The sequence below is a fragment of the Apilactobacillus pseudapinorum genome (genome assembly GCF_040369555.1).
Taxonomy (GTDB): Bacteria; Bacillota; Bacilli; order Lactobacillales; family Lactobacillaceae; genus Apilactobacillus.
Map to the genome: position 1 here is coordinate 57,672 of NZ_BAABVU010000018.1, position 52,945 is coordinate 110,616.

Annotated in this window: 57 protein-coding genes; 41 read left to right on the forward strand and 16 right to left on the reverse strand. The window is 34.5% G+C overall.

All coding sequences use genetic code 11. The features are described 5' to 3' along the window. Nucleotides 1–123 precede the first annotated feature (123 nt). From rlmH to ABWU86_RS03540, 5 genes are all read left to right on the forward strand, one after another. Entirely contained in the window at nt 124–603 is a 480-nt protein-coding gene (rlmH, locus tag ABWU86_RS03520) for a 23S rRNA (pseudouridine(1915)-N(3))-methyltransferase RlmH (RefSeq protein WP_293793886.1), read from the forward strand. 87 nt (nt 604–690) lie between these two features. Further along, nucleotides 691–1,629, forward strand: a complete 939-nt coding sequence (locus ABWU86_RS03525; RefSeq protein WP_293793884.1) for a hypothetical protein — start codon at nt 691–693, stop codon at nt 1,627–1,629. Nucleotides 1,630–1,747: 118 nt separating this feature from the next. Then, nucleotides 1,748–2,278: a DUF3278 domain-containing protein gene (locus ABWU86_RS03530; protein WP_293793882.1), complete on the forward strand. Its 531-nt coding sequence runs from the start codon at nt 1,748–1,750 to the stop codon at nt 2,276–2,278. A gap of 17 nt (nt 2,279–2,295) precedes the next feature. After that, on the forward strand, nt 2,296–2,487 hold the full coding sequence (locus tag ABWU86_RS03535; RefSeq protein WP_378252472.1) for a helix-turn-helix transcriptional regulator: 192 nt from the start codon (nt 2,296–2,298) through the stop codon (nt 2,485–2,487). A gap of 12 nt (nt 2,488–2,499) precedes the next feature. Then, nucleotides 2,500–2,991 (forward strand): DUF3278 domain-containing protein, encoded by a 492-nt coding sequence (locus tag ABWU86_RS03540; RefSeq protein WP_293793880.1) that lies wholly within the window; start codon nt 2,500–2,502, stop codon nt 2,989–2,991. Nucleotides 2,992–3,001: 10 nt separating this feature from the next. On the opposite strand, the gene ABWU86_RS03545 is transcribed toward ABWU86_RS03540, so the two are convergent. Together ABWU86_RS03545 and ABWU86_RS03550 are read right to left on the reverse strand one after the other, a co-directional pair. Beyond that, nucleotides 3,002–3,637 (reverse strand): YczE/YyaS/YitT family protein, encoded by a 636-nt coding sequence (locus tag ABWU86_RS03545; protein ID WP_293793879.1) that lies wholly within the window; start codon nt 3,635–3,637, stop codon nt 3,002–3,004. Between the two features lie 108 nt (nt 3,638–3,745). Then, complete coding sequence (locus ABWU86_RS03550) at nt 3,746–5,848, reverse strand: leucine-rich repeat domain-containing protein (protein ID WP_353321443.1); 2,103 nt, start codon at nt 5,846–5,848, stop codon at nt 3,746–3,748. A 346-nt stretch (nt 5,849–6,194) separates the two neighbouring features. On the opposite strand from ABWU86_RS03550, the gene ABWU86_RS03555 reads away from it, so the two are divergent. The 14 genes from ABWU86_RS03555 to ABWU86_RS03620 all read left to right on the forward strand — a co-directional run bounded on the left by ABWU86_RS03555 (nt 6,195) and on the right by ABWU86_RS03620 (nt 21,943). Next, a complete protein-coding gene (locus tag ABWU86_RS03555) occupies nt 6,195–8,717 on the forward strand; it encodes a M1 family metallopeptidase (RefSeq protein ID WP_353321445.1) in 2,523 nt (840 codons plus the stop codon). Between the two features lie 136 nt (nt 8,718–8,853). After that, nucleotides 8,854–9,777 (forward strand): D-alanyl-D-alanine carboxypeptidase family protein, encoded by a 924-nt coding sequence (locus ABWU86_RS03560; RefSeq protein ID WP_353321447.1) that lies wholly within the window; start codon nt 8,854–8,856, stop codon nt 9,775–9,777. A gap of 166 nt (nt 9,778–9,943) precedes the next feature. Then, nucleotides 9,944–10,423, forward strand: a complete 480-nt coding sequence (gene purE, locus ABWU86_RS03565) for a 5-(carboxyamino)imidazole ribonucleotide mutase (RefSeq protein WP_353321449.1) — start codon at nt 9,944–9,946, stop codon at nt 10,421–10,423. Beyond that, a complete protein-coding gene (gene purK, locus ABWU86_RS03570; RefSeq protein WP_293793802.1) occupies nt 10,410–11,531 on the forward strand; it encodes a 5-(carboxyamino)imidazole ribonucleotide synthase in 1,122 nt (373 codons plus the stop codon). The genes purE and purK overlap by 14 nt, the downstream gene beginning before the upstream one ends. Nucleotides 11,532–11,542: 11 nt before the next feature. Beyond that, a complete protein-coding gene (purC, locus tag ABWU86_RS03575; protein ID WP_293793800.1) occupies nt 11,543–12,250 on the forward strand; it encodes a phosphoribosylaminoimidazolesuccinocarboxamide synthase in 708 nt (235 codons plus the stop codon). 14 nt (nt 12,251–12,264) lie between these two features. Beyond that, on the forward strand, nt 12,265–12,519 hold the full coding sequence (purS, locus tag ABWU86_RS03580; protein WP_293793799.1) for a phosphoribosylformylglycinamidine synthase subunit PurS: 255 nt from the start codon (nt 12,265–12,267) through the stop codon (nt 12,517–12,519). Then, on the forward strand, nt 12,516–13,181 hold the full coding sequence (gene purQ / locus ABWU86_RS03585) for a phosphoribosylformylglycinamidine synthase subunit PurQ (RefSeq protein ID WP_353321452.1): 666 nt from the start codon (nt 12,516–12,518) through the stop codon (nt 13,179–13,181). Before purS ends, purQ begins: the two co-directional genes overlap by 4 nt. A gap of 4 nt (nt 13,182–13,185) precedes the next feature. After that, the gene (gene purL / locus ABWU86_RS03590) at nt 13,186–15,408 is read left to right on the forward strand and encodes a phosphoribosylformylglycinamidine synthase subunit PurL (protein WP_353321454.1); all 2,223 of its coding nucleotides are present in this window, start codon (nt 13,186–13,188) and stop codon (nt 15,406–15,408) included. Beyond that, a complete protein-coding gene (purF, locus tag ABWU86_RS03595) occupies nt 15,384–16,847 on the forward strand; it encodes an amidophosphoribosyltransferase (protein WP_293793794.1) in 1,464 nt (487 codons plus the stop codon). The genes purL and purF overlap by 25 nt, the downstream gene beginning before the upstream one ends. Then, nucleotides 16,840–17,874 carry a phosphoribosylformylglycinamidine cyclo-ligase gene (gene purM / locus ABWU86_RS03600; protein ID WP_353321457.1) on the forward strand — a complete coding sequence of 345 codons (1,035 nt, stop codon included), beginning with the start codon at nt 16,840–16,842 and terminating at the stop codon, nt 17,872–17,874. Before purF ends, purM begins: the two co-directional genes overlap by 8 nt. Then, entirely contained in the window at nt 17,846–18,436 is a 591-nt protein-coding gene (purN, locus tag ABWU86_RS03605; protein WP_353321459.1) for a phosphoribosylglycinamide formyltransferase, read from the forward strand. Before purM ends, purN begins: the two co-directional genes overlap by 29 nt. 1 nt (nt 18,437) lies before the next feature. Next, the gene (gene purH, locus ABWU86_RS03610; RefSeq protein ID WP_353321461.1) at nt 18,438–19,970 is read left to right on the forward strand and encodes a bifunctional phosphoribosylaminoimidazolecarboxamide formyltransferase/IMP cyclohydrolase; all 1,533 of its coding nucleotides are present in this window, start codon (nt 18,438–18,440) and stop codon (nt 19,968–19,970) included. Nucleotides 19,971–19,986: 16 nt separating this feature from the next. After that, complete coding sequence (gene purD / locus ABWU86_RS03615) at nt 19,987–21,237, forward strand: phosphoribosylamine--glycine ligase (RefSeq protein WP_353321463.1); 1,251 nt, start codon at nt 19,987–19,989, stop codon at nt 21,235–21,237. A 109-nt stretch (nt 21,238–21,346) separates the two neighbouring features. Next, nucleotides 21,347–21,943 carry a DUF1003 domain-containing protein gene (locus ABWU86_RS03620; RefSeq protein ID WP_293793788.1) on the forward strand — a complete coding sequence of 199 codons (597 nt, stop codon included), beginning with the start codon at nt 21,347–21,349 and terminating at the stop codon, nt 21,941–21,943. A 9-nt stretch (nt 21,944–21,952) separates the two neighbouring features. Here ABWU86_RS03620 and ABWU86_RS03625 read toward each other — a convergent pair whose 3' ends face one another. From ABWU86_RS03625 to ABWU86_RS03635, 3 genes are all read right to left on the reverse strand, one after another. Next, nucleotides 21,953–22,393, reverse strand: coding sequence for an Rrf2 family transcriptional regulator (locus ABWU86_RS03625; RefSeq protein ID WP_293793786.1), 441 nt, complete (start codon nt 22,391–22,393; stop codon nt 21,953–21,955). Then, complete coding sequence (locus tag ABWU86_RS03630) at nt 22,393–23,247, reverse strand: NAD(P)H-binding protein (protein WP_293793785.1); 855 nt, start codon at nt 23,245–23,247, stop codon at nt 22,393–22,395. Before ABWU86_RS03630 ends, ABWU86_RS03625 begins: the two co-directional genes overlap by 1 nt. Nucleotides 23,248–23,361: 114 nt before the next feature. Continuing rightward, nucleotides 23,362–23,808 (reverse strand): TM2 domain-containing protein, encoded by a 447-nt coding sequence (locus ABWU86_RS03635; protein ID WP_293793782.1) that lies wholly within the window; start codon nt 23,806–23,808, stop codon nt 23,362–23,364. 153 nt (nt 23,809–23,961) lie between these two features. On the opposite strand from ABWU86_RS03635, the gene ABWU86_RS03640 reads away from it, so the two are divergent. Continuing rightward, entirely contained in the window at nt 23,962–24,399 is a 438-nt protein-coding gene (locus ABWU86_RS03640) for a DUF805 domain-containing protein (RefSeq protein WP_293793780.1), read from the forward strand. Between the two features lie 144 nt (nt 24,400–24,543). Continuing rightward, on the forward strand, nt 24,544–24,900 hold the full coding sequence (locus tag ABWU86_RS03645; RefSeq protein WP_293793779.1) for a DUF805 domain-containing protein: 357 nt from the start codon (nt 24,544–24,546) through the stop codon (nt 24,898–24,900). A gap of 38 nt (nt 24,901–24,938) precedes the next feature. Here ABWU86_RS03645 and alsS read toward each other — a convergent pair whose 3' ends face one another. Then, a complete protein-coding gene (alsS, locus tag ABWU86_RS03650; protein ID WP_293793777.1) occupies nt 24,939–26,612 on the reverse strand; it encodes an acetolactate synthase AlsS in 1,674 nt (557 codons plus the stop codon). Nucleotides 26,613–26,768: 156 nt separating this feature from the next. On the opposite strand from alsS, the gene ABWU86_RS03655 reads away from it, so the two are divergent. After that, on the forward strand, nt 26,769–27,182 hold the full coding sequence (locus ABWU86_RS03655) for a MarR family winged helix-turn-helix transcriptional regulator (protein ID WP_293793774.1): 414 nt from the start codon (nt 26,769–26,771) through the stop codon (nt 27,180–27,182). A gap of 25 nt (nt 27,183–27,207) precedes the next feature. Here ABWU86_RS03655 and ABWU86_RS03660 read toward each other — a convergent pair whose 3' ends face one another. The 4 genes from ABWU86_RS03660 to ABWU86_RS03675 all read right to left on the reverse strand — a co-directional run bounded on the left by ABWU86_RS03660 (nt 27,208) and on the right by ABWU86_RS03675 (nt 30,504). After that, nucleotides 27,208–27,939: a hypothetical protein gene (locus tag ABWU86_RS03660; protein ID WP_353321468.1), complete on the reverse strand. Its 732-nt coding sequence runs from the start codon at nt 27,937–27,939 to the stop codon at nt 27,208–27,210. Nucleotides 27,940–28,137: 198 nt separating this feature from the next. Continuing rightward, nucleotides 28,138–28,839, reverse strand: coding sequence for a YdcF family protein (locus ABWU86_RS03665; protein ID WP_293793770.1), 702 nt, complete (start codon nt 28,837–28,839; stop codon nt 28,138–28,140). 389 nt (nt 28,840–29,228) lie between these two features. Beyond that, nucleotides 29,229–30,263, reverse strand: coding sequence for an SEC10/PgrA surface exclusion domain-containing protein (locus tag ABWU86_RS03670; RefSeq protein ID WP_353321470.1), 1,035 nt, complete (start codon nt 30,261–30,263; stop codon nt 29,229–29,231). 10 nt (nt 30,264–30,273) lie between these two features. Beyond that, on the reverse strand, nt 30,274–30,504 hold the full coding sequence (locus ABWU86_RS03675; protein ID WP_293793766.1) for a hypothetical protein: 231 nt from the start codon (nt 30,502–30,504) through the stop codon (nt 30,274–30,276). Between the two features lie 172 nt (nt 30,505–30,676). Between ABWU86_RS03675 and ABWU86_RS03680 the strand changes: the two genes are divergently transcribed. The 4 genes from ABWU86_RS03680 to ABWU86_RS03695 all read left to right on the forward strand — a co-directional run bounded on the left by ABWU86_RS03680 (nt 30,677) and on the right by ABWU86_RS03695 (nt 33,695). After that, on the forward strand, nt 30,677–31,885 hold the full coding sequence (locus ABWU86_RS03680; RefSeq protein WP_293793764.1) for an MFS transporter: 1,209 nt from the start codon (nt 30,677–30,679) through the stop codon (nt 31,883–31,885). Between the two features lie 64 nt (nt 31,886–31,949). Then, entirely contained in the window at nt 31,950–32,204 is a 255-nt protein-coding gene (locus ABWU86_RS03685; RefSeq protein WP_293793762.1) for a hypothetical protein, read from the forward strand. An 88-nt stretch (nt 32,205–32,292) separates the two neighbouring features. Further along, on the forward strand, nt 32,293–33,327 hold the full coding sequence (locus ABWU86_RS03690; RefSeq protein WP_353321474.1) for an NADH:flavin oxidoreductase/NADH oxidase: 1,035 nt from the start codon (nt 32,293–32,295) through the stop codon (nt 33,325–33,327). 86 nt (nt 33,328–33,413) lie between these two features. Beyond that, nucleotides 33,414–33,695, forward strand: coding sequence for a hypothetical protein (locus tag ABWU86_RS03695; protein WP_293793759.1), 282 nt, complete (start codon nt 33,414–33,416; stop codon nt 33,693–33,695). Nucleotides 33,696–33,728: 33 nt separating this feature from the next. Here ABWU86_RS03695 and ABWU86_RS03700 read toward each other — a convergent pair whose 3' ends face one another. Together ABWU86_RS03700 and ABWU86_RS03705 are read right to left on the reverse strand one after the other, a co-directional pair. Beyond that, complete coding sequence (locus ABWU86_RS03700; protein ID WP_353321477.1) at nt 33,729–34,328, reverse strand: DUF3862 domain-containing protein; 600 nt, start codon at nt 34,326–34,328, stop codon at nt 33,729–33,731. Nucleotides 34,329–34,450: 122 nt separating this feature from the next. Next, complete coding sequence (locus ABWU86_RS03705) at nt 34,451–35,020, reverse strand: TetR/AcrR family transcriptional regulator (protein WP_353321479.1); 570 nt, start codon at nt 35,018–35,020, stop codon at nt 34,451–34,453. A 604-nt stretch (nt 35,021–35,624) separates the two neighbouring features. Between ABWU86_RS03705 and ABWU86_RS03710 the strand changes: the two genes are divergently transcribed. Next, nucleotides 35,625–36,347, forward strand: a complete 723-nt coding sequence (locus ABWU86_RS03710) for an MIP/aquaporin family protein (RefSeq protein WP_353321481.1) — start codon at nt 35,625–35,627, stop codon at nt 36,345–36,347. An 890-nt stretch (nt 36,348–37,237) separates the two neighbouring features. Next, nucleotides 37,238–37,951, forward strand: a complete 714-nt coding sequence (budA, locus tag ABWU86_RS03715; RefSeq protein WP_353321483.1) for an acetolactate decarboxylase — start codon at nt 37,238–37,240, stop codon at nt 37,949–37,951. A gap of 45 nt (nt 37,952–37,996) precedes the next feature. On the opposite strand, the gene ABWU86_RS03720 is transcribed toward budA, so the two are convergent. Then, nucleotides 37,997–39,121 carry a hypothetical protein gene (locus ABWU86_RS03720; protein WP_353321485.1) on the reverse strand — a complete coding sequence of 375 codons (1,125 nt, stop codon included), beginning with the start codon at nt 39,119–39,121 and terminating at the stop codon, nt 37,997–37,999. Nucleotides 39,122–39,292: 171 nt separating this feature from the next. On the opposite strand from ABWU86_RS03720, the gene ABWU86_RS03725 reads away from it, so the two are divergent. After that, entirely contained in the window at nt 39,293–39,922 is a 630-nt protein-coding gene (locus ABWU86_RS03725) for a YdhK family protein (protein ID WP_353321486.1), read from the forward strand. A gap of 142 nt (nt 39,923–40,064) precedes the next feature. After that, nucleotides 40,065–40,769 carry a class I SAM-dependent methyltransferase gene (locus ABWU86_RS03730; protein ID WP_293793746.1) on the forward strand — a complete coding sequence of 235 codons (705 nt, stop codon included), beginning with the start codon at nt 40,065–40,067 and terminating at the stop codon, nt 40,767–40,769. A 34-nt stretch (nt 40,770–40,803) separates the two neighbouring features. Here ABWU86_RS03730 and ABWU86_RS03735 read toward each other — a convergent pair whose 3' ends face one another. Next, a complete protein-coding gene (locus ABWU86_RS03735; RefSeq protein WP_353321488.1) occupies nt 40,804–41,529 on the reverse strand; it encodes a gamma-glutamyl-gamma-aminobutyrate hydrolase family protein in 726 nt (241 codons plus the stop codon). 180 nt (nt 41,530–41,709) lie between these two features. Here ABWU86_RS03735 and ABWU86_RS03740 point away from each other — a divergent pair, with 180 nt between their 5' ends. From ABWU86_RS03740 to pnuC, 9 genes are all read left to right on the forward strand, one after another. After that, complete coding sequence (locus ABWU86_RS03740) at nt 41,710–43,332, forward strand: peptide ABC transporter substrate-binding protein (RefSeq protein ID WP_353321490.1); 1,623 nt, start codon at nt 41,710–41,712, stop codon at nt 43,330–43,332. 158 nt (nt 43,333–43,490) lie between these two features. Continuing rightward, complete coding sequence (locus ABWU86_RS03745; protein ID WP_353321492.1) at nt 43,491–44,372, forward strand: ABC transporter ATP-binding protein; 882 nt, start codon at nt 43,491–43,493, stop codon at nt 44,370–44,372. Further along, the gene (locus ABWU86_RS03750) at nt 44,372–45,229 is read left to right on the forward strand and encodes an ABC transporter permease (RefSeq protein ID WP_353321494.1); all 858 of its coding nucleotides are present in this window, start codon (nt 44,372–44,374) and stop codon (nt 45,227–45,229) included. Before ABWU86_RS03745 ends, ABWU86_RS03750 begins: the two co-directional genes overlap by 1 nt. A gap of 32 nt (nt 45,230–45,261) precedes the next feature. Then, the gene (locus ABWU86_RS03755; RefSeq protein WP_353321496.1) at nt 45,262–45,717 is read left to right on the forward strand and encodes a LytTR family DNA-binding domain-containing protein; all 456 of its coding nucleotides are present in this window, start codon (nt 45,262–45,264) and stop codon (nt 45,715–45,717) included. Between the two features lie 8 nt (nt 45,718–45,725). Continuing rightward, nucleotides 45,726–46,151 carry a DUF3021 family protein gene (locus ABWU86_RS03760; protein ID WP_353321498.1) on the forward strand — a complete coding sequence of 142 codons (426 nt, stop codon included), beginning with the start codon at nt 45,726–45,728 and terminating at the stop codon, nt 46,149–46,151. 59 nt (nt 46,152–46,210) lie between these two features. Then, nucleotides 46,211–47,005, forward strand: a complete 795-nt coding sequence (locus ABWU86_RS03765) for a CPBP family intramembrane glutamic endopeptidase (protein ID WP_353321500.1) — start codon at nt 46,211–46,213, stop codon at nt 47,003–47,005. A gap of 170 nt (nt 47,006–47,175) precedes the next feature. Next, on the forward strand, nt 47,176–47,808 hold the full coding sequence (locus ABWU86_RS03770; RefSeq protein ID WP_353321502.1) for a CPBP family intramembrane glutamic endopeptidase: 633 nt from the start codon (nt 47,176–47,178) through the stop codon (nt 47,806–47,808). A 126-nt stretch (nt 47,809–47,934) separates the two neighbouring features. Then, on the forward strand, nt 47,935–48,282 hold the full coding sequence (locus tag ABWU86_RS03775) for a hypothetical protein (RefSeq protein WP_353321504.1): 348 nt from the start codon (nt 47,935–47,937) through the stop codon (nt 48,280–48,282). Nucleotides 48,283–48,592: 310 nt separating this feature from the next. Continuing rightward, the gene (pnuC, locus tag ABWU86_RS03780; RefSeq protein ID WP_353321506.1) at nt 48,593–49,339 is read left to right on the forward strand and encodes a nicotinamide riboside transporter PnuC; all 747 of its coding nucleotides are present in this window, start codon (nt 48,593–48,595) and stop codon (nt 49,337–49,339) included. A gap of 36 nt (nt 49,340–49,375) precedes the next feature. Here the strand turns inward: pnuC and ABWU86_RS03785 are convergent, their stop codons facing one another. Next, nucleotides 49,376–50,548, reverse strand: a complete 1,173-nt coding sequence (locus ABWU86_RS03785; protein ID WP_353321508.1) for a tetratricopeptide repeat protein — start codon at nt 50,546–50,548, stop codon at nt 49,376–49,378. 181 nt (nt 50,549–50,729) lie between these two features. Here ABWU86_RS03785 and ABWU86_RS03790 point away from each other — a divergent pair, with 181 nt between their 5' ends. Together ABWU86_RS03790 and ABWU86_RS03795 are read left to right on the forward strand one after the other, a co-directional pair. Continuing rightward, nucleotides 50,730–51,536 (forward strand): TPM domain-containing protein, encoded by an 807-nt coding sequence (locus tag ABWU86_RS03790; protein WP_353321510.1) that lies wholly within the window; start codon nt 50,730–50,732, stop codon nt 51,534–51,536. A gap of 16 nt (nt 51,537–51,552) precedes the next feature. Beyond that, a complete protein-coding gene (locus tag ABWU86_RS03795; protein ID WP_293794432.1) occupies nt 51,553–52,161 on the forward strand; it encodes a LemA family protein in 609 nt (202 codons plus the stop codon). A gap of 50 nt (nt 52,162–52,211) precedes the next feature. Here the strand turns inward: ABWU86_RS03795 and ABWU86_RS03800 are convergent, their stop codons facing one another. Further along, on the reverse strand, nt 52,212–52,850 hold the full coding sequence (locus tag ABWU86_RS03800; protein ID WP_293794429.1) for an LptM family lipoprotein: 639 nt from the start codon (nt 52,848–52,850) through the stop codon (nt 52,212–52,214). Nucleotides 52,851–52,945: the final 95 nt, after the last annotated feature.

A 52,945-nucleotide genomic window follows, 5' to 3' on the forward strand; every position in this document is an offset into this window, starting at 1 on the left:
TATTCACAAATGTGGATAACTAAGAAAAATCTTGACAATTTTTGGACAATATTAGTAGTAGTTGTGACTACTGACAGACACTAAATATAGTGGTTATAAAAATCGAAAAAGGAGATTTCACAAATGAATATTAAATTTGTTGTGGTTGGAAAATTAAAAGAGAAGTATTTTAAAGCCGGAATAGAAGAGTACAGTAAGCGTTTATCACGTTTTTGTAAGTTTCGGATTATCGAAGTTCCAGATGAGAAAGCGCCCGAATCGCTTAGTGAGTCTGAGATGAACGATGTGATGGATAAAGAAGGAACCAGAATTTTAGACAAAATTGCCGATAAAGAATATGTTTATGCATTAGCGATTTTAGGTAAAGAACGCTCATCAGAAGAATTTGCCAAAGAAATTGATCAATTAGCAACCTATGGTCATTCTGATATCACTTTCGTCATCGGTGGATCGCTAGGTTTAGCGCCAAAAGTGCTAAAAAGAGCTGATACACAAATTTCGTTTGGTCGTTTCACATTACCGCACCAATTAATGCGTTTAGTGCTAACTGAACAAATTTATCGTGCTTTTATGATTAATGAAGGAAGTCCATATCATAAGTAAATTTTTTTGAGCATATCTAACTCTAGTTTTTAAAAAATGGATATAATTATAATTGTTTATTAATAATTAAAGAGAAGAGCTGATTATATGGGTATTAAAAAGGCTAATGATAAAGCAGAATTCAAGAAGGTAATCGATGAGAATGGATATAATGAAGTCGCTACATTTTTAGTATATCCACATGGTAATGATGAAAGTAGAAAGCCCAAAAAACGTGCTTTATTATCTAAAAATGATATAAATAGTAGCGAGTTTTTTGAATCAATTAATACAGATAATGGCTTCATGTTTGTTGGTTTAAATTATGCTGAACGAGACTCAGCAGATACTGACGATGAAGTAGACACAACTATCTATCAAACCTATCATGACATCGGTCCTAAGTCTCATGACATGTCAATTTATTCCAGCATTCACGATACTAAAGCTTATGGTAGTTTCGCGATGGACATTTTAAATAAATTCGTTAAAACCGAAATAAGTGAATCATGGATTAATACTATTTCAAAGGAATTATTGGCTTTACCTAAAATGAAGGCTGAAAAGATATTCAATATGAATGATATTGAACCCTTTGACCCATACGAATTCAAGAAAAAATTTTCAGCTCGTTCTGAGTCAGCTAAAGTAGTTGCCAAAAATTTTGAAGAACTTGAAAAACTTGAACAACTGGAAAAAGAATATAAAAAAGCAAATAAAGATACCAGCGAAATTAAAGAAAAGAAAGCACCATATAAAAAGGTTATTAATGAATATAATAAAGCTGTAACAGTAAAAGAATTAACCAATAGATTCATTAATGTGGATGCACCAGCTTTTGCTGCTATCGTTAATTTATTGGATCCTAAATGTTTAATTTGTTTTGGTAAAAAGACATATATTCTTGCCGATGCAGTGGTAAAAGCGTTTGACTTGAATGTCGATGTTGAACAAATAACGCATTATTCTTTTACCGGAAAAACAGGAGTTTCTGATATCACTAAATATAAAAGAGACGAAGTTTTAAGGGTGATTGAAAAATATTAATTAAAAAACTACGATATTAATCGTATTTTTTTTATGCTTGCATTTTTGAATCATGTAATATATAGTTTACATATGGAATATATATATTACCTAAAATGAATTAGGAAGTGCATATCTAATGAAAAAAATATTAAGCAAAATTATCGAATATGAATTGGGTGTTCCATCTAAAAGGGATGAATACCAACAAAATGTCTTATACGAAAGTGGTTTTATTGCCTTTGGATCTTATTTTATATTTAGTTTTATTGAATTTTTGGTTGCTGGATGTATCTTTTTAAATTCATCTTCTGAAAACTTTTTATATAACTTATTAGCAGTCATATTATTGATTAACTTGTTGGCTATGTCAGTAACATTAGCTTTTCTAAAATATAAAGTACGTAAAAGTAAAATTGACTTAATTGATGTAACTAATGAACAATCATATGAAACATTGGTAAAAAAGGCTAAACGTCGTGGATTGAATTGTGGAATATTGTTTTTCGTTTTGGAAAAAGCAATTGTTATCTTTGGTGGTCCCAATAATGCCGGTAACACCATTGCGGAGAGAGTGTTAAGTCCATGGAATAATGTAATGTTGCTAGTTTTTGCTGTGATTTGTGGCTTTGCTGTATATATTACTTTAAAAAATAAAATTCAAAAATAAAGACGCTGCGAGGGGTTATCTTGGAAAATCGAGTTAAGGAAATACGAACCAAATTGAATATTCAGCAAAAAGATCTGGCGCAACTAGTTGGGATTTCTCGTCAAACTTTAAGTTTGATTGAAAAGGGCGAATATAATCCCAGTTTAAAACTATGCGTTAGTCTAGCTGAAGAATTACAAACAGATTTAAACACACTATTTTGGCATTAGGGAGATGAGGATATGAAAGAAACGTTCTTTATTAAAGTGGTTAAATGGTATTACGGAATCAATAGACCTTTTGATGAGTATTCTGAAAAAGTGGTCAATGAAGCCGGTAATAAGGTGGCAGTCGGCCTAATTGCTTTTCTACTGATATCATCTTGTTCATCAATGATATTAATCAATATATTGAATCCGTACAATGTTTTAAGCGGATTGATATTTATGGATTTAATCGCAATCGTTGTAGCATCTGGTTATATGGGAAGGCTAATTAAGAAGCATGGCTTCGACTATTATGAATATGATAGTAAAGATGAAAGAAATGCTTGTGTAAAGAATTATATATTTTCAAACATGATAACTTTGATCTTCATGTGGGTTTTGTTATACACGTCAGCATTGTGGTGGAATAATGTTGGTGTAATTTTCTTCTTTTATTTTGTTGTATGCAATGTCGGAATTATTATTGGAATGTATGAAGATTATCGTCGTAAATTTAAAAAAGCATAGAGCGAATGCTCTATGCTTTTTTAGTTTTATCTAGAATGTAATTAAATAGATTGATCAATTGACCTACGAATAGCACTGCTAATAATGTACCAATTCCGATTGATGCAATTCGATGTAAAAATACCAATCCTAAGATTATAGTAATGACGATCATAGATGCATCAAAACTAAATTTCATCATTCCAAAGGGCTTGTTTAACTTTTGGCTAATGACGTTTACAAAGCCATCGGCTGGAATCAAAACGAAGTCAGCTTTTACCATCATGAAGATTCCTAATGCGGTACAAATAATTGCTAATAAAGTAACGGGGATGCGTTCACCGAATCCTTCTAGTGGAATCTTTTTTAAACCAACTGTAATGCCGTAAAAATCAACTAACCAACCGAATACAAATGATAGTACTAATTGTAGTAATATCTTGATTTGAACGGTACGTAAGATAATCATTTCGACGATGACTAAAATCACGAAAAAGATAGTTGTCGCGTGTCCTAATGTTGTATGAATGATAAAAGATAATGTTTGTGGCACGGAAACTAAAGAACTAACTCCTAATTGTCCACATGCAAATAAAGTAGTTCCTAGCGCTAAGATATTTAGACCGATTATGTATAAAATCGTGCGCCATAAAATAATATGTTTCAAAATTTTCATCTCCAATTTTTTTAAACCATAATATCTAATATTTCATGTATCCAAATTAAAAGCAAGAAAAAAAGCACTCACTTTTAGTGAGTGCTTTTTATTAACAGATTATTTAACTTTAACAACAAAGTATTTGTTGGCAGTAACGAATTGACCATTTTGAAGTTGTAGTGCGTAAGCATTACCGTATTCTTTGATTGATTTAACTTTTAAAACTGTACCACGTTTGTATTTCTTGGCAGCGTCTTTTAAGTTTACTTTCTTGTAAGCAGTGACAGTTTTGCTTAATACTTTAACTGATTTAACACTATTTGAGTAGTAAAGAGGAGTAACATAGTTGCCCTTTGCAGTAATGTATCCACGACTACCCTTAATTTCTTTATTAGTTCTTGGGTCGATTTGAACTACGTAATATCTAGGAGTGTTTACTGATGAAGTAACTTTCTTTAGAACCTTGAATAGTGGTCTTTTAGTTCCATATGCTTTCTTAAAACTCTTGATTTTGTTTTTCTTAGTGAAAGCATTCTTTTTGTATAGGTTTAAACCACGAGTAGCAATAACCTTGCCGTAAGTGACAGTTGCTTTACCAGCATTGTTGCTGTGAGAATCAATAATAGAGCCATTATCATTGACGTTTGTGGTTGTATTTGTGACGATATTTGGTTGAGTAGTGTTAGTTAGATTATCTTTCCAATTTAAAATAATGTTGTAGCTTCCTGAGAAAATACTATCAGTTATACCTAGTCCACTTGTGAAGTTAAAACTAACGGAGTTAGGTAGTTCTCCACCGTTATATTTAAATTCAATGTGATCAATACCATTTGAAGTATCATCGTCATTTTGATAATACTGTTTACCATCTTTACCAATTATAGTAAACATTCCTGAATCATGTAATCCTGATATTAAAAGATATTGTTTTTGAGGATTAGTTAAGGCTTGTCCGACATTATTATTACTTAAATCTAAATCTACTAAACTAACTGGAATAGATATTGTTTGCCCCTTTTGTGGTTTATTAATGTTATTAACGGTTTTTACGATGTTTTGATTTAGAGCAGATCCGTTGTCAAATTTAAATCCTTGCATAAATGAAAGGTCACTTATTTGATTATTATCAACATAGAATTGTGTTAAGTTAGAAAAATGATTATAAGTACCCTTCATGGAACTTATATCTCCAATATTATTATTATTAACAGAAATAGTTTTAAGACTAACCCAATCAGTATTAGCGAAGTTATCAATATTTTTAATATGATTATTATCAGCATAAATGCTGGTTAGTTTTGTCCATTTTGCACTTGAAATTGGATTGATATCGGATATGTTATTGTTAGAAACATTGATCGTGTTAATTTCTGGCCAATTAGTATTTTTTATTACTGAGATATCAGATATTTGATTATTAGATACGTTTACATTACTCAATTTAGGCCAATTTACTTGGGCGATTGGAGAAACGTCAGAAATTAAATTATTAGACGCGTTTAAAATGGTTAGGTTAGGCCAGTTAACTTTAGCAATTGGAGAAATATCAGATATTTGGTTATATGATGCATTTAATTCGTTTAAGTTAGGCCAGTTTAGACCGGCAATCGCACTGAAATCAGAAATATTATTTGCGGATATATTTACTTTAATAACGTTAGGGATGGAAATGCTTTTCATAAAATTAACGTCTTGAATATTATTGTTAGATAAATCAATGTTTTTTAAATTTGGATTACTATATCCGGAAAGTGCATTAATCATTTGACTGGTAATACCAGCGTTTTCAACTGTAAGTGATTCCAAATTAGATAATTTTTTAATAGGTAATAAATTTATGTTTGCATCAAATTTTACATTGATTAAATTTATTGATTTTAAATTAGTCAATTTATCAATGTTATTAAATGACGAAATAGTTATTTGTTTATACCATGATGGATAAGATAGGGATGTTAGATTATCTAAGTCAGATTGTGTAATGTCATTAATTGATTTGATATCGCTTCCATATTGTTTTTGAGCAGATGTTAGGATAGCAGCCTGCATGCCAGGATCGCTAAATTGACTGGAAACTGCATTGCTTGCTTGATTGCTGGCTGTTTGAGTTGTGTCCGCATGTGCAATCGGTTGAATATTGTTCGATGCCACTGAAGTAACTTCTAATGTCCCAAATGCTAAAGTTGAAAATAATATAGCTTTTTTTAAAGAATTTTTCATATTTTTTTCCTTCTTGTAAATTAATTTATGACTAAATTGTAATCCTAAGATACCGCTATTACTACATTTATAAGCTTAACTTTTTATGAAGACGTTAAAGATTTTATAAAGTTATTAAATTTACGATGGATTGAAAGTTTAAATTATTTATTCTGAGTAACAATCTACGCTAAAAATAGTATCTAACTAACTAATTCACTTAACATATAATCCAACTTCTACTTATTAAGACCAAAAGAATGCAAAATTTTTTTATTCGACTACAATATATATGTGGAAATTGATTCTCAAATAGCGTACAATTAAAAACTAATGAGAAAATGATGATAAGAAGAGGAGTGTTACAATGGCTGATTTAGTAAGATTATTCAATTGCTTTCAACCAGATCACTACGACATCTTTTTAGATGTTAGTCGTAGCGAAAAGAAATTTAGTGGTAAAACTACTATTTATGGAACTGCAAGTGAAAAATCAATCGGGATTCATGAAAAGGATTTTGATGTTACTGCGGTAACAGTTGATGGAACTCCTGTTAAATTTGATGTTGATAACGCCAATGAAGTTATCAATGTTGAATTAGATCACACCGGAGAAGTTGCTGTTTCAATCGAATATTCAGCAAAACTAACTGATACTATGATGGGGATTTACCCTTCATACTACCAAGTTGACGGTGAACAAAAACAATTAGTGGGAACTCAATTTGAAACTAACTTTGCGCGTCAAGCGTTCCCATGTATTGATGAACCAGAAGCTAAAGCTAAATTTAATTTAGCATTAAAATTTGATGAACAACCAGGTGAAACTGCGATTGCTAACATGCCTGAAACTAAGGTTGAAGACGGCGTTCACTATTTTGATGAAACTGTTAAGATGTCAACTTACTTAGTTGCATTTGCCTTTGGTGATATGCAAAGCAAGATGACTGAAACTAAGAGTGGCGTAAAAGTTGGTGTCTTCGGTACTAAAGCACATGCTGCTAAAGAATTAGATTTTGCGTTAGATATTGCTAAACGTTCAATTGAATTCTTCGAAGACTTCTACCAAACTCCATATCCACTTCCACATTCATGGCAATTAGCGCTACCTGACTTTTCTGCCGGTGCGATGGAAAACTGGGGACTAGTTACTTACCGTGAAGCATACCTATTAGTTGATCCTGACAACACTTCATTTGAAGTTAAACAAAGAGTTGCAACTGTGATTGCTCACGAACTAGCTCACCAATGGTTCGGTGACTTAGTAACCATGAGATGGTGGGATGACCTATGGTTAAACGAAAGTTTTGCCAACATGATGGAATACGTTGCTATTGATGCAATTGAACCTTCATGGAACATTTGGGAAGTATTCCAAACTACTGATGTTCCTGCAGCATTAAAACGTGATGCCGTTGATGGCGTTCAATCAGTTCACGTTCAAGTTAACCATCCAGCTGAAATTGATGCATTATTTGATGGTGCCATCGTTTACGCTAAGGGTGCCAGAATGTTAGTGATGGTTCGTGCTTTAATCGGTGACGATGCATTGCGTGAAGGTCTAAAGAACTACTTTGAAGCTCACAAGTACAATAATGCTAAGGGTAGTGACCTATGGGATGCTTTAGGTAAAGCTTCTAACATTGATTTAGGTAAGATTATGGAATCATGGCTAGAACAACCGGGTTATCCAGTAGTAAGTGCCTTCGTTGAAGATGGTCGCTTGAAATTATCACAAACTCAATTCTTTACAGGTGCCGGTAAGGATGAAGGCCGTCGTTGGCAAATTCCTTTAAACGCTAACTACGATCAAGCTCCTGAAATCTTCAGTGAAGAATCAATTGACTTAGGCGATTACGAAGAACTACGTAGTTCAAATGGTAAACCATTCAGAATTAACGTTGGTAACAATTCTCACTTTATCGTTAAATATGATGAAACATTACAAAATGACATCTTATCTGACGTTGATCAATTAGATGCAACTGCAAAGATGCAATTACTACAAGACTTCCGTTTACTATCAGAAGCTAAGCAGGTTTCTTACGCTGAAGTAGTCCCAGTCTTAAAACAATTTGCTGACAGCAAATCAAATGTGGTTAACGATGCTGTTTACACTATCGTTGCTGCATTGAAGAAGTTCGTAGAACCTGGTAGTCAAGATTCAGACAACTTGAAACAATTTGTTCGTCAACTAAGTGATGCTCAATTAAATCGTTTAGGTTTAGTTAGTGTTGATGGTGAAGACAACAATGATAAGTTAAGTCGTCCATACATCTTAGGGGCAGCTTTATACGCTGACAATCCAGACTTCCAAGAAGCAGCACATGCGATTTACTTGGATCACCAAGATAACTTAATCTCACTACCTGCTGATACACGTGTTTACATTCTATCTAATGAAATGAAGAACTATGCTAATGCTGAATCATTCGATGCATTAATCGAAGAATACAAGCAAAGCACAGACCCTAGTTTCAAATCAGATATTTGTGCCGCTGTAACATCATCTAAGGACGCTAAACTAGTTGGTAAACTAGTTGCGAACTTCGAAGATAGTTCAGTTGTTAAGCCACAAGATTTACGTGCATGGTTCGCTGGAGTACTAAGAAACCCAGCTGGCCAACAATTTGCATGGGACTGGATTAGAGATGAATGGCAATGGTTAGAAGATACTGTTGGTGGTGACATGGAATTCGCTACTTTCATTACTGTTATTTCTAACATTTTCCACACTCAAGAACGCTTAGATGAATTCAAAGCTTTCTTTGAACCAAAACTAGACACTCCAGGATTAACTAGAGAAATTAAGATGGATACTAGTGCAATTGAAGGAACAGTTGCATTAGTTGAAGCTCAAAAAGACGCTGTTCGTTCAGCAATTAAATAGTTACAAAAAACCACCTGAATTTCAGGTGGTTTTTTACATTTGATAACATAAACGTAATAATTTGTAACGTTAAACGCCCGTAAATCATAGTAGAATAGTATTTACTAAGATTTTTAATGGGGTGCAAATTGATAATATGATAAAAAAAGTAAGAAATGCAATGATGGTATTAATTGCTGTAGTGACATTGGGATCATCTGTAGCTTCTGTTAGTGCTAGTGCTGATTATAATAGCCAAATGGCCAAATATAATAAACATAGTAGTGCCACTTACGTTATGAATATGGATACTAACCAAGTTTATTACCAGAAGAATGCTGATACTAAACGTGCGGTGGCTTCCACTGCGAAGTTGATGACATTATATCTAGCGGTGCAAAAAGCGCAAAACACTAATGGTTGGAATCAAAAAGTTAAAATCTCTAAGAGTTTAGCTAAGATGAGTCGTAATAAATCATTAGGTAGTTACGTGTTGAAAGCTAACCACAGTTATACGGTTAGAAACTTATATCGAGCAACTTTAATTGCTTCTTCTAATAGTGCTGCGATTGCATTAGGACAATGGGTAGCGGGTACTAACAATAACTTTATTCGTCTAATGAACCAACAAGCGCAAGCTTTTGGCATTGGAAATGAAGCCCGTTTTGTATCATCATCAGGTCTAGAAAACTATGACTTATATCCATACTACATCCGCTACGGTGGCCATTACGACTATAACCGTGTCTCAGCGAAAGCATTATCGGTAATTGCTTCACAACTACTAAAACTATATCCGGCCGTAGTTAACGATGCAAAATACTATCGTTACTACCAAAGTGGTCAAACCATGCGAAACACGAATGAATTGTTACAAGGTGGATTAAGATACGTTCCTTCTATCTTTGTTGACGGTTTAAAAACTGGATACACACCACTAGCTGGAAACTGTCTAGTAAGTACTAGTCAACTTCCTGGTAAGAATCGAGTAATTATCGTAACGCTAAACGATCGATACGAAGCATATGATCAATCTAGAATGTACAAATTAATTTATCAAACATTTCCAGAATTCAAATAATTAACAAAAAAGACCAATCATGAGAAAATTGGTCTTTTTTTGTACCCAAATCGTTAATTTTACGAACTATATATAACTTAAATATAATATTGTTCGTATTTAGTGTTGACGAAAGCAAAATCTGTTGTTATTATAAATTTAACGATTAAGAGGGGAGTTTAGATAAATGGATGTAGCAGTTGTGATGGGATCTATCTCTGATTACCCTAAAATACAGGGTACATTGGACATTTTGAATGAGCTAAAGATTAGTTATGATAAGCAAGTTATCTCCGCTCATCGCATGCCCAGTGAATTACAAGCATTTGGTCGTTCCGCAAAAAACGAACATTACCGTGTGATCATTGCAGCGGCGGGAGGCGCGGCTCATTTACCCGGGATGTTAGCGGCAAATACTACGCTACCGGTAATTGGAATTCCAATTAAGACCAGTACATTGAATGGAATGGATTCATTACTATCAATCGTACAAATGCCTGCTGGAGTTCCAGTAGCAACGGTCGCAATCGGTGATGCCGGCGCTAAAAATGCAGCATTATTAGCAGCACAAATCTTAGCATTGAATGATGCCGAAATTGCGAACAATCTTGAGGATTTCCGTGAAAGACAAAGTAAGGGGGCAATCGAGAGCAATGAGCAACTATAATCAACCAATTTTACCTCCATCCACTATCGGAATCTTAGGCGGTGGCCAACTAGGTCAGATGATGGCATTAGTGGCCAAAGAGATGGGATATAAGGTTGGGGTATTAGACCCAACTGAAGATGCCCCCGCTGCTCAAGTTGCCGATTTTCAAATTATTGCTGATTATGATGATTTGGATGCAATGAAAGAATTAGCGCAAAAATCTGATGTAATAACTTACGAGTTCGAAAATGTTGATCAAGATGCCATGCAACAAGTTGACGACATGACCTACATACCACAACCCATAAGCGAATTAACGATTACTAGTAATCGAATTACAGAAAAGAGATTCTTAAAACAAATTGGTGCACCCGTGACTGAATTTGCTGAAGTTAATAACCAAGCAGACTTAATGAATGCATATAGAACGATTGGCACTCCAGCGATTTTAAAAACGGCTGAAGGCGGATACGATGGTCATGGACAGTTTGATATTAATAACGAATCTGACATGAATTCGGCTGCTAATCAGTTAAATTCAGTTCAATGGATATATGAAAAGAAACAATCTTTTGTAAAAGAAGTTTCTATTATGGTCGGACGAGATATCACCGGTAAAGTGACAGTTTTTCCACTCAGTGAAAATATCCATAAAAATCATATTTTACACACTAGTATTATTCCAGCCAGAACCGATGAATCTGTTCATGTAAATGCGAAAAATATCGCAACTAAAATTGCGCAAGAATTAGATTTAATGGGCGTTTTAGGGATTGAATTTTTCCAAATGGCTGACGGAAAGCTACTAGTAAATGAATTAGCACCAAGACCACATAACTCTGGACACTATTCAATTGAGGCCTGCAGTATTTCGCAATTTAAAGCCCACATATTAAGCATTTGTAATTTAACCCTACCAGAAGTATCACTAATCAATTCCGCCGTCATGGTGAATTTGTTAGGGGATGACCTAACCACTGGTAGACAAGCACTATTCAATCACCCTAATTGGAATTTCCATGATTATGGTAAGGTAGCCATCAAACCACAAAGAAAGATGGGACATATTACAGTTGTGGGTTCAGACATAGATCGATTATTAGACGAAGTAAATTTATTTAAATAAGGAGCATTAAGATGACTACATTAGTTACATCAGGTAAAACTAAAGAACTTTACACCACTGAAAATGATAATGTATTGCGTGCGCATTATACTGACCACACCACAGCAGGGGATGGTTTGCGTAATGAATTAATCGATAATAAAGGTGCAGTAAACAACCAAATTTCTAGTTTGATTTTTGGTTACCTAAACCAAAACGGTGTTGCTACGCACTTTATCGAACAAGTAAGTGAAACATCTCAATTAAATAAAAAAGTTGAAATGATTCCGCTAGAAGTTGTCGTAAGAAACTTTGCTGCTGGTCATTTCCAAAAAAGATTCGGCACTGATTATCTTCAAACATTGAAACAACCAGTTGTCGAATTTTTTTATAAAGACAATGACTTACACGACCCCATCGTAACTAAGTCAGATGCAGTTGGTTTAGATCTACTATCAGCTGAAAAGCTAGAACAATTAGAAGCAGCTGGTTTAAAAGTTAACCAAGTTTTAACTGACCTATTTAACAAGATGAATGTTACCTTAGTTGATTTCAAACTAGAATTCGGTATTAACACGGATGGTGAAATCATTTTAGCTGATGAAATTTCGCCAGACTCATGTCGTCTATTGGATAAAGACACTAACGAATCATTAGATAAGGATGTTTTCAGAAAACAAACTGGTGATATGATGCCAGGTTATCTTGAAATTTTACACCGTCTACAAAAGGCCATTTAGGGAGGATATTTAAAATGTTTGAAGTTCAAATTTATGTTCATCACAAAGACTCAATTTTAGATCCACAAGGTGAAGCAGTCTTAAATGCACTCCACCGCCTAAGCTACTCACAAGTTTCATCAATTACTCAAGGTAAATACTTTGAAGCTAATATTGAAGCCGACTCTAAAGAAGCGGCTAAAGAAGTCGTTGAATCAATTTGTAAAGATTTATTAGTTAACCACAACATGGAAGCTTTTGAATACAAATTAAAGGAAGTGGCGAAATGAAATTTGCAGTAATTAGTTTTCCAGGATCTAACTGTGACATGGATATGTATTACGCCATTAGCGATTCTCTAGGCGAAGACGTTGATTTAGTACCTTCAGACTCCACTAACTTAGATGGTTACGATGGTGTCATGATTCCAGGTGGTTTCTCATATGGCGACTACCTAAGAAGTGGTGCGGTAGCCCGTTTCGCCCCAGTAATGGAATCAGTCAAACAAATGGCAGAAGATGGCAAACCAGTTTTAGGTGTTTGTAACGGATTTCAAATTTTAACTGAAGCGAACCTATTACCTGGATCACTTCAACACAACACTAGTATGGAATTTATTTCTGACTGGTCAAAATTAAGAGTCCAAAATAACGACACCATGTTTAGTGATGGCTACGACGAAGGCGAAGTCATCGATATTCCAATTGCTCACGGGGAAGGTAACTACTACTGTGACGACGAAACGTTAGCCCAATTAAAAGCCAATAACCAAATTGTATTTACCTATGAAGACAACCCTAATGGTAGTTGCGACAACATCGCCGGTGTTGTGAATGAACAAGGTAACGTTTTAGGGATGATGCCACATCCAGAACGTGCGGTCGAAAGTATTCTGGGTGGTACTGATGGATTAAAACTATTTAAGTCACTATTAAACCACGTTAGGAGCTAAAACAATGCAAAAGCCAAAGACAATTACCCCCGAAGACATTAAAGAAGAACGTATTTACGCTCAATGGGGATTAACTGACGATGAATACGAATATATTTGTAACGGAATTTTACATCGTTTACCTAACTATACTGAAACAGGATTGTATTCAGGGATGTGGAGTGAACATTGTTCTTACAAGAATTCCAAACCAGTCCTTCGTAAATTCTGGTCTGATGGATCACGAGTTATCCAAGGACCTGGTGAAGGGGCCGGAGTTTTAGATATTGGTGATGGTCAAGCGGTAGTTTTCAAAGCCGAAAGTCATAATCACCCCAGCTACGTTGAACCATATGAAGGTGCCGCTACCGGTGTCGGTGGCATTATCAGAGACATCTTCTCAATGGGTGCCAAACCAGTGGCTTCACTAGATAGTCTTAGATTCGGTGAATTAACTAATCCTAAAAACCGCTTTCTATTAGATAAAGTTGTTGCCGGAATTGCCGGATACGGTAACTGTATCGGAGTTCCAACAGTCGGTGGTGAAATTAGTTTTGATCCATGCTACGACGGAAATCCATTAGTTAACGTAATGTGTGTTGGTTTAATGGATCAAGCTGATATCGAAGCCGGTCGTGCCTCAGGTGTCGGTAATGCAATTATCTACGTTGGAGCAAAAACTGGTCGTGACGGAATTAACGGTGCTACTTTTGCTTCTAGCCAATTTAGTAGTGAAGAAGAATCAGACCGTTCCGCCGTTCAAGTGGGTGACCCATTCATGGAAAAACTTCTTGTTGATGCATGCTTAGAAGTTACGCACCAGCATAAAGATGCCCTAGTTGGAATCCAAGATATGGGTGCCGCTGGATTAGTATCATCATCTGCTGAAATGGCTGATAAAGCCAACAGTGGAGTTGATTTGAACCTTGATTTAGTTCCACAAAGAGAAATCGGGATGACTCCATACGAAATCATGCTTTCCGAATCACAAGAAAGAATGTTGCTATGTGTGAAGGCCGGTCACGAAAATGAAATTCTAGAAGTATTTGAAAAACATCATTTAGATGCTGTCGTTATCGGTCATGTTAATGGCGATAATCAATATCGTTTATTCCACAACGGCGAAACTGTTTGTGATATTCCAACTTCTAGTTTGGTAAATGATGTTCCTGAATACACCCATGAAGTAATTCAACCGGATCGCTTAAAGAACGTTGCGGAAGCAAACATTCCTCAAATCGATGATTTAAATGACATGGTCAAAACCATTATTGCGAAACCAACCATTGCTTCTAAGGAATCTGTTTACCGTCAATACGATTGCCGGGTGCAGGCTAACACTGTAGTCCAACCCGGTAGTGATTCAGGTGTCATTCGTGTTCGCGGCACTAACAAGTCACTTGCGATGACTACCGATGCCAATGGTCGCTATATTTACCTAAATCCTAAATTAGGTGGTCAAATCGCCGTTGCTGAAGCAGCTAGAAACATCGTCGCTAGTGGTGCGACTCCAATTGGGATTACCGATTGTTTGAACTTTGGAAACCCAGATGATGCTGATAGTTACTATGAAATGGATCAATCAGTGGAAGGAATTTCTAAAGCTTGTGAAAAATTTGATACTCCGGTTATCGCTGGAAATGTCTCTTTATATAATGAAACAGACAACGAAGCAATTTACCCAACCCCTATGATTGGCATGGTGGGATTGATTGAAGACAATCAATTCATTACCAAGTCAGATATCAAAGAATCAGGTGAATTGGTCTATGTGATTGGAGACACTAACAATGATTTCGCTGGTTCAGAAATCCAAAAACACTTAGAAGAAACAATCTATGGCCAAATTCATTTCGATTTAGAAACTGAATACGCTAACCAACAATTAATTTTAAAACTAATTCATGCCCACTTAGTTGAATCAGTTCATGATGTCAGCGAAGGTGGTTTAATCACCGCGTTACTAGAATCACTATTTGGCCAAAACTTAGGATTAAGTGGTCAATTAGATCTAGACTCAGCGCAATTATTCTCAGAAACACAATCAAGATATGTGGTTTCAATTAGTCCTGCTGACCAAGATGCCTTTGAAGAAATGACTGGTCAATCAGCCCACTTAATTGGTCGTACTAATGACAGTCATCAAATTGATTTAGCCTTAAATGACGGCAATTACGTTGATGATGTAGCCACTTTGAAATCAATTTGGAAGGACGGTTTATCATGCCAAATGAAGTTAAAAGCTTAAACGATGAATGTGGTGTCTTTGGTGTTTGGGGCGTTCAAGGTCCAGCCGCTAAAGTAGTCTACAGCGGACTACATGCACTCCAACATCGCGGTCAAGAAGGAGCGGGGATTTTAGCGATTGATGCCAATCAACGCTTAAACCGTTTCCGTGGCCAAGGATTATTAGGAGCGATTTTTGATGATCCGCATTCCTTTGATCGACTACATGGCAATGCAGGACTAGGACACATTAGATATGCGACAGCTGGTAGCCATACCATTAATAACGTTCAACCATTTATGTTTGAAAATACTGAAACTCACTTTGCACTATCACATAATGGAAACTTAACTAACGCAGACACCTTAAGGGAAATGCTATTGAAGACAGGAACTATATTCCAATCAGATTCAGATAGTGAAATTTTTGGTGACTTAATTGAAATCAGTAACAAAGAAAATTTTGTCGACAGAATTAAAGAAGCGGCTAACCAAATGCACGGTGGTTTCGCTTATGTATTACTAAGTCCAACCGCGATGTATGCGGTCTGTGATCCAAATGGATTAAGACCACTAGTTGTTGGTCAACGTGAAGACGGTGCGGTAGTGATTTGTAGTGAAACTTGTGCACTAGATCAAGTTGGCGCTAAATACATTCGAGACGTTCAACCTGGTGAAGTAGTCATCGTTGATGATGATGGAATTAAAATTGATCACTATACTAACGATACTGAGTTAACGATTTGTTCAATGGAATACGTTTACTTTGCCCGTCCTGATTCCGTTATTCATGGCGTTTCAGTTCATGAAGCGCGTAAGAGAATGGGCGCATTAGTCGCAAGAGAAAATCCAGTTGATGCTGACGTGGTTATCGGAGTACCGAACTCATCACTATCTGCTGCGATGGGTTATGCGATTGAAAGCGGGATTCCATATGAAATGGGTTTGATTAAAAACCAATACGTGGCGAGAACATTTATCGAACCAACGCAAGAGCGACGTGAACGTGGAGTTTCAATGAAACTTTCCGTGGTCAAATCAGTTATTGATGGCAAAGACGTGGTTTTAGTTGATGATTCAATCGTGCGTGGAACTACGAGCAAGTTTATCGTCAAAATGTTAAAAGATGCCGGTGCAAAATCAGTACATGTGAGAATTGCCTCTCCTGATTTGAAATACCCATGTTTCTACGGAATCGACATTCAAAAGCCTAGTGAACTAATTGGGGCGAACTACTCAGTTGATGAAATTAGAGACATTATCGGTGCGGATACTTTGGAATACTTAAGTGTTGACGGTTTAATTGAAGCTATCGATTTGAAGTGTGACAACCAATACAGTGGTCTATGTACAGCCTACTTCGATGGTAAATATCCAACTCCTTTGTATGATTACCAAGAAACTTATGACCGAGAAGCAAAGAGATTACATCTTTATGAGGAGGAAAACGTGAATGGCTAATCAATATAAACAAGCGGGTGTCGACGTTGAAAGTGGTGAAAAAGCAGTTACAGCGATTAAAGGAATGGTTGCATCTACATATGATCAGAGCGTCGTTGATGACATCGGTGGATTTGGAGCAATGTATTCTCTTCAATCCCACTTTGCCAAGTACGACAATCCAGTACTAGTTTCTGGTACCGATGGTGTCGGCACTAAGTTGATGCTAGCGATTCAAGCTAATCGTCATGACACGATTGGAGTGGATTTAGTTGCGATGTGTGCTAATGACATTTTGGCACAAGGTGCGAAGCCATTATTTTTCTTAGATTACATTGGTATCGGTAAATTGCTTCCCGAAGAAGTTAAAGAAATTGTTTCCGGAGTTGTGATGGGCTGTAAGCAAGCTGGCTTATCGCTAATTGGTGGTGAAATGGCAGAAATGCCTGGAATCTACAAGACTGGTGACTATGATTTAAGTGGATTTGCGGTTGGAATTGCTGATAAGAAACGCCTTTTAAAAGCTGAAAATGTACGCGAAGGCGACATTTTGATTGGTTTAAAATCTTCTGGAATTCATTCCAACGGCTTTTCATTAGTGCGCAAAATTATTGATGATGCCAAGTTAGATTTGAACAAACAATACGACGGTTTCAAGCAACCATTAATTGATGAATTACTAACACCAACTCATCTTTACTACCACTATATTAAAGGTATCGTTGAATCTGGTGCATTACACGCGATTGCCAACATCACCGGTGGTGGAATTGCTGATAATTTATCACGAGTAATTCCAGATGATTTAACTGCTGTCATTTCCAGACACACTTGGGAAGTTCCAATGATTTTCAAAAAATTACAAGAATGGGGCAATCTAGACCAAGCTGACATGGACTTGGTATTTAACCAAGGAATCGGGATGATTCTAGTCGTCCCACAAGAATATGAACAAGCAGTTACTGATTACTTATCCGATGCCGGACAAGAATATTTTGAAATTGGTGAGGTGGTAAAACGTGACAAACAAGCGGTCCAACTTAAATAAAGTTCCCGTTGCAATCTTTGCTTCGGGGAATGGAACTAATTTTGAAGCGATTGCTGAAGCCGACTTGCCAATCGATATTAAGTTATTGGTTTGTGATCATCACGATGCATATGTGGTGAAGCGAGCTAAAAAGTTTAACGTTGATGTATTTATTGCTGAAGTTACCAAGGGTGAAAACCGTGTTAAACGCGAAGAAAAAATCTTGCAGGCTCTTCATCAATCCGGAGTTGGAGTTATTTTCTTGGCTGGATATATGCGAATTATCGGGGAAACATTACTGAATGCATATCCACAAAAAATCGTGAACATTCATCCAGCATTATTACCTAGTTTTCCGGGAAAACAAGGTATCTTGGACGCTTATAACTCAGGAGTTAGTGAAACGGGAGTGACCATTCACTTCATTAACGCTGAAATTGACTCTGGTCAAATTATTGCTCAAGAAGTAGTTCCACGTAAAGAAGGTGATACGTTAGATGATTTAGAGAGTCGAATTCACGCAGTAGAACATCAATTGTATCCACGTACAATTTTGAATTTAATTGAAAAGGGAGAAATTTAAAGTGAAAAAGTTAGCATTGTTAAGTGTCTCAGATAAAAATGGAATTGTAGAATTTGCCAATCAATTGGTAGAACGAGATTTTGAAATTATTTCAACCGGTGGAACTTTAAAAACACTTTTAGATAATGGTGTTGTCGCAACGGCTGTTGAAGAAATCACTAACTTCAATGAAATGTTAGACGGTCGTGTAAAAACATTACATCCTCGCATCCATGCTGGAATCCTAGCGCGTCGTGATAATCCAGAACACATGGAACAATTAAAAGAACAATCAATTGGTTTAATTGATTTAGTCTGTGTCAATTTATATCCATTCAAAGAAACCATTGAAAAACCAGACGTTACATATGCCGATGCAATAGAAAATATTGATATCGGTGGTCCTTCAATGCTAAGAGCAGCTGCTAAAAACAGCCAAGACGTCATCGTAATTACAGACGTTAACGACTACGCTGATTACATTCAACGATACGATGAAGGCAACATTGATTTAGCATACCGTAGTGGTTTAGCTGCTAAGGTATTCAGACATACTGCTGCTTATGATGCATTGATCGCAAATTACCTAACCAAGGAAGAATTCCCAGATAAGTTAACAGTTACTTATGAAAAGGTAGAAGACATGCGTTACGGTGAAAACAGTCACCAACAAGCTGCTTACTACAAGGAACCAATTCCTGAAACTTACTCATTAGCCAACGCTAAGCAACTTCACGGAAAGAAACTTTCTTACAACAACGTTCGTGATGCTGACGCTGCACTTAGAATCGTCGCTGAATTCCCAGATCAAGCAACTGTTGTTGCATTGAAACACATGAACCCATGTGGAATTGGAACTGCAGATGATTTATTAACCGCTTGGAAATTAGCCTACGAATCAGATTCTACTTCTATTTTCGGTGGAATTATTGCATTAAACCGTGAAGTTGATTTAGCTACTGCAGAAAAGATGCATGCCATCTTTTTAGAAATCGTAATTGCACCATCATTTACAGATGAAGCATATGAAGTCTTAGCTAAGAAGAAAAATATTCGTTTACTAACAGTCGACTTTACAAAGATTAACCCAACTAAACCAGACATGGTTTCTGTATTAGGTGGAATGTTAGTACAAGAACGTGACTTAATGCATGAAAGTGAATCAAAATACAAAGTTGTTTCTAAGAAACAACCAACTGAACAACAAATGAAGGCATTAGCATTCGCTCAAAACTCAGTTAAGCATGTTAAGAGTAATGCAATTGTAGTTACCACTGACAACCAAACTCTAGGGATTGGCTCAGGTCAACCTAACCGTATTGATTCTACTAAGATTGCCATTAAGAAGGCAGAAGTTAAGCCTAACTATGCAAACGCAGTCTTAGGATCTGATGCATACTTTCCAATGGATGATTGCGTTGAATATGCCGCTAAACATGGTATTACAGCAATCGTTGAACCTGGTGGTAGTATTCGTGACCAAGATTCAATTGATAAAGCAGATGAATTGGGAATTGCGTTGGTATTTAGTGGCAATCGTCACTTCAAGCACTAAAATAGGAGTGGAATAAATGGAAAATTGGTTGTTAATTGGGTCTGGTGGTCGCGAATATGCGATGGCAAAGCAGCTAACTAAGAGTGCGAATCGCCATGTGTATGTGGCACCTGGTAATCCAATGATGAATATTTTAAAAAATGTTGAAACTTTAGATATTGAAGAGTGTGACTTTGAAGCCTTAATCGAATTCGCCAAACAAAATCAAATCGATTGGACATTGGTAGGTCCTGAAAAACCACTTAGTGAAGGGGTAGTTGATTGCTTTAAGGATGCGGGGTTAAACATCTTTGGCCCCAACCAAGCAGCTGCTCAACTAGAAAGTTCTAAGGAATCTGCTAAAGATGTAATGACATCTGCAGGGGTAGCGACTGCTCAATACGCGACCTTTGATAATCAAAACCAAGCTCTAAAATATTTAGAAACAACCAGTTTTCCGGTTGTAATTAAGCTAAATGGATTAGCTTCCGGTAAAGGGGTCTTTATCGCGGCAACTAAATCAGATGCTGAGAATATCATCAACGATGTTTATCAAAATAACGCTAATCAAGAAATTTTAATGGAAGACTACTTAGTCGGCCAAGAATTTTCCATGATTGTGATGGTTAATGATTTAGATGTTGTTACCATGCCGCTAGCGCAAGACCATAAGCGCATTTATGACGGTGATAAAGGGTTGAACACCGGTGGGATGGGTGCTTATAGTCCATTACCTCAATTTGGCTCAGATGTTGTCGAAGACGGGTTAGTGAAGGTGATTAGACCAGTTTTGGAGGAAATGCACAGACGTGACATTTTATTCCAAGGATTTCTATACGCCGGATTAATTATGACTGACGATGGCATCAAAGTGATTGAGTTTAATGTTCGAATGGGTGACCCAGAAACTCAAGTTATTCTTCCCCAATTGCAAGATGATTTTGGTGAAATCATTAAACAATTAATGAATCATCAACAACCAACAGTTAATTGGAGTAGCAATCGTTATTATTTAGGAAGTGTGTTAGCAGCAAAAGGTTATCCACAACAACATTTAGATGCAATAACATTACCTGAATTCACGCAACCAGATATTGAAATTGATTATGCCGGCGTCAAAGAACAAGACGAAAAGCTAGTTAGTTCTGGTGGTCGCATCATGATGGTGATTTCATCTGATGGTGACTTGAAAAAAGCACAAACTAGGGTTAACCAGGTGATTAAAGATACTGTCGATGCTAACCTATATTCATTTAGAACCGATATAGGTAACAAAGCATTTAAATAATAAAAAAAGCAGATCGATAAGATCTGCTTTTTATATAGGGAAATAATTTTTGTATCTAGTCACAAATAAGTATAAAATCAACAATATAAAGACATTTAGGAGTGAAAACATGGAAAACTACGCCCAACAATATGCTGATATAAAAAAGGCGATGCGTAAAGACGAGGCTGCCTTCAATAAGATAGATCGTCGATTAACTCAAAAAATTAATAATGAAGACTTTAAAGTGATTGATACCGACGAAGCCTTACAGGAAAACTATACTTTCGGTAAACGTTTAGCTGATAAGGTAGCTAAAGTCGGTGGTTCATGGGGGTTTGTAATTTCATTTATCGTTTTTTTAATAGTTTGGATGTTCATTAACGTTATGCAATTATTTGGCTGGCATTTCGATCCATATCCATTTATTTTATTGAACTTGGCTTTATCATGTATCTCTGCGATTCAAGCACCTATTATCATGATGAGTCAAAATCGTGCTGGTGAAAAGGATGACTTAAACCGTCGTAATGACTACCATGTTAACCTTCGTTCTGAAGAAGAATTGAAGTTATTGCATGCAAAAGTGGATTTGCAAACTAAGTATAATAAGCATCAAAGCCAATTGAATCAACTTCAAATGGAAATGCTAATTCGTATTGAAAATGCTCAAAGAGAAAAAGAAATTGAAAAATCAATTCACGTTGATTCAAATGATGAATACTAAAAAAGAGTGCTATTTAATAGCACTCTTTTTGTTTTCTTCAACCACATCATTGACGATATCTTGAAGGGTGATGGAGTTTAATTGTTGTTCTGCTTGTTGTTGAACTTGGTCATATGCTTTATGCAATGCGTGTTGAATGTTAGCACCTACTGGACAACGTTGATTAGTTTCTTCATCAACATGGATGAAATCAGGTTCTGCAATCGCGTTATAGACATCTAATAAAGTAATGTCTGATTGTTGACGACTCAATGCGACTTCGGCTTTACCAGGTACACTAGTGATTAAGCCAGCAGACTTTAATGCAGACATTAACCTTCTAACTAGACTGGGATTGGAGTTTATACTTCCGGCAATCGCACGACTAGATAAATCGTTTTCGACGATGTCTGAAGCACTAATATAGGTCAAAATATGAATCGCATCACTCAAACGATGTGAATATTTCATTATTTAACAACCTTCTTAATGGCTTCAGTAAGTGGAGTTAGGGGATGACTGATGATAGCAGTTAAGTCATTAGTTTCTTCGTCTAATTGACCTTCCTTGATTAGTTGTTGAATACTTGAAACGATTTCAACAGTTGAGTCATCTAAGCCAGCTTCTTTTAGACCGTTAGCGTAGTCTTTCATGTTAGCTGAGATAACTGGGAAATCAGCGCCGGTAGCTTCTTTTAATGCGTCAGCTAACTCAGCATAAGTGTGTCTAGGACCAGCAAATTCGTAAATTTCCTTTGGTTGTTTGCTTAATAATACACGGACAGCACCTTCAGCGTATTCTGCTTCTAGCGCCCAACCAACGTGACCATCTTCGGCAGCGTATACAAATGGGTTACCTTGCGCTGCAGGGGCTAAAACAGTTGCTTCATTTTCTAGGTACCAGTTGTTACGAACAAAAGCGTGGTCTAATCCAGCTTCTTTAATCGCAACTTCTGTCTTAGTGTGATCATGTGATAAGAAGTTATCAGCTGTTTCAGCATGTGGGAAACTAGTGTATACCACAAATTCAACTCCAGCAGCTTTAGCGGCATCAACAACGTTTTGGTGTTGAGTCATACGAGGTAGTTCCATGCTAGGTTGCGATGAAACAAATAATAATTTATCAACATCTTGAAGTGATTCTGTCATTTGATTAACGTCTCCATAATCGAAAGGACGAACATCTAAACCAGCAGGAAGTTGTTTTTCTGCTTTTTCTACATTTCTTGCTAAAGCGATAATTTCATCGCGGTGGACATTCTTCATTAAAACTTTAATGGCTTCTTTACCAAAATTACCAGTTACGGCACTAATTGCATATTTCATAATTTTATTCTCCTCGTTGTTACTTTATTATTAACATGTTACATATAAAATAACAGGTGCAAATATAAAAGTCAAATAAAAAAGCTTTCTAACTGGATAGAAAGCTAAAAATTATTATCGTGGTTTACTAAAGTCTATTTCATCATCAATATTAACGTTAAATGAAGATGATTGCATTCCAGTAAGCTCTAAAACACTTTTACCGGTAATGATTGGGATACCATCGTATGCTTTTTGAATACGGTCTTCTTTGATCCATTGTTGGATGGAAAAAGCATCAACAAGCCACCAAACCCAGACGATAGCTAACAAAATAAATCCAATGAAGAAAGTTGAAGTTATCAATCCAATAATCCATAGTGTTAACATTAATCCGGCTCGCTTGTGATTTAAGTAAAAACGATGTGCACCTAGACAACCAAAGAAAATCCATAGAAGCCATGTTACTGCGGCACTCTTTGAATTGTCTGTAATATATTCATTTAAAGCAAGTTGCTCATCGGTTGATATATTTTTTCTTGCAGCTATTACTTGTTGCTCAATTGACGCTATATTATCCATGGAAATCCTCCTTAACTTGTTATTTCTTGATTATATCATTATTAGATAAAACCATAAAATGAGAAACTTAAGCTTTTTTTACGTTTTATCAGATTGATTTTTAATAATTTCTTTATTAAGATAGACTTAATTACTAAAAAGGAGATTTTAACTATGCTAAAAGCTTTCAAGTTATACTGGAAAAATTACTTTAATTTTAGAGGAGTAAGTAAACGTTCTGAATACTGGTGGATGCAACTTATTAATGCAGTTATTTTTGCTGTATTTGTTTTAGGATTTGGTGGCATTGGTATTATTACTGCATTAACTTCAGGAAAAACAGTTCAAGGATTTGGAATTGGTGCATTAATTGGAATTATTGTTGCAGTAGTATATGCTCTTGCAGCTATTATTCCAGGTATTAGCCTTGTATTCCGTCGTTATCGTGATGCTGGTGTTACTCCATGGTGGCTACTAGCTACAGCAGTACTACCCGCATTAATTCAAGTTTCAGACTTCTATGATAAGTATGCTTGGTTAAGAACTATTGTGTTTATCATTAGTGTAATTAACTTTATTATTCTTGTATTACCTAGCAAAAATAAAGACTAGTTAATTACTTTGGTCTAGGAAGTGGTTTATCCACTTCTTTTTTTGTTTGGTAGTGATATAATAATGGGACATATATTTATAGATGTAACTAAAAAATAAAAAATGGGAAGTGATTTTGTGTTAGGTTTTTTTGAAGGGTTCGGGATGTATTGGACAAGATATTTTGATTTTAAAGGCCGTAGTCAACGTTCTGAATTCTGGTGGAGTTTTTTAGGCCTAACCATTCTTACCGGAATAATCGCAGGAATTACTAATGTTAATAATCGAATTGGTAGAATGATTTACCTAATTTTTACTATTGCGACTTTTATTCCTAACTTATCTCAATATGCAAGACGATTTAGAGATATTGGAATTAATCCCAAGTGGATCATTTTAACTTATGGATTACCCTTATTATTGGTAGAGATTATTAATTATTTACCATGGTACATTCAAGTGCTCGATATATTATTAGTATTGGTAGATATGGGTTTATCAGCTTTACCTAGCAAAGACTAAAAAAAGAGTTAAGGTAGTTATGCCTTAACTCTTTTTGATTAGTTAAATTCGTTTGGAATTAATTTAGTTTTTAGTTCTATGTTATCTTTATAATCAACAGGGATTTCAATAATAACAGGGCCTTCGACTTCACTAGCTCGGTTTAAAGCGGAATCTAATTGATCAACATTATTAGCACGAATGCCAGTGGCACCGAAACTTTCAGCATACTTTACGTAGTCCACATAACCAAATTTTACACCGGCGTCATGACCATATTTAGCCACTTCTTGGAATTTAACCATGTCGTAGTAACCATCGACCCAGATTAGTTGAATGATGTTTAATTTTAATCTAACCGCAGTTTCTAGTTCTTGTCCGGAAAATAGGAATCCACCATCACCAGAGATGGAAATAACTGGTTGTTCAGGGTGAGTAAGTGCAGCTCCAATCGCCCATGGTAGTGAAACTCCAAGGGTTTGCATACCATTACTAAATAGTAAGTGTCGAGGTTTGTATGTCTTGAAGTAACGCCCCATCCAGATATAGTGACTACCAATATCTACGGTTACAATTGTATCTTCGTTCACGAATTTTTGTAATGATTGAATGACAGAAATTGGATGTAGACCATTATCAGTAGTTTCGTGAATTTCTTCAACGGTTTCAGTGAAGTGTTCACGTAATTTATGAAGTTGGTCTTTAACATTAGCGTCTAATTCTAAAGAGTCATCTAGGTATTCAGTTAAAGCAGTTAAACTTTCTGCAATATCGGCATTAACAATTATTTTAGGTTGGTATTCTGCTGTAATTTCAGGGGAAACTGTATCGATGTTAATTACTTGAGTGTGTGATTGGTTCCAGTTACGAGCTTCGTATTCGACAGGATCGTATCCAACTGCAATAATGAGATCGCTATTTTTTAGAATCGTATCACCAATTTGGTTGTCGAATAAACTAACACGACCGTAGTAGTTTTCCACTAGATCTTTGGAAATTACTCCAGCGCCTTGGTAGGTTTCAACGACTGGAATAGAGAATTTACGTAATAGCATGTGTAATGCTTCAGAAACATCCTGAGTAGAGGAACGCATACCAGCTAGAATTACTGGTTGCTTAGCTTTACCAATTAATTCTGCGATTTCTTTCATGCGTGTCTTATCAACACTTCCATTGGTGATGGCGGGAAGTTTATCGATCACTGGACGAGTCACTTCTTCACTTAGAATATCTTGTGGTAGTGACAAGAAAGCAGCACCTTTCTTAGGTGATTGCGCACTGATGTATGCGTTAGAGAATGTTTCTGATATGTTATTAGGGTCTTGTACTTCAACAGAAGTCTTAGTAGTGCTTCTTAATAAGTCTGCGTTATTGATACTTTGATGGGTTAGACGTAATAAGTCATCACGTTTAACTTGTCCACCAATTGCAATAACGGGGTCACCTTCAGAAGTAGCAGTAATTAGACCAGTAGCTAGGTTAGAAACACCAGGTCCAGATGTTACGGCAACGACACCAGGTTCTCCAGTTAAGCGACCGATAGCAGCAGCGATAAAAGCAGCATTTTGTTCGTGTCTAGTGACAATTAATTGTGGTGCTTTTGGATCTTTACAATCTTGTAAATCTTCGAAAAATTGGTCCACTTTAGCACCAGGAATCCCGAAAACGTATTTAATATTTTGATTGATCATGCTTTGAATTAAAGCTTTTGATCCGGTTAATGGTTTATTCATGATTACACCTCTTAAATAAATAGGAAAAATTTAATTGATTAACTATTAATTACTAAATGATAGTAGTATTATGATTAAAGGGTCAATTTAATTGACCCTTTATATAATAACACTATTTTTAAAAAGGTCAATTTAATTGACCTAAAGGAGAATTTGATGATCGATAAAAAGAAATTAATGGTCTTTTATTTCGCCTATCAAGAAATTGCTAGAAGTATTGATTTGGAACAATACAACTTAACTTCTAACCAACAAAAAATGTTATTTTCAATTGATACAATTGAGGAAATTACAATCAAACAATTATTAAAAATATTGGATATTTCTAAACAAGCATTGAATGTGGCTTGTCGTGATCTACGTGAACGTAATTTAGTTTATACAGGCCCATCCAAGACTGATAAACGAAAAAAAGTCGTTTTTTTGACTGATGATGGTAAAGCATTAATCGAAAAGATTGAAGCTAAACAGCTTAATTTTATTAACGATATTTGTGATAGTACTAATTATAATTGGGAAGACACGATGAAGAAGTTAACTAAGCAATATTTGGATGATATTAGAAAATAAAAACGTTGCTGTAAGGCAACGTTTTTTAATTGGCTTCAATTACTACATAGTAATTATTTAAATTGTTGGCGTTACCTTGATAAATGGGGCTTTTTTTAGCAGCAATTCCAATCGATGAAATATTATTGCTGGTAATTAAATTATTAAAAGAAGTGTTGCTTTGTTTGGAAAATTGGCTAAACATTATCCAACTAAGGGATGTCCCTTGGTAATCAGCATCATCTTGATATAACCAATATGAAATATTGGTATTGTTTTGGGGCAATATATATTGTTCAATTATATTTAATTTGTTTTTAGCATCGTCTTCTAATGAAAAGTCAAATCGAATGGGTGATAATCCATTATCACGACGATAAGTGTTAATGTTTTTCACTGTGTTGATGGCTACTTGGTGGCTAAATGAAGCTTTCTGGTTAATCTGAATAGCACCATGCCAAAGATAACCGACTAGCTGATGGTTTTGATAGATGGCTTGATAGATTTTTTGCGTGCCATTAATATTAACGTGATAACTAGTTCCAACGGTGATTACTTGGTTGGATAAAGATTTAGCTTTTTGTTTGACGTCTTTGAATGTTAAATCACGATAGATATTTTCATTATGATTAGCGACTACAATCCCGATACTATCTGAAGTTTCTTCAGTTACTCTATAAATAGATGGACTATCGACTTTCTTAACGTTAGCATTGGTAGTAATACTGGGAGTAATTGTTAAAAGGAGTAAAATAACAATCATAATTATATTTTTCATTTAAGCACCTTCTTTATGATAATTAGTATAGCAGTAAAAGCTTTAAGAAATATTAAACTCACGTTACAAAGGAGAATTTAAAATGAAGCAAGATAAAATGGTAGTTGCAGCGATGATAATAGTGGGAATAGTCTTACTAGGTTGCATTGTCGCTTATTTAATTAATTAAAAAGACGTCGAAATTATCGACGTCTTTTTTTATAGATGCGGAATCACTGCGATTAAAATAAATGCGAATACAATCATTAAGTTGGCTAATTTATGACGCATTAAAATGGCGATAAATTCACGGATAATCGCGTTCGGTAAAAAGAAGAAACTCGTTTTGGCACCTAATCCATAAATGTGCATACCTGCTTGATAAGCATATGAGCTAGCACGATAAATATGGTAGTTGTTCGAAACAAATAAACCACTATTTGAATCTAATTGATGATCATCAACAATTTTTTTCGAAAAAGCGAAGTTTTCAATTGTGTTTCTTGATTTATCTTCGGCGACTACATCGTTGGCATCGATACCTTGCTTAATTGCATAGTCTCGCATTGCTACACCTTCAGGGATGGTTTCATCGACGCCTTGACCACCTGAACAAATAATTAATGGGCGATGACCATTTGATGCTTGTTGCTTGTAAACGTCGATGGCGCGTTGAATTCGCGCAGCCAATAAAGGTGAAACTTGGTTACCATTTAATAATCCAGCTCCCAAGACAATGATGAAGTCTTTGTAGTTTTTTGGTCGGTAGAAGTTACAAATCCAGACCGAAATTGAGAAAATCACGAACAAACTGATTAGGTAGAAAATACTTAGGTTACAAATGATTTCTAGAATTGAGTTATAAGGTTTAGGAATTAGTTTATGAAATAGTAGGAAATTAATTAATGGGTATAACAGCATGAAAATTCCTAAAATTAAAGTTAATAAATTCGCTAGTGAATGGCTCTCTCTTATCCATACAATGATTCCATTCCAAATGAAAATAACTGCGTGAAATGTATATATTATAATAATTCCAACGGCCGTTATTATAAAAGTTACTAAAAATATAGTATGCAATAGTTTACTATTGCTATATATTGAAAAGAAAACAAAGTTACCAGCCAGTGAAAATAACGCCATTAAGGCTAAAAAACCGTTCCATAAACTGGCTTGATGTTTATAAAATGACCATGAAAATAGGATAACTAACATTAAAAAAACAATTGGTAAAATGTACATTGCTATCGTCCTTATAATTTAGAATATAAAAGCTCACAATAACTATTGTGAGCTTTTACTGTTTATATTTATTTTACACTAATCATAGTACCAATGTTGTATTGTTTGTTAACTAATTTGTTGTGAGGAACCATAAAGAAATGAATTCCACCAAATTTATCAAAAGAAACAGCAAAGTAATTAGGTTGGTACTTTTTGTGGATGTCTAGATTCATTAATGCACTAGCATGACCCCAGTATGATGGTCCATCTTCAAATAATTGAAGCGCGATTGAGTTATAAATAGCATGTTTTAAAGCAGCCATTGATACAACACGTTTTTTAATTTTAGGACTAGTTAGAGCAAATGATGGATTGTCACTGTAGTTTTCTTCAGCAACATCAGAAATCTTAAATTTCTTAGAAACTACTTTTTGCGCCTTTGGATCATGACTAGTCTTTTTGCCAGTATTGTTCCAGTTGTCTTTACTGTAAACATCAGCATATGCTTGTGCAGCTTTAATAGTGTTTGATGATGCCTTGTATTGAATTCCTTTAGCTTGTTTAATAGCTGGATTTAAAACACTTAATGCAAATTGAGTTAATTCTTTGGATTGTGCGTAAGTAATCTTATTTAAGTTAACTTGACGACTTAAGTCTTTTTTAGAAGGTGTAAATGAATTTATTGCTAGACCATTTAAACCGATTTTACCAAATTTAATTTGTAAGTTTCTGTTAGAAACATTATTTCCATTGGAAACAGATTTAAGAGCTTTAATTGTATATCCTTTAGGTAATTTGATAACATTTTTTGGATTTTTTGTTGCTTTATAATTAATTTTAGTAACAAAGTTAGCATCAGACCCAGGATCAGTAACTGTATTCCCATTAGTCTTGATAGCTTCTGTAGGAATGAAGTTATTTAAATCATCTTGCGTTAATTTACTGATTGATTTTTTTGTTGCGATAATAGCATCATCAGTAGTTTGTTGTTTAAATTTTGTAATTAATGCATTTTCAGAAGTACTAGTATTTTTTGTGTTAGCACTTACTGTCAAAACAGAAGTAGAGAATGTAGCAGCAACTAATGTTGATAAAGCAATTGTTTTAATCATTTTTTTCATAATATATCTCCTATTTAGTTCCTAATAAGTAAATTGCAGCGGCGACTAATATTACGCCAATTACGACAATAACTGCACCGAAACGGATTAGTTTTCCACCAATTCCGTCCCAGGCTGGTTTATTAGCCATTGCACGAAGTTTAAAGAAGAACCAACCTAATCCCATACAGATGGCTCCGAAAAGAAAAACACCATAAGCAAACAGCATAAAAAAGCTTTGTGTATTTTGAACAGCTTGCATGATTTCCTCCTATAATAAAATTATTTTAAGTAATCTTATCACAATGATAATTAAATACCAATTGAATTTGTTTAATCTTAACAATTACTTAATAATTCTCATGTATTCGGATAAGTGTTATAATTTTTAATTATGTCTTAAATAAATCACGTATAAGGAGATGAGTTCACCCTTGGGTGATCGAGCGATTAATTGGAAGCAAAACTTGAATGTTTTATGGTTTGGTAACTTTATAGCAGGAATTGGGTTTAGCTGTATTAGTCCATTTATTGCTTTGTTTATTGGGCAATTGGGTAACTATAGCACGGAACAGGTTTCAATTTTGAGTGGGATGGCATTCGCTGCACCATTTTTAGTTAAGATGGTAGTGTCTCCACTTTGGGGAATCTTGGCTGATAAGTATGGTAGAAAGCCCATGCTGTTACGAGCATCATTGGGGATGGCAATTGTAATTGGTTCAATGAGTTTAGTTACCAGCGCATGGCAACTAATTGTGTTAAGACTATTGCAAGGAATCTTTTCAGGGTTTATTAGTAATGCAAACGCGTTAGTTGCCGCAGAAACGCCTAAAGATCATGTCGGACAAGCATCCGGCAAGCTAGCTACTGGAAACGTTTCAGGGACATTGATTGGTCCGATGATTGGAGGACTAATCGCTGATACTTTTGGTTATCGTTATACCTTCTTAATTACAGGGATTGCGATGCTAACAGCATTCTTCTTAAGTGTTTTCTTTGTACATGAAAACTTTAAACCAGTTGAACGTAAGAAGGGTGAAAAGCAACCGCATTTCTTATCAGGTATTCCGACTAAACAGATTTTATTCGGAATGTTCTTAACTACTTTATTCATACAAGCTACTAATAATTCTATCTCTCCAATTTTGAGTTTGTATGTTAAACAATTAGATCCAACGTCGACTAATATTGCACTTACTGCTGGAATTATCCAAGCTATTAATGGGGTGGCAATGGTATCGATTGCGCCTTTTTTTGGCCGATTGGGTGACAGGATTGGTTCACATCAAATATTAAAGTTTGGATTATTTTTTTCAATGGGCATCTTCTTCTTAACAACATTTGCACAAAACGTATGGGAATTAGGAACATTACGTTTCTTTATCGGGATATCTGATGCTGCATTACTACCCACTGTTCAAGCTATTCTTGCTAAATATAGTCCACATGACAGAATCAGTCAGGTCTTTAGTTGGAATCAAAGCTTCCAAGCAGCTGGTAACGTGACCGGACCAATGATTGGATCAGCGGTGGTATTGATTGGCGGATACCGCGGTGTATTTATTGCTACAACCATCTTGGCGGGAATCAATTTATTCCTAGTCCGTAAGAATATTAAATCAATTGAAACTGATAAGAACTAAATAGTTGTTGTTTGACGAATTGTCATTATAATTAGTTAGATAATAATCGTGGAGGTAGATAATTATGTTACAAGCACAAATTGATGAAACACTACTAACACTTAAAAGGACACGTTCTCACATTATTAATGCTTTAGATGGTACTAACCGTGATAGTAATGTGATTAGAGATATTGATCATTTAGTGGAATATTTAAATCAAAATGATAGTGAAGAAATTACGCAAGAGTATATTGATCGTAAGTTTAGAATTATCAAAGGTGAAATTAATTGTTCGCTAGATTGTTTTAACAATGCGATGAAAGCATTAATGAAATAAGCATTCCTGATGGGAATGCTTTTTCTTTTAGAAAAATAAAAACGACGTGTATAATAACTTACATTAAATAAGTGAGAGGAAGATGATTATGTCAAAATTATTATCACCAGCTAAAGTGGGAGGCTTGCAATTATCTAATCGAGTTGTAATGTCGCCAATGTGCACTTATGAGGTAAAAAAAGAAGATGGTATTCCAACACCATTTCATTTTGCACACTACGGTATGCGAGCAATTAGTAAAGTTGGGTTGATTATTACCGAATCAACTGCCGTAGATCCTAAAGGTCGTATTAGTAAGAATGATTTAGGACTATGGGATGATGACCAAGTTCCTGAATTTAAACGTCTAATAGATTCGCTACACTATTTAGGAACAAAAGTCGGGATTCAATTAAATCATGCTGGTAGAAAAGCAGCTGATGAAGATTCACCAGTTGCACCCAGTGCAATTGCTTTTGATGAAAATAGCAAGACACCAGAAGAATTATCTATAGACCAAATTAAAAAAATCGTTAGAAAGTTTGGTGAGGCTGCAAAACGTGCTTCTGACGCTGGAGTAGATATGATAGAAATTCATGGTGCTCATGGATACTTATTAAATCAATTCTTGTCGCCAGCAAGTAATCATCGATCAGATGAATATGGTGGAAGTTTAGAAAATCGTTTTAGAATTGTAAGAGAAGTTGCCGAGATTGTGAAAGATAACTTTTCAGGACCAATTTGGGTTCGCTTATCATTAACTGATTATGCCGATGATGGCAACGAAAATTCTATCGACGATTGGAGACAAGTTGGTAAATGGTTAGAAACTGCTGATGTTGAACTACTTGATGTTTCAACAGGAGGATTGCTGCCTGTTGGACCTAATTTCCCTGTTCATGATGGATATCAAACTCGTTTTGCTACAGAATTAAAGAGAAGTGTTGATATTGATGTTTCAACAGTTGGTTTATTGGATAATCCGGGTTTAGCGGAATATATTTTACAAAACAATCAAGCTGATTTAATCATGCAAGGCCGTGCATTATTGAGAAACACTAATTGGTTAAACGATGCTGCTAAGGAACTTCATGATAAAAAATTTACAGCTTTTGATGCATCATATGGTCGTGGTCAAAAATAATCATTTAGATTAGTTCTATTATATTTTCATCTAATTTTAATTTGTTATATAATTTATACTAATGCATCCATAATGAGGTGATTTATATGTATTGGACTGATGATCGAATTATGACTTATCAAGCTAAAATTAAGGGAGCTTGGTATGTAAAAAAATTTCAACAATACTATCAATTCGACTTGCGTAAACCTGAGGATAAGATTCGAATGTATCGTCAATTAGAACCAAAGACAATTAAGTCGTACTTTGATGATTTAATTGATACTTATGAAGAAAATTTTTTAAAACAATTAAACAACATGAGTAACGATGACCTACTAGAAACCTTAGATGCACTTAGAGAAGATGGTTACATTGATATTATGTAAAAAGGAACTGATTTATTAAATCAGTTCCTTTTTTTAGTTACTACTTAGAGTTACAAATTGAGTTTTACTCAATTTATTATTACTAAACGTCAAGTTACATGCGTGATTATTTTTATCAGTTTGATAAGTCATGAAGGCGACCCCATCAGATACTTGTTCAGACAAAGGAGCTCCTAATTTATCTTTAACAGCTTCGAATGACATTGAGTTATTTAATGCTTTGATTTTAGCTTTACTTACAATCTTAGAGTTTGTATTTTGTTGAAAACCTTTACTTAACACTTTATCTTTGTAAATGATAGCGAAAATGTATTGAAGCTGAGCGTTGCCCCCCATTTGCCATGTATATTGAGTAGCAGGATCATTATTAGTAAGCTTAGTTTCCTTGGAAGAACTTGGCTTTCCTAAAATGCTCATAATTTTCTTGGAACTGTCACCACCATTTAGTTGTTGGTTAGTATATTTAATTTGTTCATATTTTTCTAATGATATTCCAGAGGTGTTTAGCGCGTCAGATAGGGTAGGCTTAGGTGTTGAAATAGTTTTATGTTCATCAACATTTTTCTTACCACAAGCGCTAAGAATTAGAATAGATGTTAATAACGCAAGTGAGATTGATAAAATTTTTTTCATAATCGTTCTCCTTAATTATTTCTGTATCTTTCATTTTAATTCGAATAGGTACTAAATATCAATGATTAACAGCTATAATATTGAATTTTATGTATAAAAAAAGAGTCACAATGACTCCTTAACTATTCTCTAATAACGATCCCACATATTTCGGTCATGGAATTATTAATTAGTTTATAGAATATCTTTCTGAATTCTTCCGTAGGTATAGGAATAGGTTGAGAAATCCAAGCCATAATAGCGTCTAAAATTACTCTAAAGAAAAATGAAAGTGTAAAATATTTAGGAATGCCAACCTTGTTTTCATCATAGTGATCAAAATAAGGGATTAAAAATTTTTCATAGTGGCTTTGTAGAAAACTGAATAATTCAGGTTCATAAAATTTATATAGAACTTTAATATATTCTCTATCATCATATACGATTGGAAATACATTTTCTGTTAAAATGTGGAAAAAATTAGAATTGCCTTTATCTACGCTATCAAATTCTGCGTCTAATGATTCGCTGATATTTTCTTCTATAAAGTGAACAATATCGATTTTATTCTTAAAGTGATTGTAAAACGTACCTCTAGAAATATTTGCATTGTCAATAATATCATTGGTACTAATTGTATTGATGTCTTGCTGAGCAGATATGTTTAAAAAGGACATAACAATTTTTCTTTTTGATTTATTAGTAATTAACATAATAGTTCATCTCCTTTTAAGATTATTTTCATTATTATAAGTTTATTTGATTTTTCGTATTCTCTACATACATTATAGTATCGATTGAGGGATTTAAATTTTAAGATTTAGATAAGTTTATTAAATTTATCTATATTTATTATGATAATTCAAGAAAGTATAAATATTATTTATATCTATGACGGTAAATTTTTTAAAATAATTCTTTTATAGATGCTGTTATCAAGAAATTATAACGATTTTTTACATTTGTACATTAAATATTTATTATTGCTATTGAAAAAATAACTGAATGACAATATAATCATAAATGCTAAAGATATTTATAAAAGTATCTATTTACAATTAGCGACTCATTTTCAACTTGATCACTGTGAATAAGACACGGTTTTACAACGACTTAATAACGGCAAAGAAATACATAAACATTGAAATAGATATTATGACTGAAAGGTTATGAAATCAAACCAAGACTTTATAACCTTTTTTATATGCCAAAAAAGATTGCTGAGAATATCTAGTTTTAAGAGCAAGTGAGTTTGATGAAAACGTAGACAATGATAATCGATACGACTCGATAAATAATATGATGGGGGATAGAAAGTTGGATCATTATACGTTATTAACTAGATGCATTGCCGAATTTATGGGGACAGCTATCATGGTTGCCTTAGGAAATGGTTCGGTGGCTAATGTGGAATTAAAAGGAACTAAAGGGTTTCATGGAGGATGGATCCTAATTGGATTAGGATACGGAATTGGGGTCATGATTCCAGCATTAATGTTTGCTACTGTTTCGGGAGCGCAAATAAATCCAGCGATGACTTTGGCATTGGCTTTCACCAATCAATTTCCTTGGCATGAAGCATTATTCTACATTATTGCTCAATTTTTTGGAGCTGCTGTTGGTCAGCTGGCGGTAGTAGTGGCGTATAAGCCATATTATGATGAAACCACCGGTGATGAGTGCATCTTAGGGACGTTTTCTACTATTGATGCTGCTCATAGCTATGTAAATGGTTTTATAAATGAATTAATCGGAACTTTTATTTTAGTGTTAGGTGCACTAGCTATGACCAATGATAAAGTTGACCCTCGAGCTGATTTTATCGGTTTAGGTTTTTTGGTAATGTGTTTAGTTATTTCATTTGGTGGACCCACTGGACCAGCGTTAAATCCTGCAAGAGATTTAGCGCCACGAATTATTCATTCATTATGTCGTTTTCCAAATAAGGGGAACTCACATTGGAAGTATAGCTGGGTTCCTGTTGTGGCTCCGATTATAGGAGCGTTATTAGCAACAGTTCTCTATCAAAAGATATTATAAAAACAAAAAAGACGTTTTATTTTAACGTCTTTTTTTGTATCTTAATGAAAATGTAAACAATAATAAAATTTCTTATTAGTTTTTGAACTAGCCTTTTAAATTATCGTTATAATAACCAAAATTATCGATAAAAAACGGTTGCTTTTTATACATATGTATATTTTTATTCTCGTTGACACTATTATAGATTGGATATATTCTAGCTTAGAAGATTTAGGCAATCGACTATTTTCTCGATTAGATGTGAATAGTCATCGCTAAGGTCTTCTAAATATTGGGATAAATCTTTGTAAGTTGGTTTTTGGTGCAAAGTACGTGAATGATTGATTAAGCTAAGACAATGGTAGGTTGTGGAATTATAGATTATAATCACTTATACAATTTATGGTCTAGTTAATAATCATTCATTGGCTTTTATCAAAATATCTTAAGAGATCATCTTAGTCTAAATCTTAAAATTTAGTTTTTTCTGGCTCTTTTTATTTAACTATCTCTAACCGTATAAAATATTAAGTCGCGCTGATATTTTATATTAATAAAATCCGCAATGTATTGAATTTCCCCGAATTTAATATATTAACTCTCATCCAGAAAATAGAAAAAACAAAGTCTTATAAAATTAAATTGCTTGCATGTGTTCATATCAATATATCCTAAACAATATTATTGATCTCACTTCCAAAGAATTTATCATTTGATAAATTATAGTAATCGAATATTTAAGTCAAGCTTTGTAGTAAAGACTAACTTGCGTAAATATAATTGTCGCAATAGACAATTTATTAATAACTGATACTGTATAGTATTGGTTATTTTTTATTTAGTTTTAAATCACACCAAAATAAAATGATTGTGATAAACTTGAATAAATAATTAAGGAGATGACAATAATGAATAATGTGGATTCATTATATCAATACGGAACATTAGCTTTATTAGTTCCAGGACTATTTGAAGGAAATTTAAGTTTAACTGACTTACTATCACACGGTGATACTGGTATCGGAACTGGTGATGGTCTAGACGGTGAACTAATCATTTTAGACGGTATTGCTTATCAAGTTGATGGTGATGGTAACGTCAATGAAGTTAAAGATGACTTTACAGTTCCATTTGCCAACGTTCATCAAGGCGCTTTCAAGCCATTAACTGATGTTGATGCATCATTGAACGCTGCTGCTTTTGAAAAGAAAGTATTAGATGCCACTAAATGGGAAAATACATTCTTCTCTGTTAAAGCACACGGTAAATTCAAGTTTGCGCAAACTAGATCGATTAACAAACAACCAAAGCCTTATCCTGGATTAGTGGAATGTGCTAATAACCAAAGTGTCTTTAAAAAAGAAGATGTTGAAGGAACAATTATTGGTTACTATTCACCACAAATATTTAATGGTGCTGCAGTAGGTGGCTTCCACTTGCACTTCTTAGCTGATGATCATTCAATGGGTGGTCACGTTATGGACTTCGAAATGCAATCAGGTAACATTGCAGTTCAACGATTCAGTAAGTTAGAACAAGAATTACCAGTTAACAACCAAGACTACATGGATCACGACTTCTCAAAAGACGACATTCAAAAAGCGATTGGTGAAGCTGAATAAAATAAAAAAGGCCGACAATTAATTGTCGGTCTTTTTTATTTTGCACTATTTGTTGTTAGTGTTAGTGCTTTGGTTGGAATTTGCGTTAGAGTTACCTTGATTTGAATTGGATTGGGTCTTGTTTGGATCCCAAGGACCTTGGTATACCCAACCGTTAATTGAAGTGTAGTAAACGTAAACATCGTAAGTTTGGTGGTCACTTCTAAATGATGTCCATTGATCACCGTTTTGAGGAGTGTATCCCTTTAACACGATGTTTCTAGCATCATCAGGAGTGTATCTAGCTACGATTCTGCTTTGACCAGTTTCTTTACCACTACTGTCCTTTAACTTGATAACAACAGTGTTAGTTAAAGTAGCTAGACCTTGGTTATTACCAACATTAACTCCGTTGGATAAACCGTTAATCATAATGCTTTCAGTTGAGTCACTAGTCTTTTGAACTCTGATTTGATCACCAGGGTAAATAGTAGTACCGCCTAAAGTAATGCTACCTAAGTAGTATGAGTAGTAACCAGTAACGTATCCTGAGTCAGGTAGTTTGTCTGAATCGACAGTGGAGAAACCAGTCTTGTAAACTTTGGCAGCTTTCATCCAGTTAGCTTTAGTTGAACCGTATACCCACACACCGTTGTAGTTTGGTACGTTTCCGTAAACAATCCAGCCGGCGTTGTTTGATAGTTTTCTAGTAAATAAGGCAGTACCCTTCTTGATGGTAGCAGTCTTAGTTACTTTGCTTTGGATAACACCGTTTGCAACTTTATGTGCAGATACTTTAATGTTCTTAGTGGTCTTTACATACTTAGTTGAGAATGATGGATCAACATAAGTTTTCATCCATGTAGTAGTGCTTTGTTTAGTAATCCAAACGGCACCGTTACTTGATTTAATTCCAGATAATAACCATTCTTTGTGGTTGTTGTTAATGCGACTAACTGTTAAAGCAGTGCCTTTTTTGATGGTTTTCTTCTTTAGTACTGTGTTTGAAAGAGTGTTGTTGCTAACACTGTGTTCGTAAGCAGTAATGGTTCTTGTAGTCTTAATGCTACGTGATTGATTCCAATAGTTTGAGTTTTTGTTAGGTAAACCTTTAGCGTTAGCTGCAACTGCTGGAGTAGCAAGTACAACTACTGCTGCGAATAAACTAACAATGACTTTTTTGAAATTCATAATAGTCCTTCTTTCAATGTATTAGTTACTATCATGGTAACGTAGAATGATGAAAATTTCTATTATTTTATAATATTTGAGCAAAATATAGGACAACCATAAATCATTTTGATATTCTTTAGGAAGAGTAAGATTATTTAATGTAAAATATTTTTTAAGGGGTGCCTCAAAATGAAAATTAGTAAGTTATTTGCAACTGTTTCAGTTGCTGCTTTATCATTATCAATGTTAGCTGGAGTTTCAGCTAACGCATCTTCAAAGAAGGATATGCATGACATGTCATCAATGAAGATGGATAAAAAATCTTCAATGAGTATGAATCATTCTTCAATGAAGATGGATAAAAAGTCATCAATGATGATGATGGATGGTTTAGAAATGAATATGAATTCTAAACTACCTAAAGGTTTAAAGAAAGCTACCAATGCAAAGTTCAAAGTTGGTTCAAAGGTAACTTTGAAAGCTAAGCATATGGAAGGTATGTACAATGCTAAGGCAACTGTTGCCGGTGTTTACAAGACTAACCTATACGAAATTGACTTCATGCCAACTAATGGTGGTAAAATGGTTAAAAACCATAAGTGGGTTGTTTCAAGCGAACTAAAAGCTAAAGGTGCTTTAAAGGCTGGAAAGAGCGTTACTGTTTTAGCAGACCACATGTACAACATGAAGGGTGCTAAAGGTAAAATTGTTAAGGTTCATAAAGGACCAGCATACGTAGTTAACTTTACAGACACTAAAACACATATGGTTATTAAAAAACATAAGTGGTTAACTCAATCAGAATTAAAAGCTAGATAAGAAAAAAGAGTGTAACTAAATTTGTTACACTCTTTTTTTATAATTGAATCCTATTGTTCTGGCAAAAAGATTTATTTTTTTAATAAAATGGATTATATTTGTTATTATATATTCAAAGGGAAATAAGAAAGGATACATAATGATGAATAAATTTACAGGTTGGATAAAACATTGGTACAGATATAAAACTGATGAACCCTATATTATTTCGGCAGCTATCGTTGGTGCATTAGCGTTATTTGGATCGATATTAATGGATCGAAAAAAACATTTATATATTTATGCCATTATTTTAATTTTAATTGCTTTATGGGCATTGTTTAGAAGTGTTACTTTTAAGAAAAACTTTGTAAGAGATTTCGTTAAACAACACCAATTTAGTGAGGATAAGATTGGTTTAGATATTGGAACTGGAACGGGATATGCTTTAATTAAGCTAGCTCGTGATACCCAACTAGGTAAGGTTTATGGTGTTGAAGATAAATACCAATATACTATTCGTCGTTTAGAAAAAAATGCAGTTTTGGAAAGAGTTAAAAATAAGATTGAACTAACAACAGCTGATATTAATAAGATTCCATTTGAAGACAGAAGTATTGATGTAGTCACTGCGATTTCAGCCAATGGAAATCAATTAAGTACGCCCAAAAAGGCAATTGTTCAATCGATTTCATATGAAATGAAGAGAGTTTTAATGCCTTCTGGTGTAATGTTTATGGTTAATACTCCTGCAATGATTAAGAAGTACGCAGCTGCATTTGAAAAGAGTGGATTTGAAGTAACTTACATGCATCGTCGTTTTGAACGATTCTTCTTTATCCGCGCAATTGTTGTTAAATATAAATAAAAAAATCCAACCATTATGGTTGGATTTTTTACTTTTATTGGTGAACACGATTGAAGAAATCAACGAATAGTTGGTTTTCGTCTTCATAGTGATCCCACATGTTTTCAGGATGCCATTGAATACATTGAATAGTTAAATCATCGTTTTCCATTGCTTCAATAGTACCGTCATCTGCTCTAGCAACTACATGAAGTCCATCTGCAACATCTTTAGCAGCTTCATGATGGAATGAATTAACAAATGCACGAGTACCAAATGTTTTAGCTAGCTCAGATTTTTCATCAATTGTAATGTGATGAACTGGAGAATATCCAATTGCTTTTTGTTCATGTTGTAGTAGTGGTGAAACATTTGTTGGTTTGAATTGAGAACTTAAATCTTGGTATAAAGTTCCTCCCATTGCTACATTGACGATTTGTAAACCACGGCAAATTGCTAAGATTGGTTTTTTCATTGCAATCGCTTGTTGAACTAATGCTAATTCAAATTCATCTCTGGTTTCAAAAGTACGACCGATTTGTTCAATTGGTTCTTCGCCATAATACTTTGGTAATACATCTGGACCGCCAGTCATGATTAAACCATCAACAGTTTCCAGTAGATCATGAGCCATATGAGGTTTACCGACTGGGAAGATGACAGGGGTAATATCATTAGCTAATAAGCAATTCATTAAGGTTCTTTGTGCAAAATGACCTTCTCTTTGACGAAATGGTTCATCTTGGCTAAAAATAATATCAGAAGTTACACCGATACGCATGTTTATCAATCCTTTACATTAATATATCTTATTCAATAGTGTATCATTTTTTTAGTTATTTATCAGATAAAAACATTTGTGTGCGATACTTTTGATTGCATTGATAATTTATTTGTGCTATTTTTGATTACATGTTATAGGAAATATTGTATAAATGGTTATTAATAGGGGGAAGATACAATGAAGTTTAAATCAATGATTAAGCTTGGTTTAACTACGGTAGCAGCTTCGTTAGTATTGGTAGCATGTGGTAATTCAGCAAATGAATCATCACGTACTGACTCATTAAATTGGATGAGCAATACTACTTTAACTACTTTAGATCCATCTAAAGCAGTTGATGTTACTTCAGATCAAGTTTTATACAATGCAATGCGTGGATTAGTTACACCGGATAAGGGAAATAAAGTTGATTTAGCAATTGCTAAGAGCTACAAAATCACTAATGGCGGTAAAACATACACATTTACTTTAAGAGATACTAAGTGGAGTAATGGTAAACCAGTTACTGCTCAAGATTTTGTTTACGGAATTAAACGTAGTGCTAATCCCAAGACGGCTTCACAAATGGCTTACTACATGGCCAATGTTGTTAATTACAGCCAAATTAAGATGGGCACTATGAGTGCTGATTCATTAGGCGTAAAGGCATTAAATGATCACACTTTACAAATTAACTTGGTAAAACCACAAGCTGATTTCTTAAATGTATTAGCATTACCAGTATTCTATCCTCAAGTTAAGAGTATCGTTGATAAGTACGGTTCAGCATACGGTACTACTTCTGACAAGATGATTTACAATGGACCATTTACTGTTACTAAATGGAAGGGTAGTAATGATGCTTGGACTTTAGCTAAGAACAAAGATTACTATGACAATGCTAATGTTAAGCTAAAGAGTATCAATTACACTGTAATTAAAGACCCTCAAACTGCATTAGATGAATATCAATCAGGCAAATTAGATCAAACTCTATTAGCTGGTAAACAACAAGTAACTACTTACAAAAACCGTTCTGATTTCTACAACAGAAAAGGTTTCATGGTTCAATACTTGTCAATTAACCAAAACAATATTCCAGAATTAAAGAACAAGAACTTAAGAAGAGCATTATCCCTAGCAATCGACCGTAACGCTTTAACTAAAGACATTTTAGGTGACGGTTCATTTGCTGCCAGAGGTTTAGTTCCTGATACTCTAGCTTACAAGGATGGTAAGGACTTTAACGACTACGCAACTGTTAAAGATGCTACTACTGGTAACTTAGCTGAAGCTAAGAAGCTATGGGCTAAAGGTCTAAAGGAAATTAATAAGACTTCAGTTTCACTATCAATTATGAACAACAACGACCAAACTAGTCGTGCTGTGACAGAATTCCTACAAACTGAATTAGAAAAACTTCCTGGTCTAAAGGTAACTGCAGAAATTTTACCAAACAACGTGGCCTCAGGTCGCTCACTAAAATCAGATTACCAACTTTCAGTTTCTGGTTGGGATCCTTCAATCAGTGACCCAATTTCACCACTACAAACTAAAATATCAACTAGTTCTATTAACACTTCTAAGTGGGGCAATTCAATGTATGACATGTACATTGATCGTTCTAACAACGAAGATGCTACTAACTCAACTAAGCGTTTTGATGATTTAGTAAACGCACAAAAGGTAATCCTAAACGATCAAGGAATTATTCCATTGATTCAAAAGGCACAACCTGAATTAATTAAGAGTAACGTTAAGAATGTTAAGTATCTAGGAAACGGTCCAATTTGGGACTTCTCACATGCTTACATCAAATAATTAAAACCATAAAAGCAATCCGGTTTATCCGGATTGCTTTTTTATATGCCCCAAATAACCACTTAGTAATAAAAAATTACCTGTTAATCGAAAGCGTGATTCAACTAATAAAAGCGATGCTATGATGTGATCATTGATGAATGAAAGGAGTTTTTTCTATGTTAGAAGTAAAAAACTTAACGAAACATTTTGGCGCTAAAGCAGCGGTTGACCACATCGATTTAAAGATTGAAAAGGGTCAATTAATCGCTTTTTTAGGTCATAACGGGGCCGGAAAATCGACCACGATTAATATGTTAACCGGATTATTAACACCGGATGCTGGCTCAATTAGTTTAGAAGGTCATCAACCATCAGAAAACCAATACACTCACTATTTAGGAGTTGTCTTTCAAGATAGTGTTTTAGATAAACAACTAACTGTGGCAAAAAATTTAGCAATCGCCGCTAAGTTATACCGAAATTGTGATGAACAATTTTGCGATAGTTTAATGCAAAAATTTGAAATCGATAGGATTAAAAATCAAAAATACGGTAGTTTATCAGGTGGACAAAGAAGACGGGTCGATATTGTCCGATCACTACTGAGCCAACCTGAATTACTGTTTTTAGATGAACCTTCAACCGGATTAGATATTCAGACCAGAAAGAAAATTTGGGAAGTACTAGCTGAATTAAGACAAGAATATGGATTAACCATCATTTTAACCACGCACTATTTAGAAGAAGCCAATCAAGCTGACTGGGTGTACGTGATGGACAAAGGGAAGATTGTCGCCTCCGATACAGTCGATAATTTAAAAGCCAAATATGCGAAAAACACCTTAACGCTATTCTTTAAATCTGAAAGTTTAGCGCAATCAATTTCATTAAGAGAAAATGATCAAAGAGCGGAGAACAAAGTAACAATTAAAATTGCCTCGTACCAAGAAGCGCTGCAACTCATTAATCGTTATCAAAAAGATATTGTTGATTTTGAATATGTTCATGGAACCATGGATGACATTTTCATTGAACTAACCGGAAAGGAGATTAAATAATGATTTTATTTAATTTAGTAAGACGTAATTTAGCACTATACTTCAATAACCGTAAACGCATCTTTTTCTCATTATTTGGTGTTTTGATCTCAATTATTTTATATTTCGTCTTTTTAAAAAGCATGATTCAACGTGGTTTTAGCTCCATTCCTGATGGCGTTAAATTATTAGATAGCTGGTTAATTGGTGGAACTGTTTTATTAGCGGCTATTACTACCACTGAGGATAGTTTGTATCAAAAATTATATGACCGCGATAGTAATCGAATTAATGATCTGTTGGTAACAGATGCTAGTTATGCACAAATTGATATCAGTTATGCGATTTCAGCTTGGTTGATTGGTGTAATTATGCAATTCGTTGTTTTCGTAATTTTATCAGTTATCTTCACGACATCTGATGGACTTTCAATTGACACATCAATCCTGCCACAGTTAATGCTTGGAATGGCTGTAAGTAGTTTGGTCTGGACTCTGTTTAATATGATCATTGTTATGATTATTAATTCTAGTACATTAGTACCATCCATTAGTTCGATTATTAGTAGCTGTGCAGGATTCTTCGCTGGAGTCTACATGCCAATTGGATCACTTCCTACCGGAGCACAAACATTTTTAAACTATACTCCAGCGACTTATGGTTCTGCCATGTTTAGGGATGTTTTGATGCATAATCAATTACAAGATAGTTTTCAACATGTTAACCCAAGTGTTATGAATGATTTTATTAAAACGATGGGATTGAAAATTAATGGATTTGATACCTTTAATGGCAATATGATGATGTCATTGTTATTTGTGACGATTTTTTTAGTTATCTTTTTCGGTTTATTATTTATCAATAAGAAGAACAGGTAGTATGGTAAGATAAATGAGAAGGAGGTGGTGACATGAAAATAGATTTCAATCAGGATGAACAATTATCAGATGGCGAAATTAATATTCAAGTTAGCTCCAATCAATTGAGCGATGAGGTCATTGATTTATTAGCTAATTTGAAGAATTTATCCAAGGATGATGATAATTGGTTGCCAATTAATACTGCTGATCGCGTCCAAATGCAATCGATTGCAGACATTGTTGGCGTTGAAATTTATCACAACGAATTGATGTTTTACACCACCAAAAGTACTTATACCACTAATGGAACATTAAAGGATGTATATAGTAAATTAAAATCCCACCACTTTATTCAAATTAATAAATCAGCAATTATTAATATCGATCACTTAGATTATATGGAGACTGCTTTTTCAGGAAATATGACGGCGTTTTTAACGAATGATTTGAAGTTAAGTATTAGCCGCAAGTATTTACCAGGATTGAAAAAGAGTCTTAGAATGTGAGGGATAATATGAAATATATTTACAGTTTTATTGGTAGATTTTTAATTGGAATGATGGTGGGGTCATTAGTATATATGATAACTGGAGTTTATACCGATTCTCTTACATTAAAATTTAAGGTTTTATACTTAGGAGCTTCTGGTTTAGTTGGTTTATTATCATATATTTTTGAAATCGAAAAAATTGGAATCGTCTGGGAATGGTTAATTCATGGGACTTTAACATTCTTAATCGTGATTGGGTTAAACTTTTCCCTTGATTCGCATTTTCCATTATTCGAGTATCCGCTAATCATCACGTTTACGACAGAATTTATTATCATCTACGTGGTTATATGTACGATTAGTGCGATTATGTTCCACCGTTCAAGTAAAGAAATTAACAAAGATATTCAAAAACGTAAAGCAAATATGAAAAACAAAAGCAGCCATTAATAGCTGCTTTTTTTGGTATGGTATCATTAACGTATTAATAAATTAGGATGTGACTCAATATGTTAAGTCAAAAATTAAAAAATAATTGGCAATGGATTTTAATTCCATTATTTATGATTGCCGAATTCGCGATTGATCAAATTGTATTTGGTCGCGTATGTCGATTTGTTTTTAAACTATTATCAATTAATCCTTCTACCCACTATATTCTGATTTTAAACCTTTTCAAGGCTTTCTCAGTGCTTACAATCGTGTTGCTAAATTACTATTTCTTTAAGCAAAAGTTTTTCTGGCAACCCAGTAAAAAGTCTAGTGGGTGGATTGTATTTGCGGTGGTTTGTTTTGGTATTGTAGCTTCCACCATTAGAACACCTCATTTTTGGAGCGCCTTAGATACTGGAATTATTGCAGCCTTCCCAGAAGAATTCATGTTTAGAGGGGTTATTTTAGGGGTAGTCCTAATGATTCTAACTCGTGTGAAAACTACAGCATTTCGTGTGAACTTGTCAGTAGTGATTAGTGCAATTCTTTTTGGCGCATACCATTACATTAATTTATCTAATCAATCTTTCTCATTCACCACTATGCAGGTGATTTCTGTTGCTGGTTTTGGATTAATTCTAGGGGCTGTCTATGTTCGTTCTGGAAGTATTATCGTTCCAATTTTATTGCACTTTATATATGACTATGTTGTAACACTACCAAAAGGATTTCAAGTGACGAATTACTCACAAGTAAGTGGCGTTCAAATGATTGCTTTAGGAATTTGGATTATTATTTATGCTATTATTGCCTACTTAATTGTTAACTATCGATTTGCAAACAATAAAATTTTACCAAAACTTAAGAATTAATTTATCCCATAGATGGTATAATTCTCAAAGTAATTAGGTAAAAATAATAATTAAAAATATAGTTTTACATTGATGTTTCCTAGAAAGAAGGATGAACGTTGAGAGACAGTGACTATTGGAGCTCTGATCACCTTTTAAAAAGAGGGTTCATTGCATTATGCCTTGTCTGTATGGTTGCTAGTTCAATTCAGTTTATTCCGGTTCAATATATCTCAGTTAATAACAAAGTTATTGAAAATGTAACATTAACAATTGAGTTCTTTGGGGCATATTTTATTATGATGAATTTTGCAATATATGCATATAAGAATTACGGGATAGGACCACTATTAAAACGATTGAATTTATCTGGATACCAAACTACTGCATTTGCAACTGTAATAGCGTTTTTGATAGCTCAAGCATATATTTTTATGTCTGATATTTTTCTTCAAAATAGATTTAGTATACAAGCAACTCATTTTCCTAAGTACCTGTACAATAATTCCTGGTCATTGGTATTACTTATAATAGGTTATGTATTTCTATCACCTATAATTGAAGAACTTGTTTTTAGAGCGTATTTATTAGATGTGGCCTTTCCTACTAAATTAAAATGGGCAGGCGAAATTGTTTCCGCCATTTTATACGGATTATTCCATATGAGGTATCAAAATATTTTTTCATTTGTTTTCTTTGCACAATATGGTTTTTGGATGGCATGGCTATATAATCAAACTAAAAATATTAAAGCGTCGATAATCATGCATATCGTCATCAATGCAGTCGGCATTTCCATAATTGGATACTATTATTATCACTAAAAGCAATATCTATACAGATATTGCTTTTTTATTTATAAGGCTACCGAGATAGCTATTTAGATGATACAATAATAACTAAGTTATTACCGAGGTGGAGATATAATGAGAATTGATTGGCGATACTTTTTGGCAGAGATATTAGTATTGTGGCTACCATTAACAATTACAATGTTCATATGTAAAACGCTCAATATTAATTGGATTGTATCAGGATTATTTCTCCTAGTTTCTTATTTTTTAGTCGTATTATTCAATCGCTCAAATCGACTATTTACATACTTATTTCATGTTGAAAAACAATCACATAATTCTTTTTTCGAATCAATACTGTTTTTCATTTTAACTGCGATTGGTTTCTTTATCACCTTGCATCTGTTCAATGATGCGTTGTTAGGTGTTAGCTGTATTATTTTTATTGGAGTTTTCGCCGGTTCACTTGTGATTGGTCCAGACGGTAAGAAAGATTCTTATTAGGAAACGATCTTCTTTTTGGGGGTCGTTTTTTCTGTGTGGTTAAGTAAAAAAATAGCGAAATTTTCGTGATAAAAAATTAATAAAAAAAGATTTCAAAAAAATTTTAGCTGAATTAATTCAGCGTAAATAGTGGAATTTATTCGAATTAGAAAATGTTAAGTAGATAAAATGGGATTGAAAAAATATGCTAGGGTGGTAGAATATATAGTGTTGTTTTTTACAAGCCCACTACATATAGTGTGTATTTACATAATTTTCCGGAAAAATATGTGCTTGAAAGCAAAAATATCATAATAAGGGGATTTTCACTGTGTCAGCATATTTTAAATTTTTGGCTCACCAACTAAAGGGTTGGCCACAACAAAACTACTACTTATTCTTTTTCAGTTTAGGTTGCCAAGTAATGACTTTGGTAAACGCACCAATTACATGGTTATCAATTCTAACTTTCATTGGAACTACTTTAGGGGTTCTATGTGTGTTAGCAATCAATGCTGCTAAGTCAGTTAACGGTGTATTAGGTATTTTATCAGCGATTTGCTTTATCGTTGTCGGTTTCTCAGCTAAGAACTTCCTAAGTATCGGAGAACAAATTGCTTACGTTATTACTTTAGATATTCCTGTTTTAATGAGTAAAAACTGGAACGTAAATATGGTTTCTAAGATTAGAAAATTCAATGTTAAGAGTTGGATTATCTCAATTCTATTCACCTTCGTTGTTTACATCGGTTCTGGTTTCGCAATTCAAGCACTAACAAATGAACCTCGTCCATTCTACGATGCCTTTAGTTTTGCTGTTTGTTTAACTGCTGGAATCATCTGTTTCCTACGCTACAACAACCAATACTTCTGGTGGTTAGCATCTGGTGTGGCACAATTAATCCTTTGGTTCATCACTTTCAGACAAGGATCAGCTACTCTAGCTATGTTCGTTAACTCCGCAATTTACATTGCTAATGATGTGTTAGCATTTACCATCTCACCATGGTTCAACGAACGTGAAAAGAAACGTCTAATGCAAGAAGAACAAGCTTACGCTGACAAGGTCGAAGCTTAATACCAAAAAGAAGTTACCATTTGGTAACTTCTTTTTTTATGCCTTGATGTTAGTATCGACTAACACTTTGACACGGGAATTATTGATATTAAAATCATCGGTAAATTCTAGGTCGTTCTTAAACGACTCATCATTAATACCATTAATGACTAAGCTTTGGATGTTATCATCAGCGAATTGATCATTAAAGTAATCTTTAGCCAATGCTGCAATAAATCCACTAATTGAATCTTGGTTATATAAAATCCGGTTCTTATAAATGTCAAAAATAGCACCGTCATAATCGATTTCTTCGTTGCGAGACAATTGCTTATCCTTAAGTTCAAGTGGACTCTTACCAGCTAATAATAGGTATGAGTAGGTGTTAGTTTCGGTGTTAATTAGTTTGTAGAATATAAATGTTAATTGTGGTTCAACATTAAGCCCACAAACGTCATAAATTTCAGCTCCCATATCGACTAACGTATATTTATCTTCAATATAGGTAGGTAAGTCATTATGCGCTTCGAATAAAGGTAAGTTGGCAGGTAAAAACTCTTCCAAACTAGTTTGTTCAAAGCCGTGATTGGAGTTAAATTCACGAATTTGGTTTAATTTTTTAGTGGTAGCATCTGTTGGGAACAATTGAACACTACCGTCGTATTTGTTTTCGATTTTATCAAAGTCCAGCTTCTTGAAAGTCCCAATGGGACTATCGATAATCGCATGTGACATCGATTGACCGATTAAGTAGTCAATCACAAAAATAGTGTCACCATGATCGACTAATTCACTCATTTCATCAAGTGCATCCTTAGCAGATTGATAGAAACGATCCCCTTCAACACTATTGTCTAATGCCTCTTGCATTAACTTAAGCGCTTGAGCGATGTTACCGTTTTTCATTAGGAGTTTTCCTAAATAGAAGTTCGCGGGAACAAAGTTGTCATCGTAAACCAATGCTTGTTGGAATAAATGCACCGCGATAGGGTCTAAGTTAGTTCCAGAGTCAGAGAAGATAATTCCTAATTTAGTTAGGACTTCTGATCTAGTTGGAACGGTTTGATTTAATTCTTCTTGAGTAATTGCATTAGCAGGGTATAAAGAAATCGCCGAGCTAAGTAGTGAAATCGCATCGTCTTTGCGATCTTCATCAATGCATTTGGCAGCTAATTCAATGAATTTATTTAGCTGTTGGGCATTGTCTTTTCCTAAGTCAATTGAATCCATTGTGATACTCCTGTCATTTTATAGAATATCTATATTATAATCAATTTTGCAAAATAAAAAAACTTTACTATTAAACGGCTTTTCTGTAGTATGGTAGCTAATCAAATCATGGGGGTGAGGAGATACGTTGAAAAAGTTAAAATGGCTAGTCATATTGGCGGTACCATTGCTGTTGATAGTAATGAGTCCAAAGTCAATTGATAGTCATGCACAAAGTACTAATCCAACACCAACTAAAGAGTATGTGGTCGACGATTATGCGAATATTTTGACTGATAGCACTAAGCAATTAGTGATTAATCAAGAGAACAAATATCAACAAACTGAGACCAAACCACAGATTGTGGTGATGACTGTTAAATCAACTGGGAATTATTCGATCGATGATTTCGCAGATCAGTTACTAGAAAATAGTCGTTGGAAATTTGGTAAAAAGGGATTGGATAACGGGGTTTTAATCTTATTTGCTCAAAATAATGGACAAAACAACGTGCGAATTAGTACTGGTTATGGGGTCGAAGATATCTTGCCAGATGCCCTAACTAATCAAATCTTACAGAGTAATAAAACCTTATTGAAGTCGAGTGATAATAATGACATCAATACGGGAATCCAAAATACGTTTAAGCGAGTAGCAACCATCTTAGATAAGCGTTATGCTAACCTAAGTGAAAAACAAGCTAAACAAAAATTAGCTGATAAAAAGCCAAACTATCTAATAGTTGGATTGATTTTTATCATCATTGCTGCAATTATTGTGTCAGTAATTTTACTAATCAATAATCAAGATGACGATGATAATGATCATCACTATGGTGGTGGCGGTGGTCATCGCGATGATGGATTAGGTTCATTTATATTAGGTGGTATCATTGGTAGCTTACTTAGTTCTGGCGGTCGTGGTGGATCATATGGTGGTTCCAACGGCGGAGGATTTGGTAGCTCAGGTGGTGGCGGAAACTTCGGTGGCGGAGGGTCATCGATTTAATAAAGGAGAATAAATTATGGAAAACAAACCATTTTATAAAAAAGGCTGGTTCATTTCACTAGCCGTTGTCGTTGTTGTATTATTTGCGTTAATTGGGGGCTTTATCAAGTCTGCTAACAGCATGGCAACTAGCGAACAAGGCGTTGAGGAACAACTGGGACAAGTCCAAACTGTCTTACAACGTCGTGCTGACTTAATTCCCAACCTAGTTAGTGCAGTTAAAGGTCAACAAAAACAAGAAAAATCAGTATATGGTGACATCGCAAAAGCCAGAACTGAATACTACAATGCAAAGACTAAGTACAACAATGCTAGTTCAGCTTCAGATAAGGTGAGCGCATTAAGTTCACAAGAACGTTCACTTAATGTCTTAGTTGGATCAATTAAAGAAGCATATCCAAACCTATCTTCAAACAGTAATATGCAAACATTGATGGTACAACTAGAAGGTAGTGAAAACCGTATCAGTGTTGAAAGAAATCGATACAACCAAGCAGCGCGTGCTTACAATGATAAATTAGTTAAATTCCCAGGATCATTAGTAGCAAGTATGACGGGCCACAAGAAGGTTAACTACTTCACAGCTGATACTAGTGCTCAAAACGCACCATCAGTTAACTTCTAAATTAAAAGTAAAATAAAAACGTTGAGAAAATTAATTCTCAACGTTTTTTATTATTTAACGATATCGGTAGCATTCTTAACTTTCTTAGCTTGAATATCATTAATGGCAATTGAATTATGATGTTTACTAATTACTGAAGCGTTAGTATAGTCATCTTGCGTGGAAATATTTAATGTTTCGTTTTTACCATTGTTGACTAGTTTGAATGCATCTGAACTAGTAACGATGATAGTGTGGTGAGGCTTGATTGGTTCATTATCCCAACTTTGTTCAAATGAATTTAAATAACTTTGTTGGTTGTACATTGTATTTGGATAAGCTGATGAATAAGCAAGTGGTTGATATAGTGAAGTTTTCTTACCGTCCACCTTTGCGTTTGCAACTAGCTTAGTATTGTTAACGATTTGCGCAGCAGTTAACATCTTGTTTGTATTATTAGTAGCTTTGAAGCTAAATAATACCATGTCAAAACGTTGCTTACTGTTATTATCGTAGCTAGTTCCACGATAGGTTTTGTAGAAAACAATGCTTCCTTTTTTAGTGACTAACTTAGTTTCTTTTTTATTGTTAACTAACTTCACTAACTTAGTTGGCTTAGTTGTTTCATCAGCGCTTTTTTGCTTTTTCCCACATGCGCTAAGTGATAGTACAGCGATTAAAGCAACGGCAATCACAGATATTTTTTTCATTTTGCACCCCCGTAATATTCTTCATAATTATTCTACACTTTTTAGAAATTAAAAACGACTATTCCTATTTGGAATAGTCGCTTTTTTTATTCTTG

What these genes read in the sequence shown, in the direction of transcription:
- rlmH (WP_293793886.1), top strand. Translation starts at nt 124, where the DNA reads ATGAATATTAAATTTGTTGTGGTTGGAAAATTAAAAGAGAAGTATTTT.
- ABWU86_RS03525 (WP_293793884.1), top strand. Translation starts at nt 691, where the DNA reads ATGGGTATTAAAAAGGCTAATGATAAAGCAGAATTCAAGAAGGTAATC.
- ABWU86_RS03530 (WP_293793882.1), top strand. Translation starts at nt 1,748, where the DNA reads ATGAAAAAAATATTAAGCAAAATTATCGAATATGAATTGGGTGTTCCA.
- ABWU86_RS03540 (WP_293793880.1), top strand. Translation starts at nt 2,500, where the DNA reads ATGAAAGAAACGTTCTTTATTAAAGTGGTTAAATGGTATTACGGAATC.
- ABWU86_RS03550 (WP_353321443.1), bottom strand. Translation starts at nt 5,848, where the DNA reads ATGAAAAATTCTTTAAAAAAAGCTATATTATTTTCAACTTTAGCATTT.
- ABWU86_RS03555 (WP_353321445.1), top strand. Translation starts at nt 6,195, where the DNA reads ATGGCTGATTTAGTAAGATTATTCAATTGCTTTCAACCAGATCACTAC.
- ABWU86_RS03560 (WP_353321447.1), top strand. Translation starts at nt 8,854, where the DNA reads ATGATAAAAAAAGTAAGAAATGCAATGATGGTATTAATTGCTGTAGTG.
- purE (WP_353321449.1), top strand. Translation starts at nt 9,944, where the DNA reads ATGGATGTAGCAGTTGTGATGGGATCTATCTCTGATTACCCTAAAATA.
- purK (WP_293793802.1), top strand. Translation starts at nt 10,410, where the DNA reads ATGAGCAACTATAATCAACCAATTTTACCTCCATCCACTATCGGAATC.
- purC (WP_293793800.1), top strand. Translation starts at nt 11,543, where the DNA reads ATGACTACATTAGTTACATCAGGTAAAACTAAAGAACTTTACACCACT.
- purS (WP_293793799.1), top strand. Translation starts at nt 12,265, where the DNA reads ATGTTTGAAGTTCAAATTTATGTTCATCACAAAGACTCAATTTTAGAT.
- purQ (WP_353321452.1), top strand. Translation starts at nt 12,516, where the DNA reads ATGAAATTTGCAGTAATTAGTTTTCCAGGATCTAACTGTGACATGGAT.
- purL (WP_353321454.1), top strand. Translation starts at nt 13,186, where the DNA reads ATGCAAAAGCCAAAGACAATTACCCCCGAAGACATTAAAGAAGAACGT.
- purF (WP_293793794.1), top strand. Translation starts at nt 15,384, where the DNA reads ATGCCAAATGAAGTTAAAAGCTTAAACGATGAATGTGGTGTCTTTGGT.
- purM (WP_353321457.1), top strand. Translation starts at nt 16,840, where the DNA reads ATGGCTAATCAATATAAACAAGCGGGTGTCGACGTTGAAAGTGGTGAA.
- purD (WP_353321463.1), top strand. Translation starts at nt 19,987, where the DNA reads ATGGAAAATTGGTTGTTAATTGGGTCTGGTGGTCGCGAATATGCGATG.
- ABWU86_RS03620 (WP_293793788.1), top strand. Translation starts at nt 21,347, where the DNA reads ATGGAAAACTACGCCCAACAATATGCTGATATAAAAAAGGCGATGCGT.
- ABWU86_RS03625 (WP_293793786.1), bottom strand. Translation starts at nt 22,393, where the DNA reads ATGAAATATTCACATCGTTTGAGTGATGCGATTCATATTTTGACCTAT.
- ABWU86_RS03630 (WP_293793785.1), bottom strand. Translation starts at nt 23,247, where the DNA reads ATGAAATATGCAATTAGTGCCGTAACTGGTAATTTTGGTAAAGAAGCC.
- ABWU86_RS03635 (WP_293793782.1), bottom strand. Translation starts at nt 23,808, where the DNA reads ATGGATAATATAGCGTCAATTGAGCAACAAGTAATAGCTGCAAGAAAA.
- ABWU86_RS03640 (WP_293793780.1), top strand. Translation starts at nt 23,962, where the DNA reads ATGCTAAAAGCTTTCAAGTTATACTGGAAAAATTACTTTAATTTTAGA.
- ABWU86_RS03645 (WP_293793779.1), top strand. Translation starts at nt 24,544, where the DNA reads ATGTATTGGACAAGATATTTTGATTTTAAAGGCCGTAGTCAACGTTCT.
- alsS (WP_293793777.1), bottom strand. Translation starts at nt 26,612, where the DNA reads ATGAATAAACCATTAACCGGATCAAAAGCTTTAATTCAAAGCATGATC.
- ABWU86_RS03655 (WP_293793774.1), top strand. Translation starts at nt 26,769, where the DNA reads ATGATCGATAAAAAGAAATTAATGGTCTTTTATTTCGCCTATCAAGAA.
- ABWU86_RS03660 (WP_353321468.1), bottom strand. Translation starts at nt 27,939, where the DNA reads ATGAAAAATATAATTATGATTGTTATTTTACTCCTTTTAACAATTACT.
- ABWU86_RS03665 (WP_293793770.1), bottom strand. Translation starts at nt 28,839, where the DNA reads ATGCTGTTATACCCATTAATTAATTTCCTACTATTTCATAAACTAATT.
- ABWU86_RS03670 (WP_353321470.1), bottom strand. Translation starts at nt 30,263, where the DNA reads ATGAAAAAAATGATTAAAACAATTGCTTTATCAACATTAGTTGCTGCT.
- ABWU86_RS03675 (WP_293793766.1), bottom strand. Translation starts at nt 30,504, where the DNA reads ATGCAAGCTGTTCAAAATACACAAAGCTTTTTTATGCTGTTTGCTTAT.
- ABWU86_RS03685 (WP_293793762.1), top strand. Translation starts at nt 31,950, where the DNA reads ATGTTACAAGCACAAATTGATGAAACACTACTAACACTTAAAAGGACA.
- ABWU86_RS03690 (WP_353321474.1), top strand. Translation starts at nt 32,293, where the DNA reads ATGTCAAAATTATTATCACCAGCTAAAGTGGGAGGCTTGCAATTATCT.
- ABWU86_RS03695 (WP_293793759.1), top strand. Translation starts at nt 33,414, where the DNA reads ATGTATTGGACTGATGATCGAATTATGACTTATCAAGCTAAAATTAAG.
- ABWU86_RS03700 (WP_353321477.1), bottom strand. Translation starts at nt 34,328, where the DNA reads ATGAAAAAAATTTTATCAATCTCACTTGCGTTATTAACATCTATTCTA.
- ABWU86_RS03705 (WP_353321479.1), bottom strand. Translation starts at nt 35,020, where the DNA reads ATGTTAATTACTAATAAATCAAAAAGAAAAATTGTTATGTCCTTTTTA.
- budA (WP_353321483.1), top strand. Translation starts at nt 37,238, where the DNA reads ATGAATAATGTGGATTCATTATATCAATACGGAACATTAGCTTTATTA.
- ABWU86_RS03720 (WP_353321485.1), bottom strand. Translation starts at nt 39,121, where the DNA reads ATGAATTTCAAAAAAGTCATTGTTAGTTTATTCGCAGCAGTAGTTGTA.
- ABWU86_RS03725 (WP_353321486.1), top strand. Translation starts at nt 39,293, where the DNA reads ATGAAAATTAGTAAGTTATTTGCAACTGTTTCAGTTGCTGCTTTATCA.
- ABWU86_RS03730 (WP_293793746.1), top strand. Translation starts at nt 40,065, where the DNA reads ATGAATAAATTTACAGGTTGGATAAAACATTGGTACAGATATAAAACT.
- ABWU86_RS03735 (WP_353321488.1), bottom strand. Translation starts at nt 41,529, where the DNA reads ATGCGTATCGGTGTAACTTCTGATATTATTTTTAGCCAAGATGAACCA.
- ABWU86_RS03740 (WP_353321490.1), top strand. Translation starts at nt 41,710, where the DNA reads ATGAAGTTTAAATCAATGATTAAGCTTGGTTTAACTACGGTAGCAGCT.
- ABWU86_RS03745 (WP_353321492.1), top strand. Translation starts at nt 43,491, where the DNA reads ATGTTAGAAGTAAAAAACTTAACGAAACATTTTGGCGCTAAAGCAGCG.
- ABWU86_RS03750 (WP_353321494.1), top strand. Translation starts at nt 44,372, where the DNA reads ATGATTTTATTTAATTTAGTAAGACGTAATTTAGCACTATACTTCAAT.
- ABWU86_RS03755 (WP_353321496.1), top strand. Translation starts at nt 45,262, where the DNA reads ATGAAAATAGATTTCAATCAGGATGAACAATTATCAGATGGCGAAATT.
- ABWU86_RS03760 (WP_353321498.1), top strand. Translation starts at nt 45,726, where the DNA reads ATGAAATATATTTACAGTTTTATTGGTAGATTTTTAATTGGAATGATG.
- ABWU86_RS03765 (WP_353321500.1), top strand. Translation starts at nt 46,211, where the DNA reads ATGTTAAGTCAAAAATTAAAAAATAATTGGCAATGGATTTTAATTCCA.
- ABWU86_RS03770 (WP_353321502.1), top strand. Translation starts at nt 47,176, where the DNA reads ATGGTTGCTAGTTCAATTCAGTTTATTCCGGTTCAATATATCTCAGTT.
- ABWU86_RS03785 (WP_353321508.1), bottom strand. Translation starts at nt 50,548, where the DNA reads ATGGATTCAATTGACTTAGGAAAAGACAATGCCCAACAGCTAAATAAA.
- ABWU86_RS03790 (WP_353321510.1), top strand. Translation starts at nt 50,730, where the DNA reads ATGAGTCCAAAGTCAATTGATAGTCATGCACAAAGTACTAATCCAACA.
- ABWU86_RS03795 (WP_293794432.1), top strand. Translation starts at nt 51,553, where the DNA reads ATGGAAAACAAACCATTTTATAAAAAAGGCTGGTTCATTTCACTAGCC.
- ABWU86_RS03800 (WP_293794429.1), bottom strand. Translation starts at nt 52,850, where the DNA reads ATGAAAAAAATATCTGTGATTGCCGTTGCTTTAATCGCTGTACTATCA.